General features: G+C 67.3%; 46 protein-coding genes (2 of these 46 only partly in view). 19 read left to right on the top strand and 27 right to left on the bottom strand.

The window, feature by feature from the left end:
• The 4 genes in view from K5L94_RS10715 to K5L94_RS10700 are tightly spaced (at most 19 nt apart) and all read right to left on the bottom strand, a layout consistent with a single transcriptional unit that may run on beyond the window.
• A protein-coding gene (locus tag K5L94_RS10715; protein WP_274512576.1) for an RHS repeat-associated core domain-containing protein crosses the window boundary here: on the bottom strand, positions 1 to 1,971 show its 5' portion. It extends 2,616 nt beyond the left edge of the window; 1,971 of the gene's 4,587 nt are visible here — the first part of the coding sequence; it begins with the start codon at positions 1,969 to 1,971; the stop codon falls past the left edge of the window.
• Positions 1,972 to 1,990: 19 nt separating this feature from the next.
• On the bottom strand, positions 1,991 to 2,119 hold the full coding sequence (locus K5L94_RS10710) for a hypothetical protein (protein ID WP_006441023.1): 129 nt from the start codon (positions 2,117 to 2,119) through the stop codon (positions 1,991 to 1,993).
• Positions 2,116 to 3,732, bottom strand: coding sequence for a hypothetical protein (locus K5L94_RS10705; protein ID WP_274512574.1), 1,617 nt, complete (start codon positions 3,730 to 3,732; stop codon positions 2,116 to 2,118). Before K5L94_RS10705 ends, K5L94_RS10710 begins: the two co-directional genes overlap by 4 nt.
• Before the next feature lie 19 nt (positions 3,733 to 3,751).
• Positions 3,752 to 5,995: a type VI secretion system Vgr family protein gene (locus K5L94_RS10700; protein ID WP_274512573.1), complete on the bottom strand. Its 2,244-nt coding sequence runs from the start codon at positions 5,993 to 5,995 to the stop codon at positions 3,752 to 3,754.
• A 228-nt stretch (positions 5,996 to 6,223) separates the two neighbouring features.
• Here K5L94_RS10700 and K5L94_RS10695 point away from each other — a divergent pair, with 228 nt between their 5' ends.
• Complete coding sequence (locus K5L94_RS10695) at positions 6,224 to 7,291, top strand: DUF1176 domain-containing protein (protein WP_274512572.1); 1,068 nt, start codon at positions 6,224 to 6,226, stop codon at positions 7,289 to 7,291.
• Positions 7,292 to 7,343: 52 nt separating this feature from the next.
• Here K5L94_RS10695 and recJ read toward each other — a convergent pair whose 3' ends face one another.
• From recJ to dapB, 6 genes are all read right to left on the bottom strand, one after another.
• Entirely contained in the window at positions 7,344 to 9,101 is a 1,758-nt protein-coding gene (recJ, locus tag K5L94_RS10690; protein WP_274512571.1) for a single-stranded-DNA-specific exonuclease RecJ, read from the bottom strand.
• 160 nt (positions 9,102 to 9,261) lie between these two features.
• On the bottom strand, positions 9,262 to 10,179 hold the full coding sequence (locus tag K5L94_RS10685; RefSeq protein WP_274512570.1) for a phosphoglycerate mutase: 918 nt from the start codon (positions 10,177 to 10,179) through the stop codon (positions 9,262 to 9,264).
• 4 nt (positions 10,180 to 10,183) lie between these two features.
• The gene (gene greA, locus K5L94_RS10680) at positions 10,184 to 10,648 is read right to left on the bottom strand and encodes a transcription elongation factor GreA (protein ID WP_026347191.1); all 465 of its coding nucleotides are present in this window, start codon (positions 10,646 to 10,648) and stop codon (positions 10,184 to 10,186) included.
• Positions 10,649 to 10,656: 8 nt separating this feature from the next.
• The gene (gene carB / locus K5L94_RS10675; RefSeq protein ID WP_164087004.1) at positions 10,657 to 13,899 is read right to left on the bottom strand and encodes a carbamoyl-phosphate synthase large subunit; all 3,243 of its coding nucleotides are present in this window, start codon (positions 13,897 to 13,899) and stop codon (positions 10,657 to 10,659) included.
• 149 nt (positions 13,900 to 14,048) lie between these two features.
• Positions 14,049 to 15,176, bottom strand: coding sequence for a glutamine-hydrolyzing carbamoyl-phosphate synthase small subunit (gene carA, locus K5L94_RS10670; protein ID WP_053449635.1), 1,128 nt, complete (start codon positions 15,174 to 15,176; stop codon positions 14,049 to 14,051).
• A 309-nt stretch (positions 15,177 to 15,485) separates the two neighbouring features.
• The gene (gene dapB, locus K5L94_RS10665; protein WP_080374905.1) at positions 15,486 to 16,214 is read right to left on the bottom strand and encodes a 4-hydroxy-tetrahydrodipicolinate reductase; all 729 of its coding nucleotides are present in this window, start codon (positions 16,212 to 16,214) and stop codon (positions 15,486 to 15,488) included.
• Positions 16,215 to 16,271: 57 nt separating this feature from the next.
• Here dapB and K5L94_RS10660 point away from each other — a divergent pair, with 57 nt between their 5' ends.
• From K5L94_RS10660 to K5L94_RS10645, 4 genes are all read left to right on the top strand, one after another.
• Positions 16,272 to 17,066, top strand: a complete 795-nt coding sequence (locus K5L94_RS10660; RefSeq protein ID WP_425507581.1) for a 3-oxoacyl-ACP reductase — start codon at positions 16,272 to 16,274, stop codon at positions 17,064 to 17,066.
• A 4-nt stretch (positions 17,067 to 17,070) separates the two neighbouring features.
• The gene (locus tag K5L94_RS10655) at positions 17,071 to 17,466 is read left to right on the top strand and encodes a MerR family transcriptional regulator (RefSeq protein WP_053449633.1); all 396 of its coding nucleotides are present in this window, start codon (positions 17,071 to 17,073) and stop codon (positions 17,464 to 17,466) included.
• A gap of 67 nt (positions 17,467 to 17,533) precedes the next feature.
• On the top strand, positions 17,534 to 18,115 hold the full coding sequence (locus tag K5L94_RS10650) for an NAD(P)H-dependent oxidoreductase (protein ID WP_274512569.1): 582 nt from the start codon (positions 17,534 to 17,536) through the stop codon (positions 18,113 to 18,115).
• A 138-nt stretch (positions 18,116 to 18,253) separates the two neighbouring features.
• A complete protein-coding gene (locus K5L94_RS10645; protein ID WP_053449632.1) occupies positions 18,254 to 18,715 on the top strand; it encodes a DUF4304 domain-containing protein in 462 nt (153 codons plus the stop codon).
• Between the two features lie 106 nt (positions 18,716 to 18,821).
• Here the strand turns inward: K5L94_RS10645 and K5L94_RS10640 are convergent, their stop codons facing one another.
• From K5L94_RS10640 to K5L94_RS10630, 3 genes are read right to left on the bottom strand one after another with little or no spacing between them, the layout of a single operon-like run.
• Positions 18,822 to 19,067 carry a DUF6587 family protein gene (locus K5L94_RS10640; protein ID WP_053449631.1) on the bottom strand — a complete coding sequence of 82 codons (246 nt, stop codon included), beginning with the start codon at positions 19,065 to 19,067 and terminating at the stop codon, positions 18,822 to 18,824.
• The gene (gene feoB, locus K5L94_RS10635; protein WP_008265453.1) at positions 19,067 to 20,932 is read right to left on the bottom strand and encodes a ferrous iron transporter B; all 1,866 of its coding nucleotides are present in this window, start codon (positions 20,930 to 20,932) and stop codon (positions 19,067 to 19,069) included. Before feoB ends, K5L94_RS10640 begins: the two co-directional genes overlap by 1 nt.
• A complete protein-coding gene (locus K5L94_RS10630) occupies positions 20,929 to 21,183 on the bottom strand; it encodes a FeoA family protein (RefSeq protein WP_005409473.1) in 255 nt (84 codons plus the stop codon). Before K5L94_RS10630 ends, feoB begins: the two co-directional genes overlap by 4 nt.
• Before the next feature lie 119 nt (positions 21,184 to 21,302).
• On the opposite strand from K5L94_RS10630, the gene K5L94_RS10625 reads away from it, so the two are divergent.
• The 5 genes from K5L94_RS10625 (at position 21,303) to yeiP (ending at position 24,874) form a co-directional block, all read left to right on the top strand.
• On the top strand, positions 21,303 to 22,091 hold the full coding sequence (locus K5L94_RS10625) for an enoyl-CoA hydratase/isomerase family protein (protein ID WP_049457462.1): 789 nt from the start codon (positions 21,303 to 21,305) through the stop codon (positions 22,089 to 22,091).
• A gap of 2 nt (positions 22,092 to 22,093) precedes the next feature.
• Positions 22,094 to 22,495 (top strand): VOC family protein, encoded by a 402-nt coding sequence (locus K5L94_RS10620; protein ID WP_274512568.1) that lies wholly within the window; start codon positions 22,094 to 22,096, stop codon positions 22,493 to 22,495.
• Complete coding sequence (locus K5L94_RS10615; RefSeq protein ID WP_274512567.1) at positions 22,492 to 23,388, top strand: hydroxymethylglutaryl-CoA lyase; 897 nt, start codon at positions 22,492 to 22,494, stop codon at positions 23,386 to 23,388. Before K5L94_RS10620 ends, K5L94_RS10615 begins: the two co-directional genes overlap by 4 nt.
• A 100-nt stretch (positions 23,389 to 23,488) precedes the next feature.
• Entirely contained in the window at positions 23,489 to 24,259 is a 771-nt protein-coding gene (locus K5L94_RS10610) for an SDR family oxidoreductase (RefSeq protein WP_274512566.1), read from the top strand.
• Positions 24,260 to 24,307: 48 nt separating this feature from the next.
• On the top strand, positions 24,308 to 24,874 hold the full coding sequence (gene yeiP, locus K5L94_RS10605) for an elongation factor P-like protein YeiP (RefSeq protein WP_005409468.1): 567 nt from the start codon (positions 24,308 to 24,310) through the stop codon (positions 24,872 to 24,874).
• An 81-nt stretch (positions 24,875 to 24,955) separates the two neighbouring features.
• On the opposite strand, the gene K5L94_RS10600 is transcribed toward yeiP, so the two are convergent.
• The 4 genes from K5L94_RS10600 to K5L94_RS10585 all read right to left on the bottom strand — a co-directional run bounded on the left by K5L94_RS10600 (position 24,956) and on the right by K5L94_RS10585 (position 30,448).
• Positions 24,956 to 25,657: a COG3650 family protein gene (locus K5L94_RS10600; RefSeq protein WP_274512565.1), complete on the bottom strand. Its 702-nt coding sequence runs from the start codon at positions 25,655 to 25,657 to the stop codon at positions 24,956 to 24,958.
• An 83-nt stretch (positions 25,658 to 25,740) separates the two neighbouring features.
• Complete coding sequence (locus tag K5L94_RS10595) at positions 25,741 to 26,133, bottom strand: nuclear transport factor 2 family protein (RefSeq protein WP_271261569.1); 393 nt, start codon at positions 26,131 to 26,133, stop codon at positions 25,741 to 25,743.
• Complete coding sequence (locus K5L94_RS10590) at positions 26,114 to 29,263, bottom strand: multidrug efflux RND transporter permease subunit (protein ID WP_274512564.1); 3,150 nt, start codon at positions 29,261 to 29,263, stop codon at positions 26,114 to 26,116. Before K5L94_RS10590 ends, K5L94_RS10595 begins: the two co-directional genes overlap by 20 nt.
• Positions 29,264 to 29,299: 36 nt before the next feature.
• Complete coding sequence (locus K5L94_RS10585) at positions 29,300 to 30,448, bottom strand: efflux RND transporter periplasmic adaptor subunit (protein WP_053449624.1); 1,149 nt, start codon at positions 30,446 to 30,448, stop codon at positions 29,300 to 29,302.
• A gap of 129 nt (positions 30,449 to 30,577) precedes the next feature.
• Between K5L94_RS10585 and K5L94_RS10580 the strand changes: the two genes are divergently transcribed.
• A complete protein-coding gene (locus tag K5L94_RS10580) occupies positions 30,578 to 31,294 on the top strand; it encodes a response regulator (RefSeq protein ID WP_180878119.1) in 717 nt (238 codons plus the stop codon).
• The gene (locus K5L94_RS10575) at positions 31,294 to 32,370 is read left to right on the top strand and encodes an ATP-binding protein (protein WP_053449622.1); all 1,077 of its coding nucleotides are present in this window, start codon (positions 31,294 to 31,296) and stop codon (positions 32,368 to 32,370) included. Before K5L94_RS10580 ends, K5L94_RS10575 begins: the two co-directional genes overlap by 1 nt.
• Here the strand turns inward: K5L94_RS10575 and K5L94_RS10570 are convergent.
• From K5L94_RS10570 to K5L94_RS10560, 3 genes are all read right to left on the bottom strand, one after another.
• Positions 32,348 to 34,144 carry a DUF7844 domain-containing protein gene (locus K5L94_RS10570; RefSeq protein ID WP_053449621.1) on the bottom strand — a complete coding sequence of 599 codons (1,797 nt, stop codon included), beginning with the start codon at positions 34,142 to 34,144 and terminating at the stop codon, positions 32,348 to 32,350. The two genes, K5L94_RS10575 and K5L94_RS10570, sit on opposite strands and share 23 nt — an antisense overlap.
• 40 nt (positions 34,145 to 34,184) lie before the next feature.
• Positions 34,185 to 34,484 carry a DUF2388 domain-containing protein gene (locus K5L94_RS10565; RefSeq protein ID WP_006439835.1) on the bottom strand — a complete coding sequence of 100 codons (300 nt, stop codon included), beginning with the start codon at positions 34,482 to 34,484 and terminating at the stop codon, positions 34,185 to 34,187.
• Between the two features lie 62 nt (positions 34,485 to 34,546).
• Complete coding sequence (locus K5L94_RS10560; RefSeq protein ID WP_180878121.1) at positions 34,547 to 35,935, bottom strand: FAD-binding oxidoreductase; 1,389 nt, start codon at positions 35,933 to 35,935, stop codon at positions 34,547 to 34,549.
• Between the two features lie 169 nt (positions 35,936 to 36,104).
• Here K5L94_RS10560 and serA point away from each other — a divergent pair, with 169 nt between their 5' ends.
• A complete protein-coding gene (gene serA / locus K5L94_RS10555) occupies positions 36,105 to 37,346 on the top strand; it encodes a phosphoglycerate dehydrogenase (RefSeq protein ID WP_274512562.1) in 1,242 nt (413 codons plus the stop codon).
• A gap of 70 nt (positions 37,347 to 37,416) precedes the next feature.
• On the opposite strand, the gene K5L94_RS10550 is transcribed toward serA, so the two are convergent.
• Positions 37,417 to 38,031 carry an NUDIX hydrolase gene (locus K5L94_RS10550; RefSeq protein WP_274512561.1) on the bottom strand — a complete coding sequence of 205 codons (615 nt, stop codon included), beginning with the start codon at positions 38,029 to 38,031 and terminating at the stop codon, positions 37,417 to 37,419.
• 133 nt (positions 38,032 to 38,164) lie between these two features.
• Between K5L94_RS10550 and K5L94_RS10545 the strand changes: the two genes are divergently transcribed.
• From K5L94_RS10545 to mtnC, 5 genes are all read left to right on the top strand, one after another.
• Positions 38,165 to 39,640 (top strand): amino acid permease, encoded by a 1,476-nt coding sequence (locus tag K5L94_RS10545; protein WP_006439800.1) that lies wholly within the window; start codon positions 38,165 to 38,167, stop codon positions 39,638 to 39,640.
• Positions 39,641 to 39,722: 82 nt separating this feature from the next.
• Positions 39,723 to 41,150: an amino acid permease gene (locus K5L94_RS10540; RefSeq protein WP_164087018.1), complete on the top strand. Its 1,428-nt coding sequence runs from the start codon at positions 39,723 to 39,725 to the stop codon at positions 41,148 to 41,150.
• A gap of 560 nt (positions 41,151 to 41,710) precedes the next feature.
• Positions 41,711 to 42,352 (top strand): methylthioribulose 1-phosphate dehydratase, encoded by a 642-nt coding sequence (locus K5L94_RS10535; RefSeq protein WP_164087019.1) that lies wholly within the window; start codon positions 41,711 to 41,713, stop codon positions 42,350 to 42,352.
• Positions 42,353 to 42,444: 92 nt separating this feature from the next.
• A complete protein-coding gene (locus tag K5L94_RS10530; RefSeq protein WP_008264891.1) occupies positions 42,445 to 43,002 on the top strand; it encodes a 1,2-dihydroxy-3-keto-5-methylthiopentene dioxygenase in 558 nt (185 codons plus the stop codon).
• A gap of 3 nt (positions 43,003 to 43,005) precedes the next feature.
• Complete coding sequence (gene mtnC / locus K5L94_RS10525) at positions 43,006 to 43,701, top strand: acireductone synthase (protein WP_053449616.1); 696 nt, start codon at positions 43,006 to 43,008, stop codon at positions 43,699 to 43,701.
• Between the two features lie 109 nt (positions 43,702 to 43,810).
• Here the strand turns inward: mtnC and K5L94_RS10520 are convergent, their stop codons facing one another.
• The 6 genes from K5L94_RS10520 to K5L94_RS10495 all read right to left on the bottom strand — a co-directional run bounded on the left by K5L94_RS10520 (position 43,811) and on the right by K5L94_RS10495 (position 53,702).
• Positions 43,811 to 46,429, bottom strand: coding sequence for a beta-mannosidase (locus K5L94_RS10520; RefSeq protein WP_274512560.1), 2,619 nt, complete (start codon positions 46,427 to 46,429; stop codon positions 43,811 to 43,813).
• Between the two features lie 61 nt (positions 46,430 to 46,490).
• Complete coding sequence (locus tag K5L94_RS10515) at positions 46,491 to 47,717, bottom strand: AGE family epimerase/isomerase (RefSeq protein ID WP_274512559.1); 1,227 nt, start codon at positions 47,715 to 47,717, stop codon at positions 46,491 to 46,493.
• Positions 47,714 to 48,709 carry a carbohydrate kinase family protein gene (locus K5L94_RS10510; protein WP_274512558.1) on the bottom strand — a complete coding sequence of 332 codons (996 nt, stop codon included), beginning with the start codon at positions 48,707 to 48,709 and terminating at the stop codon, positions 47,714 to 47,716. The genes K5L94_RS10515 and K5L94_RS10510 overlap by 4 nt, the downstream gene beginning before the upstream one ends.
• Positions 48,710 to 48,716: 7 nt before the next feature.
• Complete coding sequence (gene fucP, locus K5L94_RS10505; protein WP_008265126.1) at positions 48,717 to 50,030, bottom strand: L-fucose:H+ symporter permease; 1,314 nt, start codon at positions 50,028 to 50,030, stop codon at positions 48,717 to 48,719.
• A gap of 60 nt (positions 50,031 to 50,090) precedes the next feature.
• Positions 50,091 to 51,140: a LacI family DNA-binding transcriptional regulator gene (locus K5L94_RS10500; protein ID WP_049434977.1), complete on the bottom strand. Its 1,050-nt coding sequence runs from the start codon at positions 51,138 to 51,140 to the stop codon at positions 50,091 to 50,093.
• Positions 51,141 to 51,236: 96 nt separating this feature from the next.
• The gene (locus tag K5L94_RS10495; protein ID WP_274512557.1) at positions 51,237 to 53,702 is read right to left on the bottom strand and encodes a GH92 family glycosyl hydrolase; all 2,466 of its coding nucleotides are present in this window, start codon (positions 53,700 to 53,702) and stop codon (positions 51,237 to 51,239) included.
• A gap of 1,150 nt (positions 53,703 to 54,852) precedes the next feature.
• Here K5L94_RS10495 and K5L94_RS10490 point away from each other — a divergent pair.
• On the top strand, positions 54,853 to 57,671 hold the 5' portion of the coding sequence (locus tag K5L94_RS10490; protein ID WP_274512556.1) for a TonB-dependent receptor. It continues 325 nt past the right edge of the window; 2,819 of the gene's 3,144 nt are visible here — the first part of the coding sequence; its start codon is at positions 54,853 to 54,855; its stop codon lies off the right edge, out of view.

The raw sequence follows: 57,671 nt of genomic DNA, 5'->3' as shown, positions 1-57,671 counted from the left end.
GCGGCTGACCTGCCCCAACGGGTCCACCTGGCGCAGCAGGTTGCCGAGTGGACCATGCTCGAAGCGGCTCTCATGACCGAGCGCATCAATGACGGCAGCCACCAGCCCGTGACGGTCATAGCGTAGGCGTGTGACCGCATCGCGCGCGTTGGTCTGCGACTGCAACTGGCCTTGAGGGTCGTACTCGAAGCGGGTGGTTGCACCCAATGGATCGGTCTGGCTGACCAGCAGGCCTTGGCTATCGTATGCCTGCTGCCAGTCGACGCCATCCGGCGTGCGCAGCGACACCATATGGTCGTCCGGGTCATACTCCATCTGGATCGACGTGCCATCGGCGCGGGTCAGGCAGACCAGGTTGCCATGCGCATCATAGGCAAACGCCGTGCGCAGCCCTTCCGGGTCGGTCACCGCCACGGTCCGCCCGAAATCGTCGTACTCGAACAGCGTCACGCCATCGAGCGGATCGATCTCGCACAGCGGCAGCTGGTTCTCGTCGAACTTGACCACGCTCAGATGGCCGAGCGAGTCGGTCACCCGGGTCTCGCGCAGCAGCGCGTCGTACTCGAAGTGGTAGTCGTACAGGCCACCGTCGCCCCACGAATGCACCACCCTGCCCTGCACGTCGAACGCGTAATGGAATGACAGGCCAACGCGGTCGGTGTGCCGCACCAAGCGGTGCTGTTCGTAGGCGAAGGTGCGCGGCGCTCCAAGCGCGTCCACCGCCGCCAGCAGATCGCCGTCGGCGCTGTAGCGATAGCTCACCAGCGGATGCACCAGGCCGGTGGCCGGGTCATGCAGCGCCATGCGATCGATGTGACCGTGGCGCGCCTCCACTTCGATGAAACGGCCCTGCAGGTCGCCGATACCGCTTTCGACGATGCGCACCAGGTGGCCATCGCGACGCTCGAACCGCCAGTGGTTGCCGTGCGCGTCCTCGATGCGCTCGATCGGCCAGGATTGTGGATTCGGCAGTGCGCTCACGCCTGCCGGCAGTTCGCCGCCAAACACGTACTTCAGGCCGCTCTTGAAGCGCACCAGCCACTGCCCGCGCCGACGCAGCAGGCGCGCGCCATCGACGAAATCGAGGATGGCCCCGGCCTCGCCTTCAGCGGGCGGCAACTCGGGGAAGAACGCGGCCTGGTCCGGGCCGGACAACCACACGCTGCCGTCGTCCAGCAGTTCCAGGCGGATGTCGGCCGGCGTCTGCCAGCCCGCGCCGCACAGGCCGGGTTCGCCCGCGCGGCGCGAGCCGTAACTACGCTGCCAGGCAAAGGAAAGCCGCCCCGGAATGTCGAAGTCCTGGTGGCTGACCACCACGCTGCCATCGCGGATATCCACCGGCTCGGCACGCAGCACCTTGCATTTCAGGAAGCTGGAGGGCAGATGGCCCCACTTGCCGCGCCGCCAGTTGGCGAACGCATCCATCTTCTTGCGGAAGAAAGCACTCTTGCGCAGCTTGCCCAGCCCGGCGAATGCGGCGCGGAACGCCAGCGCGGTCCATGACACCGTCGGCGGACCGCCGACGGTGACGCTGGTGGGAATGGCCACGTTCAAGCCGGTCGGCAGCGACATCGCGCGGAGCGGCTTCTTCGGCTTCTTCATCCGGAACGGATTGATCATCCCGGCCAGGTTGCAGTCCAGCACCGGCATCGCCAGCCGCGAGAACGGTTCGCCGTCGGCAGACACGGTACGGCTGCCCATGAAGATTTCTTCGCCGTCGAACTGCGGCCCCATCGGCGCCGCCAGCGGCGGGCCCCACACCCCCAGCGGAATGTGGATGTCCAGGCCGCCGGTGCCGGCAGTGCCGCGATGCACGCCATTGACCTTGATGGTCGAGCCGATGAACGGGATGTAATCGAACGGATCCAGCACCAGGCCGATGTGCGGCGTCGGCAGCGGGCACGGTGGCACTGCGTACATGTGGATGTCGATGCCCAGTTGCGGATCGAAATGCTTGGCGGCGATGCTCACGGCAACACTCCTTGTTGCTTTACAAGGCGCGGAACAACGCGCGCAGGAACGCCTTTACTTCGTCACGGTACTCGGCGCTGATCCAGGTCACGACGATGATGCCCAGCACGATGGCCACCAGCATCACCACGGTCTTGTTCGACTTCATGCAACAGCCACTCCTGTAACGGCAGGCCCGGCCGGCGCCGCCACGGACGCCTGCAGCAGGCCACTGGGGTCGGGCAACGGCTGCATCGCCGGCGGCTCGCTCCACACCGGTATCTCGTGATCGAGCGGGTGTTCGATGGCCGGCAGGCCGTTCCAGCCCGGGTCGAGGAAGTCGCGGCCGACGGCCACGATCTTGCGGAAGAATTCGTCGCCGCCCTGGATCAGCCGCTCGCGCTCCTGCTGGGCGCGGTGGAAGCCACGTTCCAGCGCGGCATCCAGCTCCGCGTCGACGGCATCCAGTGCCGGCCGCACCGGCCGCGGGCCCAGCGCATGCCCCTGCGCGTCGGCCTTCTCCAGCAGGCCGGTGCTGGCCTGCAGGTAGTCGGCGGCCGCCTGCTGCAGCGATTCGCAGCGGCGCGCATCCTGCAGTTGCAGCAGGTCCCACAGTGCCTGTGGCAGCGTAGTGGCCTTGCGGTCGGCCGGCGCCAGCGGCTTGGCGATGCGGATCGCCTCCAGCAACTGGGTCCGCGCCGCTTCGCGCTGTCCGGCCTGCAGCTGGCACCAGCCGGCCATGCGCTGGCCTTCCAGCGCGAACATCGGGTGCGGAATGCTCGCTGCCGACGTCGAGGCCTGCAGATAGGTCTGCGCGGCGCGCTCCGGCTGCTTGGCGGCCAGCCAGCAGCCTGCCTCGCCAAACCAGCTCTGCATCACCAGTTCCGGTGCAGCAGGGTTGCCGCTCATGCGCGCGCCCTCGGCCGCACTGCGCGCCTGCCGGTAGCTGTTGATGGCCTGCCCGTGGTCGCCGTGCTTCAACCACGCACCAGCGACCATCATCTGCACCACCGATTGCTGGTCCTGCCAGCCCTGCCGCTGCGCCAGCCCCTGCGCGCGCTCGGCGCGGGCGACCACCTGCGAGGGGCTGCCGCGTTCGAGCAGCAGCATCAAGTCGGCCAGCAGCTGCCGGTACAGCACTTCCGGGCCGCGGCCGCCAGACTGTGCGGCGGTATCGCGGGCGATGCCGAACATGTCGACCGGCGCACTGACCACGCGCGCGATCCTGCCGTGCCGTTCCAGTAACGGCTGCCAGCGCGGATCCTCCTCGGTATCCACCAGCACCAGGCGCAGGCGCGGGCCGGGGCCGGCGGCCAGCGCAGCGTCCACCCAGCGCTCGAAACCTTCGCCGGGCACGCTGCGCTCCGGCTCCAGCACCGCCGCCAGCAGGCGCAGATGTTCGCCGTGGTGATCGATGAAACTCTCCAGCACCTCGACCACACCCTGGGCGCTGTCCGGATGGCCTTCATGCGGACCGCGCCAGCCCAGCGGCACCTGCTGGGCGCGCAGATCCTCTTGGCTGGCGACATAGCGCTCCAGCAGGTCCTGCTTGAGCTGCCGGCTGTAGCGGAAGCCCAGTTCGTAGGCGGTATCGATGCGCAGGAAGTAGTCCGGCGTATCGCGTCCGGCATCGTTGCGCTGCATTTCGAAGAACGCCGCCAGCAACCGGCTGGCGGCGGCTGGCAAGCGCCAGACCAGCAGGCGCCGGCTGTGGTCGGCGCTGGCCTCCAGCCAGGCATCGCGCAGTGCGTTCAGGCCGCGCAGCATGGGGGTGTCCTGCATCGTGCTTCTCCCTTGCGGCTCAGCAGTTGAGCTTGATCTCGCTGCCGTTGACCGATACACCACCGGCGTCGATCACCACTTCCGAACCACCGGCGGTGATCTTGATCGCGCTGTCGGTGATCTCGATGACCGAACCGCCGACCTTGCTGGTGAGCTTGACCGCCGACTCCAGGCTCATTGCCCCGTCCGAGCCCTGGCTGTGGGTGCCACTGGCATCCTGGCTGAAGTTGCCGGTGACATCGATGACGCGCTCGCCGACGTTGCTGTCGTCGACCTTGCCCTGCACCTTGCGCTTGTCCTGCCCGGTGATCGTCACTTCACGCGCGGCCTGCAGGGTCTCGGTGACCAGCCCACCGACGGTGCGGCTGGAGGTGGAGGTGACGGTCTCGGTCCAGGTGCCGGTGCGCTGGCTGGTGTAGTTGCCGGTCAGCGTGGTCTTGAAATCACCGGTGATGGTTTCGGTGTAGCCAGCGGCCACGATCGTCTTGGTCTCGCCGGTCTCGTACTTCTCGGTCACCGCGCCGGTCACGTTGGTGGTGCGGGTGCCGGTGACACCCAGCGTATCGGTGCCGGTGACCGTGATGCCGCGGTTGCCGCCGACACTGATGTCCTGGTTGGCGCCGACGCCCATCGTGTGGTTCACCGCCACCGTGGTCGACTTGTTGTTCTTGATGCTGGCGTTCTGGTCGTTGAGCACGGTGGTGACCATGTCACGCTGGGCGCGCATGTTCAGCAGCTCGCCACCGGCACCATCGTGCATGGTGATCTCGTTCCAGCCCGCGCCCTTGACCGTCTTCGACTTCAGGCCGCTGACCTCCATGCCGAACGGCGGCATGTTGTCTTCGTTGTAGACGCGGCCGGTGATGATCGGCCGGTCCGGATCACCGTCGAGGAAGTCGACGATCACTTCCTGGCCCACGCGCGGCGGCGACACGCCGCCCATGTCCGCGCCGGCCCAGGGGCTGGCACTGCGGATCCAGCACGAGGCGTTCTCGCGACGGTCCAGTTGGCGGTCCCAATGGAATTGCACCTTCACCCGGCCATAGCGGTCGGCGTGCAGTTCCTCGCCCGGCGGGCCGACCACGGTGGCGGTCTGCGGGCCCGGCATGCGTGGCCAAGGGGTGAGCCGCAGCGGGCGGTACGGGATGCGCCGCCGCAGCACTTCGGCCTGCACTTCCACACTGGGCGCTTCTGCACTGCCGAAATCGGCGGCAAAATTATTGTGGCCTTCGCGCTGCATGCTGACCACGAAGAAGCTGCGATCGGTGTCGTCGCGGCCGATGAAGTCCGGATGCCGTTCCAGATCAAAGCAGCCGCCGGCCTCCATCTCGCCGGCATTGCCCGCACACTCGAACAGCTTGGTCGGCCAGGTCACTTCCTCGTTGCGCACCGCAGCCAGCGCCGTACCGATGCGGCTGTTCATGAAGCGCGCGGCACCGTCGTAGCGGTATTGCTCCAACGGCGGCAGCAGGCCCAGCGGCACCTGGTTGCCCTGGTTGCCATCCAGCCGTTCGCCCGGCTGCTTGAAGTCGAAGCTGCGCAGCGTCTGCACGCTCGGTCCGACCCGGCGCCGCGCGCCCCAGCGATGCAGGCCCGTGCTGGCCAGGGTGCCCTGGTCGGAAACAAACGCGATCGGCTGTGGCTCGCCATGGGCAGTGCTCAACGTCGAATCGTCGCTGATCACCATCTCATGGCCTTCTTCGTCGTGGACGAAGCTGTAGTACAGGCCGGCATCTTCCAGCAGGCGGCTGACGAAGGCGAAGTCCGATTCGTTGTACTGCACGCAATACGGCAGCGGCGCCAGCTTGCCTGCATTGAGGTCGTAGCGGAACCTGGCCAGCTGCGCATAGCCCTCGAAGACTTCCTCGATGATCTGCAGCACGTTCCGGTCCTGGAAAATGCGGCAGTTGCAGGTGTAGTCGAGGAAGGCGAACCACGGCGCCAGTTCGGCACGATAGGCGCTGAACTGCGCCTGCTGCCCGCTGCTGGCGAACTCGCGCACGTAACCATGCACGCTGCGGTTGCCGAACTCATCGCCGAGCTGCAGCCGCAGCGGTTGCCCGACCAGCTGTTTCAGCTCCAGTCGCGGCTGGATCGAGAGCAGATCGATGCGGTACGCAAACGGCGCGGACACCGATTCGGCGCCGTCGAAGCGCTTGACCAGGAACGTGTCCGGATCCAAAGCGGTTTCGACGCGGATCAGGCGTCGGTCCTGGTGAAGGCGCTGCAGCGTGGCGCCGGGAAGCAGTGATTCGGCGTACATCGGGCGTTCCGTCGTCCCATGTTGGTCGTGGCCCGACTTTGCCATTGACCTGTGCCATGTGCCAGCTTTTTGACGCAATCACCGTTGGATAAGGAGATGAATTCATTAAGGATTTTCACGGCAGCGCGAACCACGTCACAAATACGGAGAGCACAGCGCAGCCATTCAGGCTGGCGCTGACGGTCCTGGCTGGGCACTCTGTGGCCCCGCCCATGTGTATGGATGCCCATGCGTCAGTTCCTGCCCTTTGCCCTGCTGGCCTTGGTCACCCCGCCCGCTGCGAACGCCGGGGCACCCTCCAGCCGTCTGTACTTCCAGCACCACGATTGGGTGGTGGCCTGTGACAACACCCGCACCTGCCGCGCCGCCGGCTACGCCGCCGACGAGCAGAGCACGCTCAGCGTGCTGCTGACCCGCAAGGGCGGCGCCAACCAGGCCATGCAGGGCCGTCTTTCGCTGCAGCCGGATGAAGGCCAGACCCGGCCCGCCGGCGCGCTGCGCCTGCATGTCCGGCAGCAGGACCTGGGTGTGCTGGTACCGGACCAGAGCGAAGGCACCTATACCCTGAGTGCCGCGCAGACCGCCGCACTGTTGTCCGCACTGGTGCGCGACGGTGGAATCAGCGTGAGCGATGCCACCGGTCAACGTTGGGCGTTGTCGGACAAGGGCGCCGCCGCAGTCCTGCTGAAGATCGACGAGTACCAGGGCCGCCTCGGCACGCCCGGTGCCGTGATGCGCAAGGGCAGCACGCCCGAAGCCAGCGTTCCGGCCGCGCTGCCGGTGCCCATGGTGCACAGCGCACCGACTGCCGATTCGATTCCGGATGACCCGGCCTTCGCGCAGCTGGCCGCCTCGCCCGCGCTGCGCGCGGCGCTGCGTGCCACGCTGAAGGACAACAGCTGCGAGGGCCTGCTGGAGGCCGATGCCGATATCCCGCTGAGCAACTCGGCACTGGAGATACGTCGCCTGGACGCGCAGCACGTGCTGGTCAACGTGCCCTGCTGGCGCGCGGCCTACAACACCGGCGACGGCTACTGGGTGGCCCGCCCGAAGGCCCCGTTCCAACCGCAGTGGGTGACCAGTGATGCGATCGACTATGACGATGGGCAGATCATCGCCGCGCAGAAGGGCCGCGGACTGGGCGACTGCATCTCGCAGAGCACCTGGACCTGGACTGGCACGGCCTTCGTCGCGACCTCCGAAATCGCAGCAGGCCTGTGCCGCGGCGTGCCCGGTGGAACCTGGGAACTGCCGACGCTGGTGACCGAGGTGGAAAAAGGGGACGGAGGGGATTAAGTCGCAATTGGCAAACAAGGCACAAGCGACTTAATCCCCTCCGTCCCTTTTTTCAGCCGGGCAGGCAGTGCTCGACGATCAGCTGGATCGCGCTGCCACCACGGTAGTCATCGCAGGCCAGCCGGTAGGCGAGATGCACATGGCGGCCCGGCGCATTGCCGTGCCAGCCGCCGAAGTGAATGGCGTTGATCGTGCCGGGCACGCCCGGCAGGCGCAGTTCGAGCTTCAGGTGGCGCTCCTTCAGCACGCGCCAGTTGGCCACTTCGAAGTGGCCGTCGAACAGTGGTTCCGGGAAGCCCTGCCCCCACGGCCCGGCCAGGCGCAGCGCATCGGCGTGGCGATGGTCGAGTTCCTCCGCCGCCAGTTCACCGTCGCTCAGCACCTGCTGCTGCAGCGCCGCCGGGTCGAGCATTTCCAGCACCACGGCGACGAAAGCGGCCTTGAAGTCATCAATGTGATCCAGGCGCAGGCTGAGGCCGGCCGCCATCGCATGCCCACCGAAACGTTCGATCAGGCCCGGATGGCGTGCGTCGACCAGCGCCAGCGCGTCACGGATGTGCAGGCCGGGAATCGAGCGGGCCGAGCCACGCAGGGTGTCGGCGCCCGGTTCGGCGGGGGCGAAGGCGATCACCGGACGGTGCAGGCGGTCCTTCATCTTCGACGCGACCAGGCCCACCACGCCCGGGTGCCAGTCGGCATCGAACAGGCAGGCCGCCACCGGCCGCTGGCCGGCCGTGTCCAGCACCACGCGGGTCAGCGCCTGCTCGGCGTCGTCGGTCATCGACTGCTGCACCGCGCGCCGTTCCGAATTGATCTGCTCAAGTGTCTGCGCAATGTCGCGTGCCTGCCGTGGGTCCTCGGTCAGCAGCAGCGCGATGCCCAGCGCCATGTCCTCCAGCCGGCCGGCAGCGTTCAGGCGCGGCCCAAGTGCGAAGCCGATATCGGTGGCGGTCAGTCGTGCGGCATCGCGGCCACTGGCTTCGATCAGGGCGCGCAGGCCGACACAGCCCTGCCCAGCACGCAGCCGGCGCAGGCCCGCGCTGACCAGTGCACGATTGTTAGGGTCCAGCGCCACCAGGTCGGCGACGGTGCCCACCGCCACCAGGTCCAGCAGCGTGGTCAGGTCCGGCCCCTTGCCATCGGCGAAGACACCGGCCTCGCGCATCTGCCGGCGCAACGCCATCAGCACGTAGAAAATCACGCCGACACCGGCCAGCGATTTGCTGGGGAAGGCATCGCCATCCAGGTTCGGATCGACGATGACATCGGCCGGCGGCAGCTGCGGGCCCGGCAGGTGATGGTCGGTGACCAGCACCTGCCAGCCACGCGCCTTGGCCGCAGTCACGCCCGCATGGCAGGCAATGCCGTGGTCGACCGTAACCAGCAGGTCCGGCTGCAGCGCGGCCAGTTCGTCCACCAGCGACGGCGACAGGCCATAGCCGTGCACCATGCGGTTCGGCACCGCGTGGAAGACATGCTGCGCGCCGAGCATGCGCAGGCCGCGCACGCCCACCGCGCAGGCGGTAGCGCCATCACAATCGAAATCGCCGACCACCAGGATGCGCTTGTCATTGGCGATGGCCTCGACCAGCAGGCCCACTGCATCATCGATGCCGGTCAGCAGCTCGGGCGCGTGCAGATTGCCCAGTTTCGGCAGTGCCAGCTCCGGGGTACCGGCATCGCGACTGGCGTAGAGCCGCGCCAGCAGCGGCAGTGTGCCGTCCGGCCAGTTGCCGGGTGCGACCGCATCGCGACGGCGGATCGTCACCGTATCAGTGGATGGCTGCACAGCATCGGCGGCAAGGGACATCGGCATCGCCGGTTACGAAAGACAGAGGGATGATACCGCGCGTGGGAGAGGCTGGCGGAATTGCGCCCGGCAGCTGCGGTAGTGCCGGCCGCTGGCCGGCAACCCCGGTAACCATCGGGGGTCAGAGCCGCTTTCCGACGAAAAACGGATCCGACCCCGATCAGTCGTGCAGCTGCCGCGGCTTCTTCCAGAACTGCCAGCGCTGGCCACGGTCCAACTGGAACTGCAGGCCATCCTCGAAGTCCAGCACCAGTCGCTGCAGCTCGCCTCGCTTCAGCGCGGCCAGCAGCGGCCGGATCGCATCATTGCCCAACTGCTGCGATGAACGCAGTTGGCGCAGGTCGACCAACGCATCCACCGCCTGCTCGCCATCCACCGCCACGCCAGCCGCCAGCGCCAGGCCCTGCAGCAGGGCATCGCGGCTGCGCACCTGCGCGTGCGCCGTGCTGACCGATACCGGCATCACGCCACCGCCCCAGAACCACAGCGAATTGATCGGCTGTTGCCCCTGGGCCACGCGCTGCTGGTTCCAGGAATGGTTGTGCAGCAGCACCTGCGCCTCGGTCATCAACGCCCGCCAACGGCGGCCGCCCTCGCCTTCCGGCAGGTGCGAGAACAGGTCATCGCCCAGCACCTCGTCCGGGCTGTCGAACTCGGGCAGCGCCAGGTCGATCGGAAGCCGCAGGTACCAGCGCGAAGGATCGGGTGCGTCGAGCACGAACCCGGCATCAGCAAACAACGGCTGCAACACCGGCAGCAAGGCCAGGCAATCGGCCAGGTTCGGCCGCAGCGTTTCGCCGTAGGCCATCATCCGCGCACCGTGCATGTCCGGCACCATGCAGGCCGGATCGGCGCGCAGCCAGCGGGCGCCGGCGGCATCACCCACGTCACGCTGGCGGGTCAACGCAGCCACCGGCCACTGCGGCGCAGCCACGCTGAAATGCCGTTGCAGCTGGGCGCGTTCACCGGCATCCAACTGCAAAGCGGTGGCGCGACCCAGGGCGCGCGCCACGTCATCCGGCAATGCAGCCGCCGCAAGGCGGCTGCGCGCCGGCAACAGCAGGGTCGCCGTTGCCACCTCGTCAGTCCACGTAGCTGACGCTGACGATCTCGTACTCGCGCTGGCCGGCCGGGGCGTCGATCACGATCGAATCGCCTTCCAGCTTGCCGATCATCGCGCGCGCCACCGGCGAGGAAATGGCGATCAGGCCCAGCTTGATGTCCGCTTCCAGGTCGCCGACGATCTGGTACTTCTTCTCTTCGTCGGTTTCCACGTCGGCCAGGGTCACGCTGGCACCGAACACCACCTTGGAGCCGGCATTGAGCTTGCTCACGTCGATGATCTCGGCGTGCGACAGCTCGCCTTCCAGCTGCTTGATGCGGCCTTCGATGAAGCCCTGTTCCTCGCGCGCGGCGTGGTACTCGGCGTTCTCCTTCAGGTCGCCGTGTTCACGCGCTTCGGCGATCGCGGCGATCACCTTCGGGCGCTTGACCGACTTCAGGTGATCCAGTTCGTCGCGCAGCTTCTGCGCGCCCTTCATGGTGATGGGGGCTCTCATGCATTCAACTCCTTGTGCAGCTCCTGCAGCGACCAGACGGGGCCGGTGCCGCGGAATTCCAGTGAATCCACCAGCGCCTTGGCGCCGGCAATGGTGGTCGAGTAGGTGACGCGGTGCTGCAGCGCCTCGCGACGGATCGAGAACGAGTCATTGATCGCCGAACGGCCTTCGGTCGTGTTGACGATGTACACGATCTCGCCGTTCTTGATCGAATCGACGATGTGCGGGCGACCTTCGACCACCTTGTTGATGATCTCGCAGTCCATGCCGTGCTGCTGCAGCCATGCGGCGGTGCCACGGGTGGCCACCAGGCTGTAGCCACGCGCCAGCAGGGCCTTGGCCACCGGCAGCACGCGCTTCTTGTCGGGATCGCGGACCGAAACGAAGGCCTTGCCGACCGGCGGCGCCTTGATGCCACCGGCTTCCTGCGCACGCGCGAAGGCGGCGTTGAAGGTGCGGCCCACGCCCATCACCTCACCGGTGGAGCGCATTTCCGGCCCGAGGATCGGGTCGACGCCCTGGAACTTGGCGAACGGGAAGATCGCTTCCTTCACCGAGTAATAGTCCGGCACGATTTCCTTGGTCGCGCCCTGCTCGGCCAGGGTCGTGCCAGCCATGCAGCGCGCGGCGATCTTGGCCAGCGGCATGCCGGTGGCCTTGGACACGAACGGCACGGTGCGCGAGGCACGCGGGTTCACTTCCAGCAGGTAGATGGTGTCATCGCCCTCTTCGCTGGTCTGGATCGCGAACTGGGTGTTCATCAGGCCGACCACGTTCAGGGCCTTGGCCAGCTCCACCACCTGGCGGCGAAGTTCGGCCTGGGTCTTGGCCGACAGCGAGTACGGCGGCAGCGAGCAGGACGAGTCACCCGAGTGCACGCCGGCTTCTTCGATGTGCTCCATCACGCCACCGATCAGGACGTTGCCCTCCTTGTCGGCGATGATGTCCACGTCGCACTCGACGGCGTTGTCGAGGAAGCGGTCCAGCAGCACCGGCGAATCGTTGGACACCTTCACCGCGTCACGCACGTAGCGGGCCAGGTCGGATTCGCCGTAGACGATTTCCATCGCGCGGCCACCCAGCACGTAGCTCGGGCGCACCACCAGCGGGTAGCCGATCTCGCGGGCCAGCAGCAGCGCTTCCTGGTCGTTGCGGGCGATGCGGTTCGGCGGCTGCTTCAGGCCCAGCTTGTCGACCAGCTGCTGGAAGCGCTCGCGGTCTTCGGCCAGGTCGATGGAGTCCGGGCTGGTGCCGATCACCGGCACGCCGTTGGCTTCCAGCGCACGTGCCAGCTTCAGCGGGGTCTGGCCGCCGTACTGCACGATCACGCCCTTGGGCTGTTCCAGCTCGACGATTTCCAGCACGTCTTCCAGGGTCAGCGGTTCGAAGTACAGGCGGTCGGAGGTGTCGTAGTCGGTCGACACGGTTTCCGGGTTGCAGTTGACCATGATGGTTTCATAACCATCCTCGCGCAGCGCCAGTGCCGCGTGCACGCAGCAGTAGTCGAACTCGATGCCCTGGCCGATGCGGTTCGGGCCACCGCCCAGGATCATGATCTTGTCGCGGTTGGTCGGCGCGGCCTCGCACTCGTCCTCGTAGGTCGAGTACAGGTAGGCGGTACCGGTGGAGAACTCACCGGCACAGGAGTCCACGCGCTTGTAGACCGGGCGCACCTTGTGCGCACGGCGCAGCGCGCGGATGGCCGCTTCGTTGGTACCGGTCAGCTGGGCCAGGCGGGCGTCGGAGAAACCGGCGCGCTTGAGCTTGCGCAGGCGCGCCGCGTCGAGCGCATCGATGCCACCGGCAGTCACTTCAGCTTCGGCCGCGATGATTTCCTCGATCTGGTCCAGGAACCAGTGGTCGATGAACGACAGCGCGTAGATCTCTTCCACGCTCATGCCGGCGCGGAATGCATCGGCGACGAAGAACAGGCGCTCCGGGCCCGGCGCCTTCAGCTCGCGGCGCAGGGTCTGCAGGTCTTCTTCGTTGGCCAGGTCCAGGCCGGTCGGGTCGAAGCCGACCTTGCCGGTTTCCAGGCCACGCAGGGCCTTCTGCACCGACTCCTGGAAGGTGCGGCCCATCGCCATCACCTCGCCCACCGACTTCATCTGGGTGGTCAGGCGGGCATCGGCAGCCGGGAACTTCTCGAAGGCGAAACGCGGAATCTTGGTGACCACGTAGTCGATCGACGGCTCGAACGAGGCCGGGGTCAGGCCGCCGGTGATCTCGTTCTTCAGTTCGTCCAGGGTGTAGCCCACGGCCAGCTTGGCCGCGACCTTGGCGATCGGGAAGCCGGTGGCCTTGGAGGCCAGAGCCGAGGAACGCGACACGCGCGGGTTCATCTCGATGACGACCACGCGGCCGGTCTTCGGGTTGATGCCGAACTGCACGTTCGAACCACCGGTATCGACGCCGATCTTGCGCAGCACGGCGATGGAGGCATCGCGCAGGCGCTGGTATTCCTTGTCGGTCAGGGTCTGCGCCGGGGCCACGGTGATCGAGTCACCGGTGTGCACGCCCATCGGGTCCAGGTTCTCGATCGAGCAGACGATGATGCAGTTGTCCGCGGTATCGCGGACCACTTCCATCTCGAATTCCTTCCAGCCCAGCACCGACTCTTCGACCAGCACTTCGGTGGTCGGCGACAGCTCCAGGCCACGGCTGACGATCTCGACCAGCTCTTCGCGGTTGTAGGCGATGCCGCCGCCGCTGCCGCCCAGGGTGAAGCTGGGGCGGATGATGGTCGGGTAACCGACGCGGGTCTGGATCTCCAGCGCTTCGTCCAGGGTGTGGGCGACGGCAGCGGTCGGGCATTCCAGGCCGATCTCACCCATGGCCACGCGGAACAGCTCGCGGTCTTCGGCCATGCGGATCGCTTCGCGCTTGGCGCCGATCAGTTCGACGTTGTACTTCTCCAGCACGCCGTGGTCGGCCAGGTCCAGCGCGCAGTTCAGCGCGGTCTGGCCACCCATGGTCGGCAGCAGCGCGTCAGGCTTTTCCTTGGCGATGATCTTCTCGACCGTCTGCCAGTTGATCGGCTCGATGTAGACGGCATCGGCCATCTCCGGGTCGGTCATGATCGTGGCCGGGTTGCTGTTGACCAGCACCACGCGGTAACCCTCGTCGCGCAGGGCCTTGCAGGCCTGGGCGCCGGAGTAGTCGAACTCGCAGGCCTGGCCGATGACGATCGGGCCAGCACCGATGATGAGGATGGTCTTGAGGTCAGTGCGCTTGGGCATTTTCTTCTCTAAGTCAGTACAGCGTGACAAGGGGGGTGATCGCACGCTGTCGATCAGGAATCTTGATCCGCAGCGCCGCGCCAGCGGCAGCAGCGATGCGGGGGCTTACGGTCCATCGCGACGCCACCGGCAAGCCGGCGACGTACTGATCACGCCTTGCTCTGTTCCATCAGGGCCACGAAACGGTCGAACAGCGGGCCGACATCGGTCGGGCCGGGCGACGCTTCCGGGTGGCCCTGGAACGAGAACGCCGGCACGTCGGTGCGGGCGATGCCCTGGTTGGTGCCGTCGAACAGCGAACGGTGGGTCACGCGCAGGGTCGCCGGCAGGGTCGATTCATCAACCGCGAAGCCGTGGTTCTGCGAGGTGATCATCACCCGGCCGTTGTCCAGATCCTGCACCGGGTGGTTGGCACCGTGGTGGCCGTGGCCCATCTTCATGGTCTTGGCGCCCGAGGCCAGGCCCAGCAGCTGGTGGCCCAGGCAGATGCCGAAGGTCGGGATCTTCACGTCGATGAAGGTCCTGATCGCTTCGATGGCGTAGTCGCACGGTTCCGGGTCACCCGGGCCATTGGACAGGAACACGCCGTCCGGCTTCAGCGCCAGCACTTCGGCGGCCGGGGTCTGCGCCGGCACCACGGTCACTTCGCAGCCGCGCTCGGCCAGCATGCGCAGGATGTTGGTCTTCACGCCGAAGTCGTAGGCCACGACCTTGAACTTGGCCGGCACGCTGACAAAGGCATTGGCGTCCAGGTCCAGCTGGCCCTCGGTCCAGGTGTAGGTCTTCTCGGTAGTGACGACCTTGGCCAGATCCATGCCCTTCAGGCCCGGGAACTTGCGGGCGGCTTCCAGTGCCTTTTCCACGTCGATGTCGCCGGCCATCAGCGCACCGTTCTGCGCGCCCTTCTCGCGCAGGATGCGGGTCAGCTTGCGGGTGTCGATGCCGGCGATGGCGACCACGCCACGCTGGATCAGCCAGTCCTGCAGCGACACCTGGCTGCGCCAGTTGCTGGGGCGGCGCGGCACGTCGCGCACGATCAGGCCGGCCGACCACACCTTGGACGCTTCATTGTCCTGGTCGGTCATGCCGGTGTTGCCGATATGCGGATAGGTCAGCGTGACCATCTGCCGGGCGTAGGACGGGTCGGTCAACACTTCCTGGTAACCGGTCATGGCGGTGTTGAACACCACCTCACCGACGGACAGGCCGGGCGCGCCTACGGATTCGCCCTCGAATACGGTGCCGTCTTCGAGGACGAGGATTGCGGCTTGGGTCACGGAAATCTCACTTTGGCTACCGAGGGGGCTGCCGAAGTCACGCCTGCGCTTCACGGAAATCCGGTTGCAAAAAAGCGCGGACGTACGGTCTGGGACCGGTCCGGCTTTCGTGATTCGGCGAGTGCGAATTGTAGCGCTGCCGGGGCGCTCGCGCCAGCGGTTATCGCTGTTCATGAACAGGCGATTGCGCATTCATTTCAATCCGGCGGCGTATGCGGGGCCGCCATGACCCCGGTAGATGCCAACCTTGGTTGGCAGGCTTTCCGGGAAGCGCCAACCAAGGTTGGCATCTACCATCGACCTGGACCGTTACCGGGGGCCGTCCAGCAGGTCCCGCACTCGGTAGCTGCCGGCCGCCCGGCCGTGCAGCTGGCGGGCGGCGAACAGCGCGCCGCGGGCAAAAATGTCGCGATTGGTGGCCCGGTGGACCAGCTCGATGCGCTCACCGGGGCCGGTGAACTGCACCAGATGCTCGCCGACGATATCGCCGGCACGCAGGCTGGCGTAGTGCGGCTGCGCCCCACCCCGCTGCGCTGCCGCACCCAGGGTCAGCGCGGTGCCCGACGGCGCGTCCTTCTTCTGGGTGTGGTGCGATTCGACGATGTCGCAGTCCCAGCCGGCCAGCGCCTGTGCGGCGCGCTCGACCAGCTCGTCCAGCACCGCCACGCCCAGGCTGAAATTCGAGGCCCAGACCAGCGGGATCTTCGCTGCCGCGGCCTCCAGCGCCTGGCGCTGCGTACTGGAGATGCCGGTGGTACCCGACACCAGGCCCGCGCCCCGCTCCACGCACAGCGCCAGCATCGGGTCGAAACCCTCCGGCAGGCTGAAGTCGATTGCCACATCGAACACCGGCGCGCCGGGCAGCTCGCTGGCGGCGAAGAACGGCACGCCGTCGACCACGCGCTGGGCCGGCGCGCGGCCGGTCACCGCCGCCACGATCTGCAGGGTTTCGGGGTGTTCGGCGGCCAGCCGCAGCAGAGCCTGGCCCATGCGCCCGGAGGCGCCGTGAATGAGCAATCGCAGGGGAGTCTGGTTCATGCCCGCAGGCTAGCGGCAGCGCACCCGCTCCGGCAAGCGCCATCGCTGCTACGCTGCATGCCCTTTCACGCAATGGATGGCAGTTCCACCATGCAGATCAGCGAACAACTGGTGCTGGTCACCGGCGCCGGCCGCGGCCTTGGCACGCACATTGCCCGCGCCTTCGCCGCGCAGGGTGCGCGCGTCATCGTGAACTACCACCGCAGCGAGGCCACCGCACGGGCCCTGGCTGCCGAACTGGGCGGACAGGCGATCGCGCTGCCGGCCGACGTCACCGATCGCGCCCAGGTCGACGCCATGCTGCAGCAGGCGCTGGCGCACTTCGGCCAGGGCGTCACCACCGTGGTCAACAACGCGCTGGCGAGCTTCTCGTTCAATGGCGATGCGCGCGACAGCGCTGCCGATATCGGCTGGCCGGCCTTCCAGGCCCAGTTCGAGGGCAGCGTGCGTGGCGCGCTCAACACCGTGCAGGCCGCCCTGCCCGGCATGCAGGCGCGCCGTTTCGGCCGCGTCATCAACATCGGCACCAACCTGTTCCAGAACCCGGTCGTGCCCTACCACGACTACACCGCGGCCAAGGCCGCGCTGCTGTCACTGACCCGCACCCTGGCCGGCGACCTCGGCCCGCATGGCATCACCGTCAACATGCTGTCCGGCGGCCTGCTGCGCACCACCGATGCCAGCGCTGCCACGCCCGAGGCGGTGTTCGACTACATCGCCGCCAACACCCCGCTGCGCAGCGTCACCACCCCGGCCGAGTTCGCCGATGCGGCGCTATTCTTCGCCAGCCCCTGGTCACGCGCGGTGACCGGCCAGAACCTGGTGGTCGATGGCGGGCTGGTGCGGGACTGAGCCGATGCGCATCTCCGAGGTCAGTCGCCTGACCGGCGCCAGCGCCAAGGCCATCCGCCTGTACGAGGCGCGCGGCCTGCTGCCACCGGTGCCGCGCGTGAACCGCTACCGCGACTACAGCGAGCAGGACGTGGCCTGGGTGCAGCTGATCCGCCAGGCGCTGGCACTGGGCATCACCCTGGCGGCGGTCTCGCGGCTGCAGGGTGGCGATGGGCGGCTCGACTGGCCGGCCGTGCTGGCCCTGCTGGAGCAGCAGCGCAGCCGCATTGCGTGTGAGCGCGCACGGCTGGAGCAGGTCGAGCTTGACCTGCAGCAGGTCAGCGACGAACTACGGCAGTGGCTGCACTCCGGCAGTGGCGACTGCGTCCTGCAACCCAGCGGCTGCCCTGTCGGCGCCTGACCCGGCGTTTGACTCTGCCCCTGGGGCATAGCCCAACCTCGCGCACTTTCCATTGCCCGAGGTTGTCGTGTCCCGTTCCATCCTGATCCTGCTCGGCCATCCCGACCGTGACAGCCTGTGCGGCGCCCTCGCCCAGCGCTACGCCACCGCTGCTGAAAACGCCGGCCACCGGGTGCGTCTGATCGCCTTGGGTGAACTCGAATTCGACCCGGTACTGCGCCACGGCTACCGCCAGGTCCAGCCGCTGGAAGCCGACCTGCAGGACGTCGCCGATGCGATCCAAGCCTGCGATCACCTGGTGCTGGTCTATCCCACCTGGTGGGGCGCGATGCCGGCCCTGCTGAAGGGCCTCTTCGACCGCGTGCTGCTGCCGGGGTACGCCTTCCGCTACCGGCGCGATTCGGTGTGGTGGGACCGGCTGCTGGCCGGCCGCAGCGCGCGGGTGATCACCACCCTGGACACGCCGCCGTGGTACTACCGCTGGATCTACCGCGACCCGGGCATTGCGCAGATCCGCGCCACCATCCTGGCGTTCTGCGGCTTCCGCCCAGTGAAGATCAGCCGCCTCGGTGCGGTGCGCAGCAGCACGCCGGCGCAACGCAGCACGTGGCTGGCGCTGGCAGCAGAGCTTGGATCCCGCGCCAGGTAGATTCAGGCCATGGGCAAGGCGTGCGAACCAAGGTTCGCACCCACCTGGGGCGCTCGTTGCGCGTGTCGCGTTTGCCAATTGACCCCCGCGCACGGCGCGACAAGGCTGTGGGCCCTTCCTCCAGCCCAGGCGGGCCCCATGAAATCCGCGACGGTCTTCAGCAGATGCGCAAGGAAGACAGGCTTTGCCGGGACCACCACCACCCGCTACCGGCTGCTGGAGGGCGCCCTGCTTGTCGTGAATCACCAACGCGCCAGCGAACACCGGGGCTTCTATGTGAATGCCGGGCTCTACTTTCCAGAGCTGCTTGAGTATCCGCTTGCGCCTTCCGACCTGGAAACTGCGTTCAGGTACCGCTCCAGCATTCCCACGCCGCATGTCGACTGGCGGATCGAAGAGACGCCCGGCCTGCGCCGGGCCTTCATCCAGCAGGATCTGGATGATCTGCTTGAGGCAGGCAATCGTGATGCGCTGAAAGGCCTGCTGCTCGGTGCCCTTGCCGATGTGGCGGGCTTCGCGGAAGCCCACGGAAACCGCGAGTCGGTGCGGCGATTGAATCGGGACGGAAACTTCCGCGCGCTCATCCGCAGGGAGGTCTGAACCCGGGAAGCGTGCGAACCAAGGTTCGCACCCACCGGGTGAAGTTCGCACCCACCGCGGCGAATGCTCGCACCCACCGTGCGGCCGCCGTCGAGCAAGCCCGGCGCTACTTCTTGGTCGGCCCGCAGCTGTCGCAACCGCCACATGCGCCACCGCCGCCCGTCGCCGGCGGCGCGATTTTCCGGCCCAGCGTCTGCAGCCAGGCAGCACGGCCCGGCCTCAGCAGGGCCAGCGCCAGTGCACCGCGCACCCTGCGCACGGTGCCCGGGAACTGCTTCTTCAACACCACCCAGGCGCTGACCAGCACGGCCACCGCGATGATCAGGTATTGCAGCAGCAATCCGCTGTCCATCAGCCGCCTCCCAGCGCCCGGGTCACCTGGTAGGTGATCAGCGCCGCCACGTAGGCCGCGGCGAACAGGTAGAACGCCGAAAAGGCCATCGTCTTCCACGAATTGGTTTCGCGCTTGATGGTGGCCAGCGTCGAGATGCACATCGGGGCGTAGATGTACCAGACCAGCAGCGACAATGCGGTGGCCAGCGACCAGCCGTCGCTGATCAGCGGGGTCAGCGCCTGGCTGGCGGCATCGTCATCGGCCGCCGACAGCGCGTACACAGTGGCCAGCGAGGACACGGCCACTTCGCGCGCGGCTAGGCCCGGGATCAGCGCGATGCAGATCTGCCAGTTGAAGCCCAGCGGCGCGAAGAACACCGCCATCGCGTGGCCGATCTGGCCGGCGTAGCTGTAGTCGATGGCCGGCATCGTGGCGCCCACCGGCGCCGCCGGGAACGACAGCAGCACCCACAGCAGGATGGTCAGCGCCAGGATGATGCCGCCGACGCGCTTGAGGAAGATCATGCCGCGCTCGTACAGGCCCACCGCCAGGTCGCGCACATGCGGCAGGCGGTACGACGGCAGTTCCAGCATCAGCGGATGCTCGCTCTTGTCGCGGCGCCACTTCTTCATGATCCACGACATCGCCAGCGCACTGAGGATGCCGGCCGCATACAGGCCGAACAGCACCAGGCCCTGCTGGTTGAACACGCCCCACACGGTCTTCTGCGGGATGAACGCACCGATCAGCAGCGCATACACCGGCAGGCGCGCCGAGCAGGTCATCAGCGGCGCGACCAGGATCGTGGCCAGGCGGTCGCGCGGGTCCTGGATGCTGCGGGTGGACATGATGCCCGGCACCGCACAGGCGAAGCTGGACAGCAGCGGGATGAACGAGCGGCCGGACAGGCCGGCTGCCGCCATCATGCGGTCGAGCAGGAAGGCCGCACGCGGCAGGTAGCCGGACTCTTCCAGCACCAGGATGAAGAAGAACAGGATCAGGATCTGCGGCAGGAACACCACCACGCCACCGACGCCGGCGATGATGCCGTCGGTCAGCAGGCTGGCCAGCGGCCCTTCCGGCAGCACGCTGCCGACGAAGGCGCCGAGCCAGGCGAAGCCGGCCTCGATGGCATCCATCAGCGGCGTTGCCCAGGCGTAGACCGCCTGGAAGATCAGGAACATCACCACCGCCAGGCTGACCAGGCCGAACACCGGGTGCAGCAGCCAGCGGTCCAGCGCGTCGTCGATCTTGGCGGTACGTGCCGGCATGCGCACGGCCACCGACAGGATCTGGCGCACCTTGGCGTGGTAGTCGATGCCGCCTTCCGGGCCCGGCACTGGTGCATCCAGGTGCGGCACCATCGCATCCAGGCGCTCGACCAGCGCCTTGGCACCCTGCTTGCGCACCGCCACGGTTTCCACCACCGGCACGCCCAGCTCGCGCTCCAGCGCAGCCACATCGACCTGGATGCCGCGGCGCTGGGCGGCATCGACCATGTTCAGCGCCACCACCATCGGCTTGCCCAGCTCGCGCAGCTCCAGCGCGAAGCGCAGGTGCAGGCGCAGGTTGGTGGCATCGATCACGCACAGCAGCACGTCCGGCGCGGCTTCGCCCGGGTAGAAGCCGCGGCACAGGTCGCGGGTAATCGCCTCGTCCAGGCTGGCCGGTTGCAGGCTGTAGGCGCCCGGCAGGTCGAGCACGGCGAATTCACGGCCGGACGGCGCGCGCAGGCGGCCTTCCTTGCGTTCGACGGTGACGCCGGTGTAGTTGGCGACCTTCTGCCGGCTGCCGGTCAGCTGGTTGAACAGGGCGGTCTTGCCACTGTTCGGGTTACCGACCAGCGCGACGCGCAGGGGGGCGGTGGAGGCAGTAGCGGTCATGCACGTCGTTCCTGGCTGGCGGCGTCAACCACGACGCGCTTGGCTTCACTGATGCGCAGCGCGAACCGGGTGAACCCGACCTGCACCAGCAGCGGCTCCCCGCCTACCGGACCCTTGGCCACCAGGCGCACTTCCTCGCCCTTGACGAAACCCAGCTCGCGCAGGCGACGGGCAATGGCATCGTTGGCATGCAGGTCCTGCACGGATTCGACCACGGCCGAGGTGTGCAGCGGCAGTTCGGACAGCGTCATCTAGCGTAATCTCTGCTGGATGTAAATGGTTCTCGATTCTAACATTCCCGCGTCGCGTCATGGCCCATGACCAATGGCCCGCTATGATCCATACAGGTATGGAGTGACCTTGGAATCCCATGAACGATGCTTTGCAGATCGAGCGCCGTGGCGCCGTCCTCACCCTCTGGCTGAACCGGCCGGAGCTGCACAACGCCTTTGACGCCAGCCTGATCGCCCGGCTGACTGCCGCGCTGGAAGCCGCCGGCCGCGATGATGCGGTCCGCGCGGTGGTGGTGGCCGGCCACGGCGCCTCCTTCTCGGCCGGGGCCGACATGCAGTGGATGCGTGGCATGGCCGCCGCCAGCGAGGCGGACAACCGCGAGGACTCGCTGGCCCTGGCAAGGCTGATGCGCACCCTGGACGAGCTGCCCAAGCCGACCCTGGCCCGGGTCCACGGCGCAGCCTTCGGCGGTGGTGTCGGCCTGGTCGCCTGCTGCGACATCGCCATCGCCAGCACCTCGGCCCGTTTCGGCCTGACCGAAAGCCGCCTCGGCCTGCTGCCGGCGGTGATTTCGCCCTACGTGATCGAGGCCATCGGCCCGCGCCAGGCCCGGCGCTGGTTCGCCACCGGCGAGCACTTCGACGCCGATACCGCGCTGCGCATCGGCCTGGTCCACCAGCTGGTCGAGCCCGAGCGCCTGGACGAGGCACTGGAACGCCAGCTGGCCCTGCTCGACAAGGCCGGCCCGATCGCCTCGTCCACCGCCAAGCAACTGGTCCGGCAGGTCCGCGACAGCCATGATCGCGACGCGCTCGATCGGGATAATGCCGCGCTGATCGCGCGCCTGCGGGTCTCCGCCGAGGGCCAGGAAGGCCTGGGCGCGTTCCTCGACAAGCGCGCCCCCCACTGGGTCACGGAAGCCTGAACATGCTCGATCATCTTGGTTTGACCAGCGCCAACCTGGCGCGCAGCAAGGCCTTTTTCCTGCAGGCGCTGGCGCCGCTGCAGATCGGCGTGGTGATGGAAGTGACCGCCGAACAGAGCGGCGCCCACGACCACATCGGTTTCGGTAGCGACGGCAAGCCGTTCTTCTGGCTCGGCAATGGCGGCACCGCCAGCCACGGCGTGCACGTGGCCTTCGCCTGCGCCAGCCGCGCGCAGGTGGACGCCTTCCATGCCGCCGCCCTCGCCGCCGGCGGCCGCGACAATGGCGCCCCCGGCCTGCGCCCGTGGTACCACCCGGATTACTACGGCGCCTTCGTGCTCGACCCGGACGGCAACAACATCGAATCGGTCTGCCACCACCCCGGCTCCGAGGTAGAGGCATGAGCGACTACGTCCGCATCGTCGAAGTCGGTCCGCGTGACGGCCTGCAGAATGAAAAGCAGTCGGTGTCCACCGCCGACAAGATCGAACTGATCAACCGCCTGTCGGCCACCGGCCTGCGCAGCATCGAGGCGACCAGCTTCGTCAGCCCGAAGTGGATCCCGCAGCTGGCCGATGCCGCCGAGGTCTATGCCGGCATCCAGCGCAGGCCCGGCGTCAGCTATCCGGTGCTGGTGCCGAACGAACAGGGTTACGACCGTGCCCGCGCGGTCGGCGTGGAGGAAGTGGCGGTGTTCACCGCCGCCTCCGAAGCGTTCAACCGCACCAATACCAATGCCGGCATCGACGAGTCGCTGGTCCGTTTCGAGCCGATCCTGCGCCGGGCCGCCGCCGATGGCGTGCGTGTGCGCGGCTATGTGTCCACCGTGCTCGGCTGCCCCTACCAGGGCGAAGTACCGCTGGCCGACGTGGTGCGCGTGGCCCGTGCCCTGCACCAGATGGGCTGCTACGAAATCTCGCTGGGCGACACCATCGGCGTCGGTACCCCGCGCAAGGCGCGGGCGATGCTGCAGGCGGTCGCCGCCGAGATTCCGATGCCGGCGCTGGCCGTGCACTTCCACGACACCTACGGCCAGGCCATCGCCAACATCGCCACCTGCCTGGAAGAAGGCGTGCGCGTGGTCGACAGCGCCGTGTCCGGCGCCGGTGGCTGCCCGTATGCCAAGGGCGCCAGCGGCAACGTCGCCAGCGAAGACGTGGTCTACCTGCTGCAGGGCCTGGGCCTGGACAGCGGCGTGGACCTGCCGGCACTGGCCGAGACCGGCCGCTGGCTGGCCGGCCTGCTCGGCCGCGCCACCGCCAGCCGCACCGGACAGGCGCTTGCCGCCGCCGGCTGACCGCCGCACCGCGCCGCCACGCAAAGGCGGCGCAGTGCACAACAGCGACGGTCGTGGCTTCCGTTAGAATCGGCGGTTCTCGAACCTGCAGGACCGTTCAATGCAGCTGTCTTCCGTACGTGCCGTGATCACTGGCGGCGTCTCCGGGCTCGGCCTGGCCGTGGCCCAGCACCTCGTCGCCCAGGGCGGCAAGGTGGCCCTGTTCGACCTCAACGACGACAAGGGCGCAGCCACCGTTGCCGAACTGGGCGCCGACAAGGCCCGCTATTTCAACATCAACGTCAGCGATGAGGCGGCCGTGGCCACCGCCATCGACCAGGCCCACGATTTCCTCGGTGGCCTGAACGTGGCGATGAACTGCGCCGGCATCCTCGGCGCCGGTCGCGTGCTGGGCAAAGAGGGCCCGATGCCGCTGGCCGGCTTCCAGGGCACGGTGATGGTCAACCTGGTCGGCAGCTTCAACGTGGCCAAGGCCGCGGCCAACCGCATGCAGCACAACGAGGCCGGCACCGACGGCGAGCGCGGCGTGATCATCAACACCGCCAGCATCGCCGCCTATGAAGGCCAGATCGGCCAAGCCGCGTATGCCGCCAGCAAGGGCGGCGTGGTCTCGATGACGCTGCCGATGGCACGCGAACTGTCGCGCTTCGGCATCCGCGTCAACACGATCGCGCCGGGCGTGTTCTGGACTCCGATGGTCGACGGCATGCCCGAAGCCGTGCAGCAGTCGCTGGCCGCCTCGATCCCGTTCCCGTCGCGCCTGGGCAAGCCGGAAGACTTCGCCAGCCTGGTCGGCTTCATCCTCGGCAACACCTATCTCAATGGCGAGACCATCCGCCTGGACGGCGCTACCCGCCTTGCTCCGAAGTGATTCCCCCGGGCGCCGGGACGGCGCCCTCCCCCAACCACCTAGAACACCATGAAAGCCAACGACATCAAGAAGGGCAACGTCGTCGAGTACAACAACGGCGTGTACCAGATCCGCGACATCGAGCGCAGCTCGCCGCAGGGTCGCGGCGGCAACGTCCGCTTCCGCTTCATCATGTACAGCGTGCCGGGCGGCAACAAGCTCGACGCCAGCTTCGATGCCGACGACAACTTGGTCGAGGTCGAACTGCTGCGCCGCCAGTCCACCTATTCGTACAAGGACGGCGACGCCTTCGTGTTCCTCGATGACGAGGACTACACCCCGTACACGCTGGACGCGGACGTGATCGGCGACGACGCCGGCTACATCACCGACGGCCTGACCGGCATCTACGTGCAGGTCATTGACGAGCAGCCGGTGGCGATCCAGCTGCCGGCCTCGGTGGTGCTGGAAGTGATCGAGACCCCGCCGGAACTGAAGGGTGGCACCGCCACCAAGCGCCCGAAGCCGGCCAAGCTCAACACCGGTATCGAGATCATGGTGCCGGAGTACATCGTCAACGGCGAACGCGTGCTGGTGAACACCGCCACCGGTGAATTCGCCGGACGCGCCGACTAAGCGCCTCGAGCTGCCTGCGGCGCACGCCGCCGCAGGCAGCATCTTCGTGCAGCCGGGCACTGTCCCGGCTGCACGGATCACTTACGGCTGCTGGGCACCGAAATTACCGCAACCGTGGTACTGGCGCGTGCCAATGGTCAGATTCACCTTGGCGTCGAATGATTCGCCACTCATGTCGTCCTGGCAGGTGGTGCGCTGGAAGCTGAGCTTGACGTCGGTGCCATCGGCCGCCTTTCCGCTCCAGCCATCGGCGCCTTCGGTGGGCTTGGCCACGTCGAAGCGGCGCTCACCGTAATCCACTTCCACCTGCAGGCCGGGCTTGTCGCCATCCACGACCGCCAGCCAGCCCGGTTCGTTGCCGGTAGCACGGAACGCCGCGTTGCCGGCGCTGCCATCGCCCTCGATGGCTTCCACCGCGTGGCATTCGCGGTCCGGCTCGCCCTTCAGGCTCAACAGGCCGTCATCGCTGCCCTTGGTCCAGAAGCTGTTGCCCTGGCCATCACCATACTTCGCGCCCGACGCCGCACGCTCGGAGGTCATCGCAAAGGTGCGATCGCCGATCACCACCGTGGCCGCATCCTCGCCATTGAAGGTCGCGCGCACGTTCAGATCGCCGCATTGGTACAGGGTCTCGCTGCCGGCGCCGGTGCCGGTGCTGGCAGCCGGTTCGGGCGCAGCCGGCGGTGCGGCATCATTGCCGCCCGCAGCCGGCGGTTGCGCAGGCTGGCACGCGGCCAGCACCAATGCCAGGGAGGCTGCCAACAGACTGGGAACTACACGCATGGCTCGACTCCTTGTCGACACTACTGAGAGGTTCGACCCTATCACCTGGCGGTGAGCGGGGCCTGAAAGCGGCCTGACCACGCTCACGCGGCCAGCACCGCCATCGACAGCAGTTGAGCGCCGCCGTCGCCGGAACTGCAGGTCCATACCCGCAGCAGGCGCAGTTTCAGTTCGCGCTCGCGGTCCTGCCGGCACACCGCCAGGCGCACGTCGCTGGACAACAGCGCCAACCGCCCGCACAGCAGCGTCTCCACCGTGTCCACCTGCAGGCTGCGCACCTGCAGATGGCCTGCGAGCCACTCGCCCAGCCAGGGCAGGTCGAGCATGCGCCCGCCCTGGCCATCCATCATGAACAGCGCTGGCGATACCAGCGTGCCCAGCGCATCGTGGTCGCCGGCCAGCAGTGCCTGGCACAGGCGCTGCTCCAGTGCGATCAACTGCAGTTCATGCAGGTCTTCAACGATGTTCCGTTCCATCCACGGATCCTTCCGGCATCGGCCGGCGCCTGCGCAGGCGTTGCGCGATCCATTGCCGCGCGCCCTGCACCACTACATAGAAGACCGGCACGAAGAACACCGCCAGCACGGTCGCACTGACCATGCCGCCGAACACGCCGGTTCCGATCGCCTGCTGGGTTTCCTTCGACGCACCCTGCGCCAGCATCAGCGGCACCACGCCCAGCGCGAACGCCAGCGAGGTCATCACGATCGGCCGCAGGCGCAGCCGCGCCGCCTCCAGCGCCGCTTCGGCCAGTCCGCGCCCCTGCTGCTGCAGCTGCCGTGCGAACTCGACGATGAGGATCGCGTTCTTCGCCGACAACCCGATCACCGTAATCATGCCCACCTTGAAGAACACGTCGTTGGGCATGCCGCGCAACAGCACCGCGGCGACCGCACCGAGCAGGCCCAGCGGCACCACCAGCATCACCGCCAACGGGATCGACCAGCTCTCGTACAGCGCCGCCAGCACCAGGAACACCACCAGCATCGACAACAGCAGCAGCCACGGTGCCTGTGCGCCCGATTCGCGCTCCTGCAGCGATTGGCTGGTCCACTGCAGGGCGAAGCCGGAGGGCAGCTGCCTGGCCAGCCGCTCCATCTCCGCCATCGCCTGGCCGGTCGAGACGCCCGATGCCGGTGCGCCGGACAGATTCAGCGCCGGGAAACCGAGATAGCGCTGCAGCTGCAGCGGCGCCTCGGTCCAGTGCGGCGTGACCAGTTCGGACAGCGCCACCATGCCGCCTTCGCTGTTGCGCACGTACAGCTTCAGCACGTCCTCCAGTTCCATCCGGTGCGGCGCGTCGGCCTGCAGGATCACCTGCTGCAACCGGCCCTTGTTGGGGAAGTCGTTGACGTACTGCGAGCCCATCGCTGCCGACAGCGTGCTGCTGATGTGCTCGAAGCCCACGCCCATCGCCTCGGCTTTGGCGCGGTCGATGTCCAGCCGCACGCTGGTGCCGGCCGGCAGGCCATCGGCATGCACCTCCGACAGCAGCGGGCTGGCCTCGGCCAGTTTCAGCAGCTGCTGCAGGGCTGCACGCAACTCGGCCTGGCTCTGCCCGGTCCGCGCCTGCAGGGCGAGCGAGAAGCCGGACGAACGCCCCAGGCTGTCGATTGCCGGTGGCATCACGCTCATCACCTCGCCCTCGGCGACGGCGGCCATCGCCTTCTGCGCAGCCGCCACCTCACCGGCTGCGGTGGCACCGGCGCGCTCGCCCCAGTCCTTCAGCATGGTGTAGGTCAGCGCCGCGCTCGGGCCCGAACCGGAAAAGCTGTAGCCGAGGATCGACTGGTTGGACCCGATGCCCGGGCGCGACGCCACGTGCCGTTCGTAGGCTTCCACCACGGCCAGCGTGCGCTCGGCCGTGGCTTCGGCGGGCAGCTGGATCGAGGTCATGAAATAGCCCTGGTCCTCTTCCGGCAGGAACGCACCCGGCAGCCAGTGCAGGCCCAGCAGCAACGCGGCCACCAGCGCGGCGAACACGCCCATCACGCGCCCGCTCCGCTGCAGCGCCGAGGCCACGCCACGCTGGTAGCGCCCGGTCATCCTCTCGAAGCCGCGATTGAAGGCGCCGAACAGCCCGCCACGACCGTGATGACCATGGCTGTTCGGGCGCAACAAGGTCGCGCACAGCGCCGGGGTCAGGCTCAGCGCCAGCAGCGCCGAGAACAGGATCGACACCGCCATCGCCACGGTGAACTGGCGGTAGATCGCGCCCACCGAGCCGCTGGCCAACGCCATCGGAATGAACACCGCGGTCAGTACCAGGGTGATGCCGATCACCGCGCCGGTCAGCTCGCGCATCGCCTTGATGGTGGCCTCGCGCGGTGGCAGGCCCTCCTCGGCCATGATCCGCTCCACGCCCTCGACCACCACGATCGCATCGTCGACGATGATGCCGATCGCCAGCACCATGCCGAACATGGTCAGCACGTTGATCGAGAAGCCGAGCGCCAGCATCACCGCGAAGGTGCCCAGCAGCGCGATCGGGGCGACCAGCGCCGGAATCAGCGTATAGCGCCAGTTCTGCAGGAACAGGTACATCACCGCAAACACCAGCAGCATCGCTTCGAGCAGCGTCTGCACCACCTTCTGGATCGAGATCTTGACGAACGGCGCGGTGTCGAACGGAATGCTCGACTCCACGCCACGCGGCAGCAGCGGTGCCAGCTCGGCCATGCGCTCGCGCACTGCGCCGGCGGTTCGCACTGCGTTCGCGCCCGGGCGCAGCTGCACGCCGGCCGCCGTCGCCGGATGGCCGTCTTCCCGCGTGCCCCAGGCGTAACTCTGCGCGCCCAGCTCCACGCGTGCGACGTCACCCAGCACGACCCGCGAACCGTCGGCGGCCGCCCGCAGCACGATGGCGGCGAACTGTTCCGGCGTGGACAACTGGCCATCGGCGCTCAGCGGCACGGTGATGCGCTGGCCGGCGACGCCCGGCGAATCGCCGATGCGGCCCGGCGAGATCTCCAGGTTCTGCTGCTCGATGGCCGCGGCCACATCGCCCATGGTCAAGCCATAGCCGGTCAACCGGGTCGGGTCCAGCCACACCCGCATGGCCTGCTCGGCACCGAACAGCTGCACGCGGCCGACGCCATCGATGCGGCGCAGCTCTTCGATGATGTTGCGCGCCATGAAGTCACCCAGCGCCGCCTCGCTGACACTGGCATCCGGCGAACGCAGGCCGACCAGCATCAGGAAGCCGGAATCGGCTGCTTCCACGAACAGGCCGTTCTGGCGCACGCTGCGCGGCAGGCGGGGTTCGATCGCCTTGATCCGGTTCTGCACATCCACCTGCGCCAGCTCCGGGTTGGTCCCCGGCTTGAAGGTGGCGGTGATCGAGGCTTCGCCGGAGGTATCCACCGACGATTCGAAGTACAGCAGGTGCTTGACGCTGGACAGCTCGCGCTCGATCAGGCCGACCACGGCATCGTTCAGCGTCTGCGGGCTGGCCCCCGGGTAGCTGGCATAGATGCTGACGCTGGGCGGCGCAACGGCCGGATAGCGCTCCACGGCCAGGCGCGGAATCGCTAGTACGCCCGCCAGGATGATGAAGATCGCCAGCACCCAGGCGAACACCGGGCGATCAATGAAGAAACGTGCCATGTTGGATTTCCCTGGAGAGACTGGCCCGGGAAAGGCTCAGCCCTTGCTGCCGGCCTGCATCGCACCGGCGCTGGCGACCGGCCGCTGCCAGTCGCGCGCATCGACCACCACGCCTTCCTGCAGGCGCTCCTGGCCCTCGACCACCACCCGCTCGCCGGCCTTCAGCCCGTGCCGGACCAGCCACTGGCGATCAACGCTGCCGTCGACCTCCAGCGTGCGGATCACCGCCTTGCCATCGCCCGCGATCACCCAGGCATAGGCCTGGCCACCCGCGCTGCGCAGCACCGCCTGCTGCGGCACGGTCAATGCACTGGCCGGGGCGCCACGGGGCACCCTGGCACGCACGTACATGCCGGGCAGCAACTGGCGCTGCGGATTGTCGACCAGGATGCGCAGGATCACATCACCGGTGCGCGCATCGACGTTGATGCCGGAGAACAGCAGCTGGCCGCGCTCGGTCAGCGGCTTGCCGGCCGCGCCGATGATCGTCACCGGTAGTTCGCCACCGCCGGCGGCGCTGCGCTGCAGCGACTCCAGCTGCGCAGCCGGCTGGCGCACGTCGACGTAGACCTGGTCGATCTGCTGCACCACCGCCATCGGCTCGGCATCGGCGACCCCGACCAGCGCGCCTTCGCTCACCAGTGCCTGGTCGATGCGGCCGGCAATCGGCGCACTGACCGTGGCGTAGCGCAGGTCGAGCTGGCGGCGGGCCAGGATCGCGCGTGCTTCGTTCACTGCCGCGCGCGCCTGTTCGTACTCGGCACTGGCATCATCGCGATGCTGCTGGCTGACCGCCTGCGCGGCGGCCAGCGCATGCAGGCGCTGCGACTGCACGCGGCTGCGGCCCAGCGCCGCTTCACTGCGCTGCAGCGCAGCCAGCGCCGAATCGACGTCGGCACGGAATGCCGCCGGATCGATCTGGAACAGGGCCTGGCCAGCACTTACTTCGGCGCCCTGCTCGAACAGGCGGCGCTGCACGATGCCGCCCACCTGCGCGCGGATCTGCGCCGTGCGTACCGCGGCCACGCGACCGGGCAGTTCGTCGTCACGCTGCACCACCTGCGGGCCGACGGTGACGACGCTGACGCGCGGTGCGGCTTCGGGGGTGGCTTCGGGGGAGGAGCAGGCCGTCATGGCCAGAGCGATGGCCGCGATCAACGCGGCCGGAGTCCTGAAGGTTCTCATTGCTGTGCACAATGCCGCGCGGGCGGCTGAAAGGTCCTGAAGAACGCAGTGTGCGGGGCGATGATGGGGTTTCGATGGAGGAACTGTGGAGATACGATGGAGGCAAGCACCTTAAGGCCCCGCCCCCGCATGCATGCCTCCCCTGCCCTGGCCGCCCTCGTCCTGATTGTCGAGGATGAGGCCGAGATCGCCGATATTCTCACCGCCTATCTGGAACGCGAAGGACTGCGCACCCTGCGTGCCGCCGATGGCCACGGTGCGCTCGACCTGCACCGCAGCGCCCGCCCCGACCTGGTCCTGCTGGACGTGCAGCTGCCTCGCCTGGATGGCTGGAGCGTGTTGACCCAGCTGCGCCAACGTGGCGAAACGCCGGTGATCATGCTGACCGCGCTGGACCAGGACCTGGACAAGCTGACCGCACTGCGCATGGGCGCCGACGACTACGTGGTCAAGCCGTTCAACCCGGCCGAGGTGGCTGCGCGCGTGCGCGCCGTGCTGCGGCGTACGCTGCGCGCCTCGCGCGTGGATGCACCCAGCGCGCTGCGCGTGGGCCCGCTGCTGATCGACTCGGCAACCCATGCCGTGCACGTGGAGGGCGACGGCTACAGCCATGAAGTCCTGCTCACCCTCACCGAGTTCAAGCTGCTGCACTGCATGGCACTGGCCCCCACGCGCATCTTCAGCCGCAGCGAACTGATGCACGAGTGCCTGCCGGAGAGCGAGGCGCTGGAGCGCACCGTCGACAGCCATGTCAGCAAGCTGCGCCGCAAGCTGGATGAGGTGGGCATGCTCAATGTACCGGCCAGTGTGCGCGGCGTCGGTTACCGGTTGATGGCCGACCGCTGATGGGCACCCTGCGCCGCTCCGGCCTGAGCCGCCACATCATCGTCTCGATGTCGCTGATGGTGATCGGCGTGATCGTGATGATGATCCTGTCGTCGTGGCTGTTGTATGCGGTGCTGGTCGAGTTCTTCCCCGGCAGTGCCGAGGAGCCGGAAAGCTGGCTGCCTACCGGGCCGGAGCTGGCGTGGATGGTCGGGGTGATCCTGACCGGACTGGCCCTGGCCATCGCCGCCTCGTTCCGGCTTGCGCACCGCATCCTGTCGCCGTTGAATTCGCTGGTCGACAGCGTCCGCGCGCTGGCCGGCGGCGATCTCGGTGCACGCGCCAGTGTCGAAGAAAACTCGCCGGGCGAAGTAGCCACCCTGGTCGAAGACTTCAATGCGATGGCGCGGCGCCTGCAGCACATGGAGAGCGAGCGGGCCATGTGGCACGCCGCCATCGCCCACGAGCTGCGCACGCCGGTGACGATCCTGCGTGGCCGCCTGCAGGGGCTGGCCGAGGGCGTGTTCCAGCCTGACGAATCACAGTTCCGCAGCCTGCTTGCCCAGGTCGAGGGCCTGTCGCGCCTGATCGAGGACCTGCGCGTGCTGAGCCTGTCCGACAATGCACGGCTGGACGTGCGCCGCGCGCGCACCGACGTGGTGGCCGAGGTGCATTCGGTGATGACCCTGGTCGACCCGCAGTTCCGCACCGCCGGTTTCGTGCTGGAACTGGAAACCAGCCGCGAGGAACACACCGCGCACTGCGATCCGACCCGGCTGCGCCAGGCGCTGCTGGCACTGCTGGAGAACGCGCGTCGCTACGCCAGCCCGGGCAAGGTACGGATTGCCGTGCATGACACGCCGGGGCATGTACAGGTGGCCATCGAAGACGAGGGACCGGGCATCGACCCCGCCCTGCACGCCGATATCTTCACTCCGTTCATGCGCGCCGACGGTTCGCGTTCGCGCCAGGGCGGCGGCAGCGGGCTCGGCCTGGCGGTGGTCAAGGCCATCGCCGACGCCCACGGTGGCCGCGTCTACTGCATGCCGGGCAGCGCCGGCGGCAGCCGCTTCGTCATCGAACTGCCGCGCCAGTAGGCGAGCTGGCGGCCTGCGTGCGCAGGTGTGCACCAAGCGCGGCCAGATTGGCATCGATCGCATCCATTTCCTCGCGCTGGTTCACCGGCAACTGCTGGCGCAGCTGCAGGCGCAGCGCCCGCCACGCCGGCACCGCCTGCGCACTGGCAGTGGCCACGGCGTGCATCAGGAGCGCCTGTTCGTCGGCCAACGGCAATCCATAGCCATCGCCCTGCAGTAACGTACCCGGACGCAGCCATTGCCCACTCTGCTCCAGCAGCCCGCGCAGGTTGCGGGTCTGGGCGCTGTCCGGTGCACCCAGCAGCTGCCGCTTGAGCACATCGCGCGCGCGTAGTTCGGCACGCCGTTGCGCAGCCTGCTCCAGCAACAGCAAGCCCGCACTGGCGCGCAGGTCGCCCTGCAACAGCCACGGTGCCCGCTGCCGTGCGGGCAGCTTCAGCCAGCCGCGTACATCGCGCGTGGGCAGCGCCAGCTGGCCGGCAGCCACATCGAACAACTGCTGGAAGTGGTCACGCGCCGAGGCAAAGTAATAGCCCTGCGCCTGCGCTGAATCGCGATCGGCCAGCACCTGCTCGTCCAGCACCTGCAGGCGCGCCAGCCGGCGCTTCAGCCCGCGCGGACTCAGCTGCGCCAGGCCGGCGCTCCCGAGCCTAGGCACACCGGCCTGCAGCAGCTTCGCGGTCTCCACCGCGCAGTTGTTGCTGACGAAGTAATAGCGCCCGTCATAGCTCCAGTGCACCTGCGCGGTACGCTCGAGCAGGCTGGCGATCTCGTCGCGTTCCAGCTGCAGGGGCAACGACTGCAGCCCGCGAAGTTCGACCTTGGTGTACTCGTCCACCACCTGCTGCAGTGGCAGCACGAACAGCCGCGAGGGATAACCGCCGGTCAGGCCGCGCCAGTTTGAAATCTGCACGTCGCCGACGAAGGCACGGAACGACAGCACGCGGTGGTACTCCAGGTCCAGGCGACAGTCCGGCCCCGGCGCGCGGCCTGGCCGGCAGATCACCAGCCGCAGCATGCTGTGGCCCCAGCGGCTCATCGGCTGCGCGCTGCCTTCGGCGAACAGGTAGTCCACCGCGTAAACCCGCGAGGGATCCAGCTGCAGCAGTGATGCCGCCCCCTCTTCCGGTTCCGCCTGCAGCAACGGGACGCGGCGGTCGCACTGCGGCTGCGGCAGCGACGGCGGTGTGCCGAAGTGCTCCTGGTACCACTGCGCCAGTGCCGGGCGACGGCAGGCGAACTCGGCATCCAGCACGAAATGCTCGGCGTTCACCGCCAGATACTCAGCCGGATCTTTCAGCTCGTAACCGTCCGGGCTGCGATCACGGAAGTCGTTGTGGCCACGACCCAGATGCCAGGGTTTGCGCTGCCACCCGGCCAGATCGCGCCAACGCGTACTGCGCGACCAGCCAGCACCACCACGATCCGCGACATGGGTCAGTTCGTGCACCAGTGCGCTGCGTCGCGCCCGTCGCGCACCGGGCACGCGATCGTCCAGCAGGTCGCGGCGCAGCGTGATGCGGCCAGCAAATGCACGGCCATGCACCTCGGCGGGCAGGTCAGCGCCCCAGCGTACCTGTACCTGCGTCGGCAAGGCACGTAGCAGGCCGTCCGGCAGCAGTGACTGCACATCGGCCAGGGTCTGGCCAGCCACCTGCTGCTGCACAGGGCTCAGCCCTGCCGGGTCGAGCTGCAGGCGGTCGGCTGCGTGCGCGACGTGGGCGATCAGCAGTAGCGCCACGCCATGCGTGGCTGCGTTGCGTGCAGATGTCATGGCGTTGCCGGCCAGCGGCCGGCACTACCCGAAGGCCGGATCAGCGTGCCAGCAGCGCGCGGGCCAGCTGCAGGTCGCTCTGCTGCTGGGCAGCGGCATCCTGCTCGCGCAGGTGGACCAGTGCGGCCTGCAGGCGTGCGCCGCGGATCTGGCCGTCGCTGGCGACGAACGCAGCGGCATCATCGCGTGCGGCCTGTACCACCTTGTCGTCGCCCGAGCTGCTGGCCGAGGAACCGGAGGAAGCACCGGTGGCCGAGCCGGCCGAGGTGCCTGCGAAGCTGGAAGCGAAGCCGGCCAGCGGCAGGGACAGCAGGGCAAGCAGAACAAGCGGACGGGTCATCGATTCGAAGCCGGTTGTGGGAATGCGTGGAGCGTAACGGGTACGTGAAGGATTTGCCCGGATCAGACGTCGAACAGCTTTCCGGGATTCAGCCGCGCTTGGGGATCGAACGCGCGTTTGACTGCCTTCATCAGCGCGATCTCGGCCGGGCCGCGGGTGCTGTCCAGGTAGCCCTTCTTGACCAGGCCGATGCCGTGCTCGGCGGAAATGCTGCCATCGAAACGGGCCAGCACCTGGGCCAGCAACTTGGTCACGTGCTCGCACTGCGACACGAAATCGGCGTCAGGGGTGTCGTCCGGCTTGAGCACGTTGATATGCAGGTTGCCGTCACCGATGTGGCCGAACCAGACCACGTCGAAATGCGGATAGGCCTGCCCGATCAGCGCCTGGGTCTCGGCCAGGAACGCCGGCATCGACGAAATCCGCACCGAGACATCGTTCTTGTACGGCTTGTAGCGTGCAAGCGACTCGGTGATGCCTTCGCGCAGGCGCCACAGCTGGGCAGCCTGGGCGTCACTGGCACTGATCACGCCATCGCTGACCCAGCCGTTGCCCATGCAGTCCTCGAACGCCGCCATCGCCGCCGCTTCCTGCGCCTCGTCGTTGGCCGCGAACTCGGTGACCACGTAATAAGGGTGCACCTCGTCGAACGGCGCCTGCGCACCATGCGCCAGCACGTGCTCCAGCGCCCGCTCGGTGAAGAACTCGAAGGCCTGCAGCTGCAGACGCGCGCGGAACGCGGCGAACACCTGCATCAGCACCTCGAAGCTGGGGACGGCCAGCAGCATCACATTGCTGGCCGGCGGCGGGTCGGTCAGCTTCACCGTCGCCTCGACGATCACCCCCAGCGTACCTTCCGAGCCGATCAGCAGCTGGCGGAAGTCATAGCCGCTGGAGTTCTTGATCAGGCCCTTGTTAAGTTCGAGCAGCTCGCCGCTGGCGGTGACCACTTTCAGCCCGGCGATCCATTCTCGGGTATTGCCGTAACGGATCACGCGGATGCCGCCGGCATTGGTGGCGATGTTGCCGCCGATCGAGCAGGAACCGCGCGCCGCGAAATCGACCGGGTAGATCAGGCCGTGGTCGAGCGCGGCGTTGTGCACCGCCTCCAGCGGCATGCCGGCCTGCACCACCAGCGTGCGATCGACCGCGTCGTAGGCCAGCGCCTTGTTCATCCGCTCCAGGCTGAGCACCAGCTCGCCGTTGGCCGCCACCGCGCCACCGGACAGGCCGGTGCGTCCACCCGACGGCACCACCGGCACGCCCTCGGCCGCGCTCCAGCGCATCACCGCCTGCACCTCTTCAACCGTGGCCGGCAATGCAATCGCCAGCGGCGCCGGCGTCCAGCGCCGGGTCCAGTCGCGCCCGTAATGCTCCAGGTCGGCCGGATCGGTCTTCAGTTTCAGGCCGGGACAGGCCTGCTGCAGCGAGGCAATGCGGGAATCGGTCATGACGGTCCAGCGCGGTGCGTGAAGAACGGGCAAGCGTGCCAGCGGCGCGCGCCAGCGTCCAGCCCCGCACCCGTGCAGATAGCTACGGATGCAACCAATTGCGCACTGCACCATGGCCGGTGCGATCTGGCATAGTGGTCAGCCCCTGTCCCACTGGCCGTGTTGCCCCATGTCGCCGAAGAAGACCTCGTTCCCGAAGCAGGATATCCGCGTGCTGTTGCTGGAGGGGGTCAGCCAGACCGCCGTGGAGGTGTTCAGCGGCGCCGGCTACAGCCAGATCGAAGCGCACACCAAGGCGCTGCCCGAGGACGAACTGAAGGCGCGCATCGCCGAGGCGCACATCGTCGGCATCCGCTCGCGCACCCAGCTCAGCGCCGAGGTGCTGGCCGAGGCCAAGCGGCTGATCGCAGTGGGCTGCTTCTGCATCGGCACCAACCAGGTCGACCTGGACGCGGCCGAGCTGGCCGGCATCCCGGTGTTCAATGCCCCCTATTCCAACACCCGCAGCGTGGCCGAGCTGGTGATCGCCGAGGCGATCATGCTGACCCGTGGCATCCCGCAGAAGAACGCCGAATGCCATCGCGGCGGCTGGTCGAAGTCAGCCAGCGGCAGCCATGAAGTGCGTGGCAAGACGCTTGGCATCATCGGCTACGGCCACATCGGCACCCAGGTCGGCGTACTGGCCGAATCGCTGGGCATGCAGGTGATCTTCCACGACGTGGAAACCAAGCTGGCGCTGGGCAATGCCCGGGCCGCGGCCAGCCTGGACGATCTGCTCGCCCGCGCCGACATCGTCACCCTGCACGTGCCGGAAACCCCGTCCACGCAATGGATGATCGGCAGCACCGAGCTGGCGAAGATGCGCAAGGGCGCGCACCTGATCAACGCCGCGCGCGGCACCGTGGTCGACATCGATGCGCTGGACGCGGCGCTGGCCAGCGGCCACGTCGGTGGCGCCGCGCTGGACGTGTTCCCGGTCGAGCCGAAGGGCAATGGCGATATCTTCGAATCGCCGCTGACCCGCCACGACAACGTGATCCTGACCCCGCACGTGGGTGGCAGCACGCTGGAAGCGCAGGACAACATCGGCGTGGAAGTGGCCGCCAAACTGGTGCGCTACAGCGACAACGGCAGCACCCTGTCGGCGGTCAATTTCCCGGAAGTGACCCTGCCCGAGCACGCCGACAGCCTGCGCCTGCTGCACATCCACCAGAACGTGCCGGGCGTGCTGTCCAAGGTCAACGAGATCTTCTCGCGCCACAACGTCAACATCGACGGCCAGTTCCTGCGCACCGACCCGAAGGTGGGCTACGTGGTGATCGACATCACCGCCGGCGAGGAACAGGCCGCCGCGGTGCGCGACGAGCTGGCCGCGATCCCCGGCACGCTGCGCACGCGCATCCTGTACTGAAAAAAGGGGACGGAGGGGATTAAGTCGTTGATGCCACAAACGACTTAATCCCCTCCGTCCCCTTTTTATCTCAACGTGCCAGCCACCTGTGTGCCATGCGCTGCATGGATTCATCGGACTGCGGGTCGGCCGCGACTTCGGTCACCGGCCGCCAGGCCAGCTCCAGCGATTCCTCGCTGAGCACGAAGGCTTCGCCACCCAGCGCACGGATCACGAAACGCACGTCGTAGTGCCAGTGCCCCGGCACGTCCTTGCGCTCTGGAATCCAGTGCTTGTCCAGATCGAAGATGGCCGGGTCTTCCAGCACCAGGCCGCCCAGGCCTGATTCTTCCTCGGCTTCCTTCAGCGCTACCCGGGCCAGGTCGCGGTCGCCGTCGGCGTGGCCGCCCAGCTGCAGCCAGCGCTGCAGCTTGCGGTGGTGGGTCAGCAGCAGGCGCTGGCCGTCGGCGCTGACCAGCCAGCAGCTGGCGGTGAAGTGGCCGGCCAGCCGTTCGCGCCGGAACGGATCTTCCGGATCGTCCAACAATGTGCCGAATTCGGCGGCCAATGCGTCGTGGGCCGGCTCGCGACGGGCATAGTCCTGCAGCAGGTCGCGCAAGCGATCGTCAAGCACGGCAAGGGTTTCGGCGGTCTGGCTCATGAATGGGCGGCGTCTGGAAAAATACTGCTCATTATCGCCGTTCATTGTTGCGATTGCGCTTGTGCGTTGGCTTCAGCTTTGGCTAAGGTACAGCGGGCCGTTCGCGCGGCCTTCACCATTCCAGGGTTGCCGGCAACGTATCGGCGGCCCACCCAATCCGATCACTAGGAAGTACTGCATGCTGAAAGCTCTGTTGAGGGTCAAGCCGGTCCAACCGGCCGGGCACGTCGATGCCGGCGAACCCATCGAAGGCAGCCTGGACGGCGAAGCCACGTTGAAACGGACCCTCACGGCTAAACACCTCATCCTGCTTGGCGTGGGTGCGGTGATCGGCGCAGGTATCTTCGTCCTGACCGGCCAGGCCGCGGCCAACCACGCCGGCCCCGCCGTCATGCTGTCGTTCGTGATCGCCGGTTTTGCCTGCGCGCTGGCGGGCCTGTGCTACGCCGAGTTCGCGGCGATGATGCCGGTCTCCGGCAGCGCCTATTCCTACTCCTACGCCACCCTCGGCGAAGGCATGGCCTGGTTCATCGGCTGGTGCCTGGTGCTGGAGTACCTGTTCGCCTCGGCCTCGGTCGCGGTGGGCTGGTCGGCGTACCTGATCAGCTTCATCACCACTACGCTGCACATGCCGTTCCCGGACCTGCTCAGCGCCGCGCCCATCGCCTGGACCGGCAGCGAGTTCGTCTCCTCCGGCAAGCTGTTCAACCTGCCGGCGGTGCTGATCGTGGCGGCGGTGTCCGGCCTGCTGTACGTGGGCGTGACCCAGTCGGCCTTCGTCAACGCGATCATCGTGGCGATCAAGGTCACCGTCATCTGCCTGTTCATCGGCATCGGTGCGGCCCACATCGACCCGGCCAACTGGCAGCCGTTCATCCCGGAAAACACCGGTGTGCCGGGTGAGTTCGGCTGGAGCGGCGTGTTCCGCGCGGCCACCATCGTGTTCTTCGCCTACATCGGCTTCGATGCGGTCTCCACCGCCGCCGGCGAGACCAAGGACCCGCAGCGCAACATGCCGATCGGCCTGCTCGGCTCGCTGGCGGTGTGCACCATCGTCTACATCATCGTCTGCGCGGTGCTGACCGGCATGATGCCGTACCACCTGCTGGGCACCGACAAGCCGGTGGCCACCGCGCTGGAGCCCTACCCGACCCTGTCGTGGCTGAAGACCCTGGTCGAGATCGGCGCCATCGCCGGCCTGTCCTCGGTGGTGCTGGTGATGATGATGGGCCAGACCCGCATCGCCTACACCATCTCCCGCGACGGCCTGCTGCCGAAGTTCTTCGGCAAGGTCCACGCCCGCTTCCGCACCCCGTACGTCGCCACCATCGTGGTCGGCGTGATCGCCGCCGCACTGGCCGGCCTGGTGCCGCTGAACGTGCTGGGCGAACTGGTCTCGATGGGCACCCTGCTGGCCTTCGCCACGGTCTGCATCGGCGTGCTGGTTCTGCGCTATACCAAGCCGGAGATCCACCGCCCGTTCCGCGTGCCGATGGTGTGGATCATCTGCCCGCTGGGCGCGGCCACCTGCCTGTTCCTGTTCTGGCAGGCGTTCGTGGTGCACTGGCACCTGTTCGTTGGCTGGACGCTGCTCGGCCTGCTGATCTACCTGGGCTACGGCATCCGCAACAGCAAGCTGGCCAAGTCACCCTGATCCGCCTACGGGCCGGCCTCGCGCCGGCCCGTCCGTTTTCCCCGCGCGCCCCTGGCGGCGCGCTTCGACAAGACCACCACACATGTTCAAGCAACTGTGGGCCACCAAGCACCCGCATGCCGCCCATGAAGACGCCAACGGCCTCAGCCTGCGCCGCCACCTCGGCCCCTGGGGGCTGACCGCCCTCGGCATCGGCGCGGTGATCGGCGGCGGCATCTTCGTCATCACCGGCCAGGCCGCCGCCAACCACGCCGGCCCGGCGATCATGCTGTCGTTCGTGCTGGCCGCCATCTGCTGCGCCTTCTGCGCACTGGCCTACGCCGAGTTCGCCTCGATGGTGCCGGTGTCCGGCAGCGCCTACACCTATACCTATGCCACCTTCGGCGAGCTCTCGGCCTGGTTCATCGGCTGGATGCTGGTGCTGGAGTACGGCGTCTCCGCGTCAGCCGTGGCGGTCAGCTGGACCGGCTATTTCCTCAGCCTGCTCAGCCAGTTCGACATCCATCTACCGGCGGCGCTGGTCAGCGCGCCACTCGACGCGCAGCTGCGCCCGACCGGCGCGATCGCCAACCTGCCGGCCGCCGCGCTGGTACTGCTGCTGACCTGGCTGTGCTACGTCGGCATCAGCAAGTCCTCGGCGATGAACATGGCGATGGTCGTGCTCAAGACCGGCCTGATCGTGCTGGTCATCGTGGTCGGCTGGAAGTACGTCGACACCAGCAACTGGACCCCGTTCATCCCCGCCAACGAAGGCCCCGGCAAGTACGGCATGGAAGGCGTGCTGCGTGGCGCGGCGATGGTGTTCTTCGCCTACATCGGCTTCGAGGCGGTGTCGGTGGCGGCGCAGGAATCGAAGAACCCGCAGCGCGACATGCCGATCGGCATGATGCTGTCGCTGGCGGTCTGCACCGTGCTGTACATCGCCATGGCCGCTGTGATGACCGGCCTGGTGCCGTACCAGCTGCTGGGCACCGACGAGCCGGTGGTGACCGCAGTGGCCGCGCATCCGCAGCTGGGCTGGCTGCGCTGGGTGGTCGAGGTCGGCGCGCTGGTCGGCCTGTCCTCGGTGGTGCTGGTGATGATCATCGGCCAGCCGCGCATCTTCATGATCATGGGCCGCGATGGCCTGCTGCCGCCGGTGTTCACCAAGATCCATCCAAAGTACCGCACCCCGCACATCAACACCGTGATCACCGGCATCGGCATCGCGCTGCTGGCGGCGCTGTTCCCGCTGGACATCCTCGGTGAGCTGACCTCGATGGGCACGCTGATCGCGTTTGCTGCGGTGTGTGCCGGCGTGCTGATCCTGCGCCGCACCCAGCCGGACCTGCCGCGCCCGTTCCGCATGCCGATGGCGTGGCTGATCTGCAGCCTGGGCGTGCTGAGCTGCCTGGCGCTGCTGTCGGCGATGACGATGCACAACTGGATGCTGATGGGCGTGTGGACGTTCGTCGGCTTCGTGATCTATTTCTGCTACGGCTTCAAGCACAGCCGTCTGCGGGGAAAGTAAGGGGTTTTGCATTGCAGGGCCTGCGGCCCTGCACCCGCCTTTGAAGCCGGAGCAACGGCAACGGCGACAGCTGGGCTGAGGCTTTGGTGGGGCGGATTGGGTTAGCGGGGGACGCCGTGAACCCATCCATGGGGGCTTGGCCGCGGCATCCATGCCGCGGACACCCCCGCGAACCCAACCCGCCCCACCTCCGACAGTCTGCTGGCACGTCCAGTAGATCCACGCCATGCGTGGATGAATTGCGTCTGAGAGATGAATTCTCTCCGGTCGATGAATTCCCTGTAGAGCCGAGCCATGCTCGGCTCCGAGCAAGCGCAGCGCGGCGACCCGCTTTTCGCTTTTCCTTCTTCACTCCGTGGCTGGCGCGCACGGAACCTGTCCGTGGCCGGTTGGGTGGGCTGCGCAGGGATGTCCGCGGCATGGATGCCGCGGCCAAGCCCCCATGGACGGGTTCACGGCGTCCCCTGCGCAGCCCACCCAACCGGCCAACCCACGGAATCTGCTTCTGACGCAAGCCACGAGGGGCTCAGCCGTTGGCCGAATCCAGTAAAATCGCCGGCATGAACGCCCCCACCTTCCCCTACGACACCGCGCGCCTGAGCGAACTGGCCCAGCTGCTGATCGACAACGTCCGCGAACTGGCCCACGCCGGCTGGACCCCGGCCACCAGCAGCAACTTCTCCCACCGCCTGGATGACGGCCACGCGGCGATCACCGTGTCCGGCAAGGACAAGGGCCGCCTGATCGAGGACGACATCATGGTGGTGGACTTCGACGGCAAGGCCGTCGGCCGCCCGCTGCGCCCGTCCGCCGAAACCCTGCTGCACACCCAGCTGTACCGCCGCTTCCCGGAGATCGGCTGCGTCCTGCACACCCATTCGCCCGTGCAGACCATCGCCTCGCGCCTGTATGCGCCGCAGGGCCATGTGCACCTGGAAGGCTACGAGCTGCTGAAGGCCTTCGCCGGCAACAGCACCCATGAGATGGCCATCGATGTGCCGGTGTTCGCCAACACCCAGGACATGAACGTGCTCTCCAGGCAGGTCGATGACCTGCTCGACCGGCAGGCCCTGTGGGGCTACCTGATCGATGGCCACGGCCTGTACGCCTGGGGCCGCGACATGGCCGAGGCACGCCGCCACCTGGAAGCGTTCGAGTTCCTGTTCCACTGCGAGCTGGAACTGCGCAAGCTGCGCGGCTGAACCCGCGCGCAGGTGCAGATGCCGATCCGGAATCTGCGCCGCGTCCCCACCCTGCTACCCTGTCTTCCCCCCGAGACGTTCAAGCTGCCGCCATGAGCCGACTGCGCATCTACGACGACACCCGCCCCGAATCGCCGCTGCTGGACAGCCAGGACGGTGCGATCATCGCTGCCGAACTGCAGAAGATCGGCGTCACCTTCGAGCGCTGGCAGGCCACCGCGCCAGTCGCACCGGGCGCCAGCCAGGATGAAGTGTTCGCCGCCTACCGCGCCGACATCGACCGCCTGGTCGCAGAGCGCGGCTTCAAGAGCGTGGACGTGGCCTCGATCGCCCCGGACAACCCGAACCGCGCTGAACTGCGCAAGAAGTTCCTCGACGAGCACTTCCACAAGGAAGACGAGGTGCGCTTCTTCGTGGCCGGATCGGGCCTGTTCACCCTGCACGTGGGTGACAAGGTCTACGAGATCGAGTGTGTGAAGGATGACCTGATCGCGGTGCCCGATGGCACCACCCACTGGTTCGACATGGGCGACGAGCCGAGCTTCGTGGCGATCCGCTTCTTCACCGAGCCGGATGGCTGGGTCGGTCACTTCACCGGCACCGACATCGCGCAGAAGTTCCCCCGTTACGTACCCACCCAGGCGTCCTGATCCATGCAGCCCCGCGTCATCCTGACCGACATCGAAGGCACCACCAGCAGCATCTCGTTCGTCAAGAACGTGCTGTTCCCCTATGCCCGCAAGGCGTTGCCCGCGTTCGTGGCCGAGCATGGCCAGCAGCCGGAGGTCCGCCGCTGGCTGGATGCGGTGGCCACCGAGATCGGCGGCGCCTGCCAGGACAGCCTGGTGGCCGAGACGCTGCAGGGCTGGATCGACCAGGACCGCAAGCACACTGCGCTGAAGGCGCTGCAGGGCATGATCTGGGACGAAGGCTACCGCCGCGGCGACTACACCGCCCACTTCTACCCGGAGGTGGCGCCGGTGCTGAAGGGCTGGCACGCGTCCGGCCTGCCGCTGTACGTGTACTCCTCCGGCTCGGTACCGGCGCAGAAACTGTTCTTCGGCTTCAGCGATGCCGGTGACCTCAGCCCGCTGGTGTCGGGCTGGTTCGACACCGAGGTGGGCGGCAAGCGTGAGGCCGACAGCTATCGCCGCATCGTGCAGTCGATCGGCGTGCCGGCCGGTGAGATCCTGTTCCTGTCCGACGTGGTCGAAGAACTCGACGCCGCCCGCGAAGCCGGCCTGCAGACCCGTCTGATCGACCGCCTGGACGACTACCCGCTGCCGCGCACCGGCCAGGCCGCCAACGGCCACGAGCGGGTCGAGAACTTCCAGCAGATCCAGCTGTAAAGCGCCTGGTAGATGCCAACCTTGGTTGGCATGCTTCGGGAGTGCCAACCAAGGTTGGCACCTACCAAAGCGGCGAGGTTGGCGTCGTGCAAGGCGGGATGCACCGCCCTCAACGATCGTTGAGGGTCTTCAGCTTCAGCGCTTCGCGCAGGGCAGCCAGATCCACTGGGCCGCGTACGGCGATATCGCGGGTTTCCCCCGGCAACAGGTCCAGCAGGTTGTCTTCGACCTGCACGTCCAGCGCACCGAAGTCGATCCACGCCGCCCGCACATACGCCGCGCTTTCCAGCCGCAGCCGATAGTGGTCGCCCTCGATGCTCAGGGCAGCTTTCAGCTTCTGCCGCGGTAACTGCTGGTCCTTGGCTTCGACGAAGCCAACCACCTGCCGCGCGCTCACCCTGCCGTCCCGCAGCAGCTCGAATACCGCAACCGTGCGCTTCGGATCGGCGCCGGCCAGCAGTTCGGCATCGCTGTAGGTGCCGATGTCGGTGACGCCGGCAGCGGCAAGCGTCACCGCCTGCTCGCGACGGCGCAGCACCTTGCCGTCCACGTCCATCACCCGCAGCCGCCAGCGCGCATCCAGCGCGGCGCCATCATTGAGCAGCCCCACCCGCGTACGGCCCTCGTCGCGCAGCGCGGCCACGGTGACCGGCGCGAAGAAGCGCCGCGCGGCGAAATGCAGCGCCTTCCAGCGGCCGAAGTAGTCCACGCTGGACCACGAAGCCCCCGGCCAGACATCGTTGAGCTGCCAGTACAGCGAACCCATCGTGTACGGCCGCGAGGCGCGATGATGCAGTGCCGCCAGTGCAATGCCATCGGCCTGCATCACCTGGCTCAGGTAAACGAAATCCTCGAAGTCCTTCGGCGTGCCGTAGCCCAGCTCGATGTAGTGCAGCAACCGGCTGTTGCCCTCGCCGGCCATGAATTTCTGGTGCGCGCGGATCACCGGGCTGTCGATGCGCTGCTCGGCGCGGGTGGCGATCTGGTCCACGGTCGCCACCGACGGCCACGCCTGCAGTCCGTACTCGGACATGAAGCGTGGGGTCTCGCGCAGGTAGGCCTGCACCGGCAATGCCGGATTACCCCAGACCTGCCAGTAGTGCTTGTCACCGCGGGTCGAATCGTTGGCCTTCTCGTCAAGGTCATTGCTTGGCGAGCTGGACCAGTACGGTACGCCCAGCCCTTCCTCACCCACGACCTTCCGCAGGTCGTTGCCGAACAGGTCGACATAGCCCTGCCAGACCTTCGCCGCAAATGCCGGGTCGGCCGCCTTCAGGTCGCGGCCATGGCCCCAGTCCTTCCAGGCGGTCTCTTCCTCGTTGTTGCCACACCACAGCACGATGCTGGGGTGATGCCGCAGGCGGCGCACGTTGTCGCGTGCTTCGGCCACCACGCTGGCACGGAACGCCGGATCGTAGCCCGGCTGCATGCCACCGCCGAACATGAAGTCCTGCCACACCAGCAGGCCGAGTTCATCGGCGATGTCGAAGAACGCATCGTCCTCGTAGTAGCCACCGCCCCAGTTGCGCAACATGTTCATGTTGGCATCGCGGGCCGCCGTCAACACCTGGCGCAGTCGCGCCGCATCGACGCGTGCGGGGAACGCGTCGAACGGGATCACGTTGGCACCCTTGGCGAAGATCGGCACGCCATTGATGACGAAAGCGAAGCCCTGCCCGCCCTTGCCGTCTTGCTCGCGGCGCAGTTCGACCGTGCGCAGGCCGATGCGCTGCTCGCGCGCCAGTTCCGCTGTGCTGCCGTCGTCAAGGCGTGCCTGCACGGTGTAACGGTCCTGCGCACCATGACCCACCGGCCACCAGCGCCGCGGCTTGGTCAGCTCAACCGGCAGCTCAACGGTGTTCTGGCCGGGCATCAGCGGCACCGTGCGTTGCACCTGGGCCACGCTGCGGCCCTGCGGATCGCGCACCTCCACATGCACCACGGCCGAGCCCGACACCGCCCCCTGCTCCACCTGCAGCAGCACCGCCAGCTTCGCCTGCTGGGCGTCCAGTGCATCCGTACGCACGGCCAGATCGGCCAGGCGGTGTGCATCCCAGGCCTGCAGGTCGACGCCACGCCAGACCCCGGCGGTGACATAACGCGGGCCCCAGTCCCAGCCGAAGTGATAGGCCGGCTTGCGCGCGAAGTTGCCGACCATCGCGTCCTTCGGCTCATCGCCATAGGGCGACGGATAGTTGCCAGCAATCTTGTGCGGCATGGCCTGCACGCCCGGCAGCAGCGTGCGGATCGGCGAACGGAACACGATCTGCAGCTCATTGCCCTTGGCCCGCAGCCGGCCCTCCACGCGCGCGCGCCAGGTACGATGTGCATTGTCTGCACGCAGCAGCGGTTTGCCGTTGAGGAGGACCTCCGCATAGGTATCGAGCCCATCGAAGCGCAGCTCGGCATTGGGCTTGGCAAGCGTCGCCGTATCCACGTCGAAACGGGCGCGGTATTCCCAGTCGGCCAGGCCGATCCATTGCAGCTCGGCCTCGGCTGCACCGACGTAGGGATCGCGGATCAACGCATGGGCCAGCAGATCGGTGTGCACGCTGCCCGGCACCGTTGCCGCGCGCCACTGCTGCAGGCCCGGATGCGCCGCACCCTGCGCGTCGCCGGGCAGCATGCGGAACTCCCACTGCGCCTGCAGCGGGGCTGCAGTTGCCGGAAACACGGAGGCTGCGATCAGCAGCAGGAGCAGACGGACAACGAGGGAAAGGCGATGCACGTGATGCTCCTGTTCTTGCGCCGAGCGAGGCCCAGCGCTACCGGTTCCAATACATCGCGCCTCAGCGCACGACGTTCAACACTTCGTAGCAGGCACCCATGGTGTGGTAATCCACCTTGCCGGCCGGGCTCTTCTCGTCGCTGTACTTGCGGTTGTCGGCATCGAGGATGCGGAACCAGGCGCCGTACCGGTGGTCGACGAAGTGCTCCCACGAATACGCCCAGAGGCGCTCGTACCACTGCCAGTAGCGGTCATCGCCGGTGCGCCTGGCCATCAGTGCGGCGGTGGCCAGCGTTTCGGCCTGCACCCAGAAGTATTTGTCGTCATCGCAGACGAAGCTGTCGCCACCGATCGGTGCGCCGTCCATGCCCGGCTGCCGGCGCGCTTCCGGTGCGAAGCCGTAGTACAGGCCACCCCGGGCGTCGTCCCAGCTGCGCGCCACGGCCACGTCGAACAGGTGCTGCGCGGTCGGAACCAGCCAATCGGCCTGCACGTGGCGATCGAGGATCAGCAGCAGCTTGGCCCACTCGGTCTGATGACCCGGCTGGAAGCCCCAAGGGCGGAACAGATGCTTGGGATCGTCCAGGTTGTAGTCCCAGTCGATCTCCCAGTTCACGTCGTAGTGTTCCCAGACCAGACCACCGGCCTTGGCGGCCTGGCGGCGGGTCATGTTGTCGGCCAACTGCAAGGCACGCTCGACGTAGCGCTGCTCGCCACTGGCCTCGAATGCGGCCAGCATCGCCTCGCACATGTGCATGTTGGCGTTCTGGCCGCGATAGCCGGTGAAGTTCCACTGGCCATCAGCTTCGTCCTTGTACAGGCCATGCTGCGGCTCCCAGAAGCGCGCTTCCAGCAGCTGCCAGGTCTCGTCCATCCACTCGCGGGCCTGCTCGATGCCGGCCTTCAGCGCGCAGCTGTAGGCCAGCAGCACGAAGGCCACGCCATAGCAGTGGTTCATGTCGTCCTCGACCTTGCCATCGCGCAGGGTCCAGGCATAGCCGCCGGTGGCCGGGTTTCGGTGCACCTTACGCAGGTAGCGCACGCCGTGCTCGACGGCCTCGCGGTACTCGGCATTGCCGAATTCGCGGTAGGCCATCGCATAGTTGAAGACGAAACGGGTGCTGCTTACCAGGTGGCGATGGCTGGCATCGTAGATGCTGCCGTCGTCACGGAAGTAGTGGAAGAAGCCACCGTTCGGATCGATGCAGCGCGGGTGGTAGAACGCCATCGTGTCGGCGATGTGCGCACGCAGGAACGCGGGTGAACGGAAGTCGGGCGAGGTGCTCATGCGGTAATGTCCTGGGCCTGCAGCAGCTGCTGCACTTCATCAAGCGAGGGCATCGCGGCAAACGCGCCCTTGCGGGTAACCGCCAGCGCACCGACTGCAGCGCCGAAGCGCAGCGTGGCGGTGATTGCCTCCGGGTCCTTGCAGAAGGCGGCGAAACCTGCGCCTGCGCCACCACGCTCGAGCAGGCCGACCAGCACGCCACCGACGAAGGCATCACCGGCCGCGGTAGTGTCGACGGTGGCCACGCGGAAGCTGGTGACCGTGCCGTGGTTGTCGCGGGTGTACCAGTGCAGCGTGGCTGCACCATCGGTGACGATGACCCAGCGTGCCTGCGCGGCCAGCAGGCGCCGCAGCACCGCCGCCTCGCCATCGGCTCCCAGCGGAGCTGCCAGGTAATCCAGTTCCTCGCGCGACAGCTTGACCAGGTCGGCGCGCTCCAGCGCCTGCCACAGGCGCGGCGTCGGATCGACGTCGGCAGGCCACAGGGCCGGACGCAGATTCAGATCGAGACTGACCACCGCGCCGGCCTTACGGGCCCGGTCCATGCCGGCGAAGGTCGCCTCGGCGATGGCCGGCTCGGTCAGGCTGTTGGAGCAGACGTGGAAGCACTGTGCGCTGTCGAGGCACTCCGCCTGGAAGTCACTGTCACGGAACAGCAGGTCGGCCGCCGGCGGGCGGTAGAAACTGAAGCTGCGCTCGCCGCTGGCGTCGAGGGCAACGAAGGCCAGTGCGGTCTTCGCCGCATCGGTACGCACGATGTAATCCGTGCCCACGCCGTGCTCGACCAGGCTGTCGGCCAGGAAGTCGCCGAACATGTCACGGCCGAGCATGCCGACGAACTGCGTCTTCGCACCCAGCCGTGCGGCGGCGACGGCGACGTTGGCCGGCGCACCGCCGGCGTACTGCAGGAACGCGCGCGGGGTATCGGCCGAGGCCGGCGGCTGCGCTAGTAGATCGATCAAAATTTCGCCGAAGCAAACGATGGCACCCATTCCGGACTCAGCCTCCCTGCGTTGCGGAGGCCGGCGTACGCGCGCCGACCAGTCCGTAGAAAATGATGTAGCCGTAGCACAGCAGCGGCAGGATGAAGCTGGCCTGCACACCGATGTGGTCGGCCAGCACGCCCTGCAGGTACGGCACCACGGCACCGCCGACGATGGCCATGATCAGCAGGCTGGAACCCTTGTTGGTCAGCGGGCCGAGGCGCTCGATGCTCAGTGCGAAGATGGTCGGGAACATGATCGAATTGAACAGGCCGATCGCCACCACCGAATACAGCGCGACGTTGCCGGAGCTCAGCATGGTCGTGACCAGCAGCCCCACGTTGACCAGCGCGAAGATCGCCAGCAGGCGGCTGGGCGAGAAGCGCGCCAGCAGCGCCGAACCGGCGAAGCGGCCGATCATCGCCATCGTCCAGTAGGCCGACACGTAGTGCGTGGCCTGCTGCTCGCTGAAGCCGCCGATGTTCGGCATCGACAGGTAGTTGACCAGGAAGCTGCCGATCGACACTTCGGCACCCACGTAGAAGAAGATGCCCAGCACGCCCAGCAACAGGTGGCGCTTGCGCAGCGCATCCAGGTAGCTGTGGTGGTGACCCTGGTCGGCCTGCTCGGTGGCATCACTCAGCGCCGGCAGGCGGAACAGGAACACGAACAGCGCCAGCAGCACCAGCGCCACCGCCAGGCCCACGTACGGGCCCTGCACGGCCTGCGCCTCGGCGGCACGGTAGGCCAGCTGCTCGGCGGCCGGCAGTGCCGCGATGTCATCGGCACTCTTCACCGTGTTGGACAGGATCAGCATGCCGCCGAAGATCGGCGCGATGGCCGTGCCCAGCGAGTTCAGCGCCTGCGCCAGGGTCAGGCGGCTGGAGCTGGTCTGTTCCGGGCCCAGCAGCGCCACGTAAGGATTGGCAGCGACCTGCAGCACGGTGATGCCGCTGGCCAGCACGAACAGCGCGCCGAGGAAGGCGCCATACACGCGCAGCTCGGCCGCCGGCCAGAAGCCCAGCGCACCGATGCCGGCGATCACCAGGCCGGCCACGATGCCCTTCTTGTAACCCAGCGCGGCGACCAACCGGCCCGCCGGCAGCGACATCAGGAAATAGGTGCCGAAGAAGGTGAACTGCACCAGCATCGCCTTGGCGTAGTTCAACTCGAACACCGCCTTCAGGTGCGGGATCAGGATGTCATTGAGGCAGGTCAGGAAGCCCCACATGAAGAAGATCGTGGTGACCACGGCCAGCGCCTTGCCGTTGGTGACGGCGGGTGCGTTGCCCGAAGAACCCGATGGACGGGGCGTTGCGGAGATCGGCATGCGGTACGCGCCTCGATGCGCGGAAGGTCGTTGTTGCGTGGAAGGGGTGTATGGAAGGAATCAGTTCGGTCGTGCGGCACTGCTTTCGCGGATGCGCAGCTGCACCGGCGCGACCGTGCGCCGTGGCGGCGCGTCCGGTTCGTCCAGCCGTTGCAGCAGCAGAGCGGCAGCTTGCCGGCCCCGCTCGCGCGGATCGGCAGTGAGCGTGGTCAACGGCGGCACCGCCACCGACGCCTCGGAAATATCATCGAAACCGGTAACGGCGAAGTCGCCACCCGGGCGGATGCCGCGCGAGTTCAGGCCCAGCATCAGGCCCAGCGCCACGGTGTCGTTGTAGCAGACCGCCGCACTGGGACGATGGCCATCGGCAAACAGCTCATCGGTGCGCGCCGCGGCTTCCAGGCGGTTCGGTGCCGACTCGATCATCCAGCCCGGCGGCAGCGACAGACCGGCCTCGGCCAGCGCCTGCTGGAAACCGGCGCGGCGCTGATGGCATGAACTGGAGGCGGCATGGCCACCAAAGAACGCGATCTGGCGATGGCCGCGCTCGATCAGGTGGCGGGTGGCCAGGTAGGCACCGTGCTGGTTGTCCAGGGTCAGGAAGTCCCAGTCGGCACCTTCCAGTTCGCGGTTGAACAGCAGCACGTTGGCGTTGGCACCCAATGCCTGGCGCAACTGCGCGGTATCACTTCCTTCGGCCGGCGACAGGATCAGGCCGGCCGGGGTGTGCTCCATCAACGTGGACAGCACCGCCTGCTGCCGCTCCGGCGATTCGCCCGTGCTGCCGAGCAGGGTCACATAACCGCGTCCGCCCAGCGCCTCGTCCACGCCGGACGCGAATTCGGCGAAGAACGGGTTGGACAGATCGTTGATCACCAGCGCGATGCTCGACGAGGTCCGCCGGCGCAGGTTGGCCGCCGCGCGGTTGTAGACATAGCGCTGGCGGCGCAGTTCGGCCTCGACCTTGGCCCGGGTATCGACGTTGACCAGTGGACTGCCGCGCAGCACCAGCGACACGGTGGCCCGCGACACGCCGATGGCACGCGCGATGTCGGTCACCGTCACCGCTTTGCCGGCGCGCTTGCTGGAACTGCTGCCGTTGTCGTTCATCGTCTTCCCGGACTCCGCTGGAGGCTCAAGCCTAATGGATCAGGGCCGTGTCGTGCCGTGCCGTTCGCTGGGTCACCGCGAACGGCACAGTCCGGCTCAGCGCAGCTGGCTGCCCGGCGCCGCGCACCAGGACACCGGCAGGTCCTTCACCGCCGTGCCCCAGCCCTGCTCCGGCGCCTTCGCATCCAGCGCGAACTGCAGGCGCGGGCCCTGCTGCAGGCGGTTCCAGTCCAGCCATACCGGCGCATGCGCCCGGCCATCGACCTTCACGCCCTGCACGTACTGCAGCTGCCGGCCATCCGCACCCGGCGCGTCGATGCGCAGGGTACGGCCATTGCCCATGTCCACTTCCACCTTGCTGAAGCGCGGGGTGTGCAGCAGGAACTGGCCGCTGCCCGGCACCGCCGGGTACACGCCGATGGCACTGAACAGGTACCAGGCCGACATCGTGCCCAGGTCATCGTTGCCGGTCACGCCGTTCGGCGCATTGGTGAACAACTGCTGCGCGGCACGCACCACCGCAGCGGTCTTCCACGGCTGGCCGATCAGCGTGTACAGCCACGGCGAGTGCAGGTCCGGCTCGTTGTTCGGGTTGTAACGGAACTGGTTGTAGTAGCTGTACGGCCCTACCACCCACTCCTTGCGGGCGGCGTGGAGCGGGTCGGCCTGCAGCGCATCCATCGCGAAGAACGCGTCGAGGCGGCGGCCGGCCTGCTCGCGGCCGTCCATCGCTTCGACCAGGCCCGGCACGTCCTGCTGCGCCAGCCACTGGTACTGCCATGCCGTACCTTCATGGAAGCCGTGGTGCGAACGCGGGCTGTAGTGGCCATCGGCCGGCGTGTACCACTGGCCATCCTCGGTGCGCGGGCGCGGGAAGCCGGTGAAACCGGTCTCGGCATCACGCACCTGCGGGTCCCACACCTTGCGCCAGTTGCGGCCGCGCTCACGCAGCGTCGCTGCGTCATGCGCATGGCCGAGGCCATCGGCCATCTGCGAGAGCGCGCAGTCGGCCAGCGCATACTCCAGCGTGGCCGAACCGCCGTGGTGCGGATCGACGTCCATGCCCTTGGACGGGAACGCGCGGTCGTAGACCACGTAGCCCTTGTCCAGGTAGGTCGGGTTGCCGGAGCGGCCGGCCATGCGCGAGTTCAGCGGCGGCGTACCGAAGGCGTTGCGGCGCAGCGCATCCCACGCCTGCGACTCACGGCCCTTGAGCGCGCCGAAGCGCCACAGGTCGACCATGAACGGCGTGACCGGATCGCCGGTCATGATGTTGGTCTCGAAGTTGGCATAGCCCCAGCGCGGCAGCCAGCCACCCTGCTCATCGATCGCCAGCAGCGTGCGGCCGATATCGCGTGCCACGTCCGGGCGGGTCAGTGCCAGCCACTGGTTCTGCGCACGGTAGGTATCCCACAACGAGAAGTACTCGTAGTAGGTCCAGCCGTCGGCGCGATGGATGCCATCGTCATAGCCACGGTAGCGGCCGTCGGCATCGTTGCCGGTCATCGGCTGCAGCAGCGCGTGGTAGACCGCGCTGTAGAACACCGCGCGGTCGTCGGCGTTGCCGCCCTGCACGCGCACCCGGCCCAGCTGCTCGCGCCACGCCTGCTGCGACAGCGCGCGCATGCGGTCGAAACCGAGCAGCGCCCCACCCTGCATGCCGTCGGCGCGCAGGTTGATGCGCGCGCCCTCGGCGTCCACGTGCGAGATCGCACTGACTGCGGTCACCGACTGGCCCTTGGCCAGGTCGAAGCTGAGCCAGGCACCATTCGGCTTCTGCTCGCCTTCCATGCTGTGGCGCGCACCTGGCAGGCCACCGCCCTCGCCCCAGGTGCCATGCGCCTTGAACGGGCGATCGAACTCGATGCGGAACCAGGTCGTGTACTGATGGCCACCACAGAAGCTCTTGGTGACCAGCTTGCCTTCGACCACGCGGTCGCCCACCACATCAACCACGCTGCCGATCACCGAATGGCGCTCGTTGGCTTGGCCGACATTGACCAGTACGTGGCCCTCGCCCTGGCGCTGGCTGAAGGTATAGCGCTCGGCGGCGGCACGGGTGCGTGCGGTGGTCTCGGCATCGATGCCGCCGTAACTGGTCAGGCGCACCTTGTAGTAGCCGGCCTGGCCGATCTCGCCGTCGTGGGTATAGGACGCGGCGTAGGCCTTGTGGTCGAACTGCTTCGGGTTGGCGGTATCGAAATCGCCACCGGGGCCGATCGAGCCGGTCACCGGCAGCACCGACACCTGGCCGCCCTGTTCCCAGCAGCCGGCGCCAGAGATGAACGAATGGCCGAAGCCGCGGATCTTGTCATCGTCATAGCGCCAGCCCGAATAATGACTGCCGATCGGGCTGACCTGGATCAGGCCGAACGGTGCCGACGCGCCCGGGAAGGTGTTGCCGTCGTCCTTGCTGCCGATGAAGGTATTGACCTCACGCTCCAGCGCCGCCGGCGCGGCCTGCAGCAGCATCGGCGTGGCCGACAGGGCGAGCAGGCAGGCCAGGCGCACCAGCGGGCGCGAAGACGATGGGACGGCGGGAGCGGACGGCACTGGACGCATGTCGGGTTCCTGTAGTCGATGACACGGAGGCATACGGTGCGGGCCGTCTGGCACCGTTCCACCGAGCTCCGCCTTTGACCGGCAGACAGCTTCCCCTGGAATGACGCGCGACCCGTTGAACCGTGGATTTAGATCGATTCAAGTAGAGCATGCCGATTCCGCCGAATGCATTCTGCGCCGCAGCATGAGGGGGGTGTTTGGCAGGGCTGCGCCCTGCACCTGCTGGTAGTGCCGGCCGCTGGCCGGCGACAGCAACAACAACAGCAAAAGCCGGCTATCCGTGGGATGGCGGGGTGGGTCCGGTTGCGGGGGACGCCGTAAACCCGTCCCTGGGGGCTTGGCCGCGGCATCCATGCCGCGGACACCCCCGCAACCGGACCCACCCCGCCTTCGACGGTTTCTCGCGATCTGCAGTAGATCCTCGCCGTGCGTGGATGAATCTCTGTCAGATAACGAAATCAATCGGGGTCAGAGCCGTTTTCCAAGGGAAAACGGCTCTGACCCCATGACCCCACGTGATTCCACGCTCCATCCAGCCGTCACCGGGAAACTGTCAAAGGTGGGGCGGTGTGGGCTGGCAGGACCGTTGGCGCCATGGATGGCGCCATCGAGCCCCCATGGGTGAGGGGGCTTTGCTTGCGAAGCACTGCTTCGCAAGCGCCCGAACGCACAGCCGCCAGCGGCTGGGCCGGACCCCGGAGGGGGGGTTACGGCGTCCCCGCAATCCCACACCGCCCCGCCAAACCATCGGAAAACCAGAGCCGCTTTGGCTTTGGCCCTTGCTTTGGGTTTGGCCGTTGCCCTGGCTCATAGCAGGTGCAGGGCGCAGCCCTGCCGACCCACCCTCCCCTGCGCACGAAAACGTTTCCACTGTTTTCAGCAAACCGTCATCCCTTCGCCACGCCAGTACCATATTGCGCAGCAGCATGCGCCCGCGGGCGACCCATGCTAAAAAACGCCCGCCCATCGCTTAGATCGATCCAAGACGACATTGCGATGGCCGGGAGTTGGGGAAGCAGTCACAGGACGTACCAGGCCATGCGCACGGTGCTACTGCCACTGCATGGCGATAGCGACAATGTCACTTCAAATTAGATCGATTCAAGTTGTCCGTGCCACGTCACCGGATCAATCCAGGAGAGAGGGAGAGATGGGAATGAAGCATTCAACACGCACGCACGGCCAGGACGCATTGTCACTGGCCATCGCGCTGGCCCTGGCCGCCGCCGTCGTTCCGGCCGGCGCCGCCGCGCAGCAGGCCGCTTCCACCGGCTCGCAGGACGCCACCAATCTGGACAGCGTCCAGGTCACCGGCTACCGCTACGCCATCGAGAAGAGCCTCGAACAGAAACGCGACGCCAACGCCGTGGTCGAAGTGATCACCGCCGAGGACGTCGGCAAGTTCCCCGACAAGAACGTCGCCGACGCACTACAGCGCGTGCCCGGCGTGATCATCACCCGCAGCGGCGGTGAAGGTAAGAACGTCAGCGTGCGTGGCCTCGCCTCGGATCTGACCCTGACCCAGTTGAACGGCAACTACGTCGCCACCTCGGAAACCAACGACGAAGCATCGCGTTCGTTCAACTACACCCTGCTGCCCTCGAACATGCTGTCGGCGGCGGAGCTGTACAAGACCCCGGAAGCACGCATCGACGAAGGCGGCATCGGTGGTACCGTCATCCTGCGTACCCGCCGCCCGCTGGACATGAAGGCCAACTCGGGTTTTGCCTCGATGGAAGGCACCTCGTCCGACACCAGCAGCGGTGTCGACCCGCAGGCGTCGGCGATGTACTCCTGGCACAGCGAGGATGAGCGTTTCGGCCTGCTGATCGGTGCGACCAAGCAGGTCCGCACCAACCGCAGCATGGAAGTCAGCACTGAAGACTGGCAGTGGTACAGCGACCGTGTGGACGCCAACGGCGCCGTCATCCATGACTATGTCTGGAACGCTCCCGGCCGCACCCGCAATCCGGCCGTGGACGTCCATGGCAACGCGCTGCCGGACGCCTCGCAGTTCTGGGGCCGCTCGGGCATCTACAACCAGAACGGCGGCCATTACTCCGGCTTCTTCATGCCGACCTCGGTCAACTTCGCCGTGCGTGATGAGCGCCGCGAGCGCACCGGCGGGCAGCTGACGTTCCAGTTCAAGCCGCTCGACAATGTCACGATGACGGCCAACTACTTCCGATTCGAGCTGCAGGGTGACTACACCCAGAACATGCTGAAGGTTCCGGAATGGAACCTGGCTCGCGTAGCCGGCGACGGCAACTGGGAAGGCGGCCGCATGCTCAACGGCTTCACCATGGACCCGAGCGGCACCATCGTGACCGGGGCGCAGTACCAGATGCAGCCGGGCCGCAACTACATCTGCAGCGAACAAGAGGCGGCTGCTGCCGGCCTGCGCCCAGGTGGTTGGGGTCCGGATGACTGCACCATTCCCACCCCGCAGCTGACCGGCACCTACAGCAAGGAAAAGGCGCTGTCGCAGACCGCCGACCTGACCATCGATTGGGACATCAGCCCGCTGTGGAAGGCCAGCTTTGCCGGTGGCCGGACCTGGTCGGAAGGCGGCCCGTCGATGAACTTCCGCATGTCGGCCAAACCGCGCCGCCAGGTCGATGGCCAGTGGCAGGCAGGCAACACCGCCACCTCCTGGGACCTGACCGGCACGCCGTCGGTGAACTTCTCGCCCGACCTGCAGCAACAGCTGATGGCCGGCATTGCCGAAGTGGACACCGGCTCCACCGACTCGTCGTGGAAGCGCACCGAGGTCAAGCAGAACCACTTCCAGGCCGATGTCACCAAGCTGTTCGAAGCCGGCTGGCTGGATTCAATCCAGTTCGGGGCCAAGTACAGCGACGGCAAGGTCCATCGCAACACCGGCAACACCTACTGGGTCTGCCAGGGCGCGGACCCGAGCGACTACAGCAAGCGCTACCAGGCCGGCTGTGATTCCACCGCGGGCATCGCACAGCCGGGCTTCTTCCTGTCGCAGCCGATGGGCAATATCGCCGGTGCGTTCAATGCCAATGTGTTCCCGGGCATCAACTACCCGGCCTACATCGATTATCTGAACAACCGCTACGGCGGCGTGCAGAACCGCACCGAGGACGACTTCGTCTACGACGTGCAGGAAAAAGTGTACTCGGGCTACTTCCAGGCGAACTTCCGCACCGAGCGCCTGCGCGGCAACATCGGCGTGCGCGTCGCACGGACCAAGCAGCATGCCGCCTCCAGCGATTCGGTCGAGCGCTTCAACGACTATTTCGCTGACAACGCGGCCGGTTCGCCGCTGGCGTGCACCGATCCCTCGGCGGCCGCACTGCTCGGCTCGAACGCTGGCTATGGTTGCGAAAGCGGCTTCGTGCGCCTGCCCGACAGCATGGCCCGGGTGAAGACCTACGAGCTGGCATCCCTGGACAAGACCTATACCGACTTCCTGCCGAGCTTCAACATCGCCTGGGACATCACCGATTCGCTGGTGCTGCGCGGTGCAGCGTCGAAGGTCATCGCCCGCCCCAGCTACACCAACATCGCCTATCCAGGCGGCCTGAGCTACTACTCCGATGAGTACAGCAATGATCGTCGCGTTGCTGGCGGCGCCGTCAACCCGGGCTGGTATGGTTCGGGGAGCAACAAGGAACTGGAACCGTTCAAGGCGACCCAGTACGACCTGAGCCTGGAGTGGTACTTCAAGCCGGGCGCCGTCGCCGGTATCGGCGTGTTCCGCAAGGACGTCAAGAACTTCACCGTGCCGGTGGTACGCGACCAGCAGATGAACGTCGGCGGCCAGAGCGTGACCGTGCAGAAGTACGAGACCCAGGCCAACGGCCGCGATGGCGTGTCGCAGGGCGTGGAAATCTACGGCCAGTACACCCTCGACTTCGGCCTCGGCTTCCAGGCCAACTACACCTACAACGACACCAACCTGGCGTCGGTAGAGATCAACGGCGAACAGATCGGTTCTTC

The sequence above is a fragment of the Stenotrophomonas forensis genome, from assembly GCF_028752115.1.
GTDB classification, from domain to species: domain Bacteria; phylum Pseudomonadota; class Gammaproteobacteria; order Xanthomonadales; family Xanthomonadaceae; genus Stenotrophomonas; species Stenotrophomonas forensis.
The sequence above is the reverse complement of the archived record's forward strand: the minus strand, read 5'-3'. Positions and strand labels throughout refer to the sequence as shown.

Coding starts and splice junctions, on each gene's coding strand:
- mtnC (WP_053449616.1), top strand. CDS start 43,006: ATGCAGCCCCGCGTCATCCTGACCGACATCGAAGGCACCACCAGCAGC.
- K5L94_RS10640 (WP_053449631.1), bottom strand. CDS start 19,067: ATGGACAGCGGATTGCTGCTGCAATACCTGATCATCGCGGTGGCCGTG.
- K5L94_RS10620 (WP_274512568.1), top strand. CDS start 22,094: ATGCTCGATCATCTTGGTTTGACCAGCGCCAACCTGGCGCGCAGCAAG.
- K5L94_RS10535 (WP_164087019.1), top strand. CDS start 41,711: ATGAACGCCCCCACCTTCCCCTACGACACCGCGCGCCTGAGCGAACTG.
- K5L94_RS10570 (WP_053449621.1), bottom strand. CDS start 34,144: ATGACATCTGCACGCAACGCAGCCACGCATGGCGTGGCGCTACTGCTG.
- K5L94_RS10550 (WP_274512561.1), bottom strand. CDS start 38,031: ATGAACGGCGATAATGAGCAGTATTTTTCCAGACGCCGCCCATTCATG.
- K5L94_RS10630 (WP_005409473.1), bottom strand. CDS start 21,183: ATGACGCTGTCCGAACTGCCGCTGCACACCTCGGCCGTGGTCGAATCC.
- K5L94_RS10660 (WP_425507581.1), top strand. CDS start 16,272: ATGCCCTTTCACGCAATGGATGGCAGTTCCACCATGCAGATCAGCGAA.
- carB (WP_164087004.1), bottom strand. CDS start 13,899: ATGCCCAAGCGCACTGACCTCAAGACCATCCTCATCATCGGTGCTGGC.
- K5L94_RS10585 (WP_053449624.1), bottom strand. CDS start 30,448: ATGAGAACCTTCAGGACTCCGGCCGCGTTGATCGCGGCCATCGCTCTG.
- K5L94_RS10495 (WP_274512557.1), bottom strand. CDS start 53,702: ATGCGTCCAGTGCCGTCCGCTCCCGCCGTCCCATCGTCTTCGCGCCCG.
- K5L94_RS10510 (WP_274512558.1), bottom strand. CDS start 48,709: ATGGGTGCCATCGTTTGCTTCGGCGAAATTTTGATCGATCTACTAGCG.
- K5L94_RS10710 (WP_006441023.1), bottom strand. CDS start 2,119: ATGAAGTCGAACAAGACCGTGGTGATGCTGGTGGCCATCGTGCTGGGC.
- K5L94_RS10645 (WP_053449632.1), top strand. CDS start 18,254: ATGAAATCCGCGACGGTCTTCAGCAGATGCGCAAGGAAGACAGGCTTT.
- K5L94_RS10500 (WP_049434977.1), bottom strand. CDS start 51,140: ATGAACGACAACGGCAGCAGTTCCAGCAAGCGCGCCGGCAAAGCGGTG.
- K5L94_RS10565 (WP_006439835.1), bottom strand. CDS start 34,484: ATGACCCGTCCGCTTGTTCTGCTTGCCCTGCTGTCCCTGCCGCTGGCC.
- recJ (WP_274512571.1), bottom strand. CDS start 9,101: ATGTCCCTTGCCGCCGATGCTGTGCAGCCATCCACTGATACGGTGACG.
- K5L94_RS10515 (WP_274512559.1), bottom strand. CDS start 47,717: ATGAGCACCTCGCCCGACTTCCGTTCACCCGCGTTCCTGCGTGCGCAC.
- K5L94_RS10560 (WP_180878121.1), bottom strand. CDS start 35,935: ATGACCGATTCCCGCATTGCCTCGCTGCAGCAGGCCTGTCCCGGCCTG.
- K5L94_RS10600 (WP_274512565.1), bottom strand. CDS start 25,657: ATGCGTGTAGTTCCCAGTCTGTTGGCAGCCTCCCTGGCATTGGTGCTG.
- K5L94_RS10625 (WP_049457462.1), top strand. CDS start 21,303: ATGAACGATGCTTTGCAGATCGAGCGCCGTGGCGCCGTCCTCACCCTC.
- K5L94_RS10655 (WP_053449633.1), top strand. CDS start 17,071: ATGCGCATCTCCGAGGTCAGTCGCCTGACCGGCGCCAGCGCCAAGGCC.
- yeiP (WP_005409468.1), top strand. CDS start 24,308: ATGAAAGCCAACGACATCAAGAAGGGCAACGTCGTCGAGTACAACAAC.
- feoB (WP_008265453.1), bottom strand. CDS start 20,932: ATGACCGCTACTGCCTCCACCGCCCCCCTGCGCGTCGCGCTGGTCGGT.
- K5L94_RS10700 (WP_274512573.1), bottom strand. CDS start 5,995: ATGTACGCCGAATCACTGCTTCCCGGCGCCACGCTGCAGCGCCTTCAC.
- K5L94_RS10540 (WP_164087018.1), top strand. CDS start 39,723: ATGTTCAAGCAACTGTGGGCCACCAAGCACCCGCATGCCGCCCATGAA.
- K5L94_RS10575 (WP_053449622.1), top strand. CDS start 31,294: ATGGGCACCCTGCGCCGCTCCGGCCTGAGCCGCCACATCATCGTCTCG.
- K5L94_RS10545 (WP_006439800.1), top strand. CDS start 38,165: ATGCTGAAAGCTCTGTTGAGGGTCAAGCCGGTCCAACCGGCCGGGCAC.
- K5L94_RS10595 (WP_271261569.1), bottom strand. CDS start 26,133: ATGGAACGGAACATCGTTGAAGACCTGCATGAACTGCAGTTGATCGCA.
- K5L94_RS10610 (WP_274512566.1), top strand. CDS start 23,489: ATGCAGCTGTCTTCCGTACGTGCCGTGATCACTGGCGGCGTCTCCGGG.
- dapB (WP_080374905.1), bottom strand. CDS start 16,214: ATGAACCAGACTCCCCTGCGATTGCTCATTCACGGCGCCTCCGGGCGC.
- K5L94_RS10530 (WP_008264891.1), top strand. CDS start 42,445: ATGAGCCGACTGCGCATCTACGACGACACCCGCCCCGAATCGCCGCTG.
- serA (WP_274512562.1), top strand. CDS start 36,105: ATGTCGCCGAAGAAGACCTCGTTCCCGAAGCAGGATATCCGCGTGCTG.
- K5L94_RS10705 (WP_274512574.1), bottom strand. CDS start 3,732: ATGCAGGACACCCCCATGCTGCGCGGCCTGAACGCACTGCGCGATGCC.
- K5L94_RS10580 (WP_180878119.1), top strand. CDS start 30,578: ATGCATGCCTCCCCTGCCCTGGCCGCCCTCGTCCTGATTGTCGAGGAT.
- K5L94_RS10590 (WP_274512564.1), bottom strand. CDS start 29,263: ATGGCACGTTTCTTCATTGATCGCCCGGTGTTCGCCTGGGTGCTGGCG.
- fucP (WP_008265126.1), bottom strand. CDS start 50,030: ATGCCGATCTCCGCAACGCCCCGTCCATCGGGTTCTTCGGGCAACGCA.
- K5L94_RS10615 (WP_274512567.1), top strand. CDS start 22,492: ATGAGCGACTACGTCCGCATCGTCGAAGTCGGTCCGCGTGACGGCCTG.
- K5L94_RS10695 (WP_274512572.1), top strand. CDS start 6,224: ATGCGTCAGTTCCTGCCCTTTGCCCTGCTGGCCTTGGTCACCCCGCCC.